The sequence below is a fragment of the Microbulbifer discodermiae genome (assembly GCF_040742695.1).
GTDB lineage: Bacteria > Pseudomonadota > Gammaproteobacteria > Pseudomonadales > Cellvibrionaceae > Microbulbifer.
This window is the reverse complement of the sequence record NZ_JBFLAB010000028.1, coordinates 1-57671: the sequence shown is the minus strand read 5'-3', so window position 1 is coordinate 57671 and position 57671 is coordinate 1. Positions and strand designations below refer to the sequence as shown.

Genomic DNA, 57671 nt, shown 5'->3' with positions numbered 1-57671 from the left:
GGTATATTTCAGCGTCATTTACCGCTGCTTTTTCACCTTTGGTACCGACATATGCCACCAGACTGCGGTCGTTCTCCTCACCAACCACAATGACTGCTGCGGCATCAACGACCTCGCAGGCCATTAGGTGCTGTTCGACATCCTCGAGTTCAACCCGAAAGCCACGCACTTTAACTTGGTGGTCCCGCCGCCCGACGAACAGCAAATGCCCATCATCGGAGTATTTCACCAAATCGCCGGTACGATAGAGTCGCTCCCCCTCCACTTCCTGTGTAAATGGATTGGGAACAAAACTCTGGGCCGTCATGGCGCCCTGTCGCCAATAGCCATGGGCGAGGCCTTCCCCGGCAATGCACAATTCCCCCACTGCACCTACCGGACACACCCGCAGATCGGCATCCAGCACATAACAGCGGGTATTGGCGATGGGTTTGCCAATGGGTATCTGTCCGAGATCCATTGACCACTGCTTGAGATCAAATGTGGTGGCGACGACTGTAGTCTCAGTGGGGCCATAAGTATTCAGCAAAATAGCTGGCAAACCGGACTGCAACCAGCGGCGCCAGACCGGTGCCGCCATCGCCTCGCCGCCAACAATGATTCGCGTCAGGGATTGCGGCAGTTGTATCCCGGCGGGCAGTGTTGCACACAGGTGGTGCCAGAAAGCCGTGGGCAGGGATGCGATATTGATTTTTTGCCGGTCGACGCCCCGCAGAAAATCCTCGCCTCCCAACAGGAGTTCCGCATCGCGCATCACCAGAGTTGCGCCGGAAAACAGCGACAGACAAATTTCTTCCGCAAAGATATCGAATGCGAAGGATGAAAACTGCAGGATGCGCCTGCCCTCGAGGGAGCCGTGCAGATTTTCGCAGGCGTGTTGATAGGCCACCAGGTTGTGATGGCTGACCAGCACGCCCTTTGGGCGGCCGGTGGAGCCGGACGTGTACAGCATATATGCGGGCAGCTGCGGCATCAGCCCGGGAAGATTGAGATTCCCTTCGCTGTGGCAACAGAGTCTGTCCTCATCCGCTGGGTTTAGCACACGAATATTGAAACCGATAGATTCCGTACTTCGCGGCGTGCCCATCAGCAGCCTGAGGTCGGCATCCCGGCAAATGGTCTCGATGCGTTGAAGTGGCGCATTGATATCCAGCGGTACATAGCAGGCACCGCACTTCAATACCGCCAGCACCGCCACCAGCAGCTGCTCTCCCGGTGACAGAAATATGCCCACCTGGGTACCGGGGCCCGCACCTTCTTCCAGTAGCGCGCGGGCCAGGCGATTGGCACGAGCATTGATGGCACTATAGGACCACTGGTCCGCATGGGTTACCAGGGCTATACAGTCGGGGCTTTGCGCCGCTCTGTTTTCAAACAGTTGATGTGCACATAACTTCTTTGCAAAATCACTTTGGGTTCGGTTCCAGATCTGCGTGCAGTGTTGATACTCGACCGGATGGAGCATGGATAGTTGGGACAGGGCCCTGGAGGGGGCTTTCACCACCGAATCCATCAACACGGCAAAATTATTGGCCATACGGGCAATGGTGGCCTGGTCGAACAAGTCCGTATTGTAGTTCCAGGCCATGAACAATTGACCGTCTTCCTGCATAGCATTCAGGGTCAGATCGAACTTGGCGTAACTGAATCCGGTGCCAACCGTTTCCATTTCAAGACCGGCCAGTTGCCCGTCGCCGTGATCGTTGTTTTGCAGGATCAACATCAGCTGGAATACGGGCGAATAGGCCAGAGACGGCGCCAGATCCAATTCAGCCACCAGATGCTCGAATGGTACCTGCTGGTGTGCGTAGGCATCCCAGGCCTTTTGCCGTGCCTGCAGCAGTAATTCTTTAAAAGATCCAGCTTTATCCAGATGGGTACGCAACACTATGGTGTTGAGGAAAAAGCCTATTAACCGCTCCACTCCGGACTGTTCACGATTGGCGATCGGAGTGCCTATGACTATGTCACTCTGACCACTGTAACGCCCCAACAAAAGCGCAAAGGCGGCGTTCAACCCCATAAACAGCGTGGCCCCCTGTGCGCGACAGAGTTCCTCAAACGCAGTTACGGTATCCCGGTCGATCAGGCTGGAGAGGCTCTTTCCACGATTGCTTTGCACTGCCGGCCTGGGCCTGTCCAGCGGCAGACTGTGGACTGCGGGAATCCCCGCCAGGGTCTCGGTCCAAAACTCCAACTGGCGACGCAATTCGTCTCCCGTTACATGCTTCCGCTGCCAGTGGGCATAATCCGCGAACTGAACCTCCAGCGGTGCCAATGGGTTGGCTTGACCCTGACTGAAGGCCCGGTACAGGTTCTGAAACTCATTGTTGAAGACCCCCATGGACCAGCCATCTGCGGCTATATGGTGCATGGTGCGCAACAGCACTATTTCGTCCTGTGCCAACAGGAGAATCTGCCAGCGCAACAGTGGCTCGCGGTCGAGCCTGAAAGGACGGTTGGATTCCTCGCGGCTGAGCTGCTTCAAACGCTGCTCACGCTGTTCCCGGGGCAGATCAGTAAGATCGACAGGGGAAACAGAGCGCGGGAGATACTCCCGTACAATCTGATAGGGAGAGTCACCCACTGCGACGAACACTGTGCGCAGGCTTTCGTGCCGCTCGACAATGGTATTCAGGGCCTGTTCGATGGCCTCCAGGTGGATGTCGCCGCGCAGACGCAATGCAGAGGGCATATTGTAATGCACACTGTTGCCGCCGAGCTGATCCAAAAACCAAAGTCGCTGCTGAGAAAATGCGGAGGGTGCGATCTGCTGATTTGAACTGATACCCAGCTGTTCGTAAATCCGTATAATTTGCGCTTTGCGTGCGGCGAGCGCCTGTTTCAGCGAAGGGGTTAGGGCCTCCCGATCCCCCTTCACTTTCAGTCTGCCATCTATCAACGAGATAAACACATGGACTTCTTTTGCTTGCAGCAGAAACTCCATGGGGTTATCCGGCCAACCTTGCGGCCGCTGCTGAGTATGTGTATTCATCGGTTAGCTTCCAGCTGACTTATCACAATTCAAACTCTTCCATTTCAAATTCGCCGTCAACGTGAAACGCTTCGACTTTTTGCGAGGATACCCTTCCTTCACAACACTCTTTTTCCACCTGCCGGGCAAAATCTGCCAGTCTGACTGCGTCAAATACCACAGCCAGCGGCAAAGCAATCGACCAGCGCTCATTCACCATGGTCAACATGCGGGTTGCCAGCAGCGAATGGCCACCCAGCTCAAAAAAATCATCAGCGGTGCTAACCGGATCATTGATTTTCAACAGCTCCTGCCAGATTTCGGCCACACCTTTTTCCACTTCCGTGGTGGGCGCTACAAATTCGCGTGCGGCGGACTTCGATGGCGGTGGCAGCGCCCGCACATCGAGTTTGCCGCTGGCGGTCAATGGCAGTGAAGGCAGCCACACAAACACCGATGGAACCATATAGCTGGGGAGTTGCGATTGGGCGTGACCCCGGCACTCTTCACTGCTCAGTGGCGGCTGGCCCGGCGCCGGTTCGTCACCAACCAAGTAACACACCAGTTGTGCCTGCTCTCCTGGCAACACATGTGAGGCCGCCTGCTTAATTTCATCGCACTGCGTCATAACGGCATTGATCTCACCCAGCTCAATGCGATAGCCCCGCAGCTTGACCTGTTGATCGCGGCGATACAGGAACTGCAGGCTGCCGTCATTTAATATCCGGCCGATATCTCCACTGCGGTAAAGTCGGCTCCCGGGTTGACCCCAGGGGTTGGGCACAAATTTTTCCGCGGTCATGGCGCCGCGCCCCAGATATCCTCGAGCCAAACCGCTACCCGCAATACAGATTTCACCCGGCATACCCTGAGGGCAGAGGTGTCCCTTCTCATCCACCAAATAACACTGACTGCCCTCCAGTGCCCGCCCCACACTTGGAACCGGACATGTTGTGTCAATAGCCCGCACACAGGCATCGACGGTGCACTCGGTGGGGCCGTAGAGATTGAAAAAGCGGCTGCGGTGGGGCCAGTTGGCCAGCCTGTCCCACAGCGACTGCTCTATGGCTTCGCCGCCCACTAATACGATATGGGGAAGTTCCTGAAGCCGGTGATCATCCTCTATCAGCAGGGTCAACAGTGAGGGTGTGCAATCGACCACATCCACGGCACTGGTGTGGAAAAAATCGTACATCTGGCGGCTGTCGGCGCGAATGGATTCCGGCACCATCACCAGGGTTGCACCTTCAAGTAAGGTCACCCACTGCTGTACCGAAGCGTCGAAACCCAGAGAGGCGTTTAGTGCGATGCGCATATCTGCCATTGGCAGTGGCTGATCCCCATAGACACGCTCTTTGAGCCCTTGCAGCAAATTCAAAATACTGCCGTGTTCAACGGCGACGCCTTTTGGCGTCCCGGTAGTGCCCGATGTAAACAGGGTGTAAGCCAGGGAGCCTGTGTGGACCTCAGGCCCCCGAGGAGGGTCTTGCGAATTTTTCCCGCACTGCTCCCGCCCTGCCCCACCAACCAATTGTCCATCGCATAGCGTCAGGCGGATAAGGCTTTGGCGGCGTATATTGTCAATGCGGGCAGCCGGGAATCTGTTATCAATGGGGACATAGGCGGCGCCGGCAAACAACACCGTCAGTAGATCGATAATGACGGAGCTGTGTCTCGACACAACCACGCCCACACGCTCCTCGCTTTTGACCCCCTGTTTGGCCAGCGCCCTGGCTCCCAGTCTCGCCCGCCGCACACATTCGCCGTAACTCACATGTTCGGGCAAGCCACAGGAGGACACTGCCGTCACTGCAATTTTTTCGGCCGTCTGGGCGGCCCGGTAGACAAAGGCAGAGGGGACCGGCAGTTGTTCAGTTGTGCAGACTTCCGGGGCCGGCGGTGGCGGTGGCAACAGCCATCGGCATTCAACTGGAACCAGATCCGGGTGGCAGACCAGCGATTGCAGCATTTGTCGGTACAACTGCTCCAAGCGCACTATGGTCGCCGCATCGAAGAGCTGTGTATTGTATTCAAAGGCGATATCCATCGACTGGTCGCCATCGGTGACAGCACAGGTCAAATCGAAGTGCGCGACTCCCTGTTCGAGTTCGTCGAGTTCCAGATAGTGAATCTGCGACTGGGTCTGCGCCTCTTGCCGCTGGAAACTGAATACCACTTGAAATAGCGGGGTGATATTGCGCACTCGGGAAGGATTGATCACTTCCACCAACTGTTCGAAAGGCAATTCCTTGTGGGCCAGCGCAGCCATGATCTGCCCATGCTGTGCCTGCACATAGTGACGCAGTGGTTTGTCTGCCGGCGTTTGAAAGCGGATTACCAATGTATTCACGAAAAACCCGATTTGGGATTGATCGCGCGGCTTATCCCTGAGACTCACCGGCATGCCGATGGCCAGGTCGGATTGACCGGACCAGCGGGACAACAGCAGGGCGAATACACTCATCATGAGACTGTTGACGCTAACGCCCCAGTCTCTCGCCTGCCTGCCGAGAGGCACTGCCAGGCTCTGCGGCAGCGACTGCCGGTGCAGGGCGCCCTCATGGCTTTGTTCGCCGGGGCGTGGCATGTCGGTAGGTAGATCCAGGTGGGGAGGCAGGCCCTGCAAATAGGTCTGCCAGAACTCCAGTTCGAGGTTGTGATCTTTCGGCAACAGGGCAGGGGACGGAAGCCGGCTTCCCGGTGGCGGCTCCGGGACAGAATTTCCACCCCCATCCAGCAAGGCCCCATAGTGGTGTTGCAGCTCCTGTAACAACAGGATCTTGGAGGCGCCGTCGAACACTGAGTGGTGCAGCAGCCAAAACAATACCACTGGACCATCGCCACCGGCCTGCAGCAGACGCACCTGGCAAAGTCGCTCGCCGTTGAGATCAAAGGTGTGCATACGGGCGCGACGGATTTCCGCCACCAGTTGTGCCATGGAATCCAACACTTCCAGGGATGGGGGCAGAGGCGGATCCCGCAATACCTGCTGAGGCCCTTCGGCGGAACTTTCGAAGCAACAGCGCAGAGAGGGCTGTGCACTAAACACCCGGGTCAGCGCCGCGGACAGGCACTGCCAGTCCACGGGTTCCTGCAGGCGCATCAACAGGGGAATATTATAGGTGGCGGTCGGCCCCTGGTACTGGTGCAAAAACCACAGCCGCCTTTGGCCGTAGGACAGAGGGGCGCGCGCGCGCGGTTGCGCTGTGCCCCCCTCCCCCGCTGCAGAGCTTGTATCGCACACTGCATCCGCCGCGCCAGCGATATAGGCGGCCTGGGATTTGAGATTCGAATGGCGATAGAGGCCGGCCATACCCACATCTTTGCCCAATGCGACCGGTATCTGCGCTGCCAGCTGCATCAGTAACAGCGAGTGGCCTCCGAGAGAAAAGAAGTCGTCCTCCCTGCCAACCCTGGGCAGATGCAACAGTTGCGACCAGAGTGCAGCCAGGCGTTGTTCACCGGCGGTGGCGGGCTCCTGATATTGGGTTTCGAGGCGGGTTTGCGGCGGCGGTAACCGCGTGGTATCCAGTTTGCCGCTGATATTCAGGGGGAGTTGCGCCAGTGGAATTAATGCCTGGGGCAGCATGTAGTCGGGCAATTGGGTACTGGCCTGTTGCCGGATATCCATCACCAGATTGTGCAAATGATCACTTTGGCTGACGCAGGCTTCAGGGGCCGCTCCCTCTTCCGGTGGTTCGCGCAAGTAGTCGCAAAGACCGGCGTCTTTGGGCACCAGATAAGCGCAAAGCACACCCTGGGGATGCGGCCACCAGTGCACCCGTACCTGCGCGATTGCGTCGTGACCGGCCAGGCAATGTTCAATTTCAGAAAGTTCTACCCGGAAGCCCCGAATTTGTACCTGCTGGTCCCGGCGTCCGATAAATTCCAGCCGCGACGGCAGGCCCTGATTATCCGGTCGCCAGCGCATCAGGTCACCGCTGCGATAGAGCCTTTCCCCGACCTGGCCTGATGCTGCAAACGGATCGGGCACGAACCTTTCCGCCGTGAGACCCGGCTGGCACCAGTATCCCAGCGACAGTGCCCGACCACCGATGTAAAGCTCCCCCGGTGTTCCAACCGGACAGGGCTGGCCACTATCATCCAGTACCAACAAACGGGTATTGGCCACCGCACGTCCGATACTGTTGACGCAGGTCTGCGTCCCATAGTGCAGATCCTGCGCGGCGGTCACAGTGGTTTCCGTGGGGCCGTACTTGTTGATTAATGTCCTGCCCCAAGCCGATTTGACCTGTGGAGTACAGGCCTCACCGGCACTGATCACCCGCAAATTCGGCAGAATTCCCGATCCTTCGCCAGCGCTACATAAACCCGTCTGCGCCAATACCGCTAACAGTCCCGGTGTCCCGTGCAAATGACTGATTTTCTGATCGACCAGTGTCCGCTGGAGGAACTTCACTTCCCGCATACACGGCTGGGCTGCCAGGCAAAGTGTGGCGCCCGTGAGCAAACATAAAAATAACTGTTCCACCGAAGCGTCGAATACGTAATCCGCCGTCCACAGGGCCCGCTCAGCGGAATTAAAATTCAAACTCTGCTGCTGGTGTGCAATAAGATTGACGACGGAGCGGTGTTGCACCATCACCGCCTTGGGCGTGCCCGTACTGCCGGAGGTAAACAGCAGATAAGCCAGAGCACTGCCCGACCACTGGGGTTGGGTATCGGCGGTGGCCGTTAAGGGGCCCGCTCTGTCCAGTTCCCCAGTGTCCAGTACCCTTGGCGTTGCGTCCACAAGCTCATCGGGCAACTGGTCGCGCCGACAGATAACGGCAACTGCGCCACTGCGACGCATTAGTGTGGATACGCGGCCGGCCGGTTGCCGGGGGGACAAAGGCACATAGGCCGCGCCCGCCTGGAGCACCGCCAATATGGCGGTCACCGCATCGATACTCTTTTCCAGGTATACCGCCACGAACGGCGGCTGACCTGTTCCGGCACGGGCATTGACCAATGGGAAAATAGGTTGTGCCCATCGGTCCACTCTGGCAGCCAGGCAGCGGTAACTTATATGCCGCTGCTCATCCAGAGCCACCAGGGCCACTGCATCCGCCCGGGTAGCGGCGCGTGCGTGAAAAGCCGCAGCGATATTTTCCACCGCGGGCAGAGGCAGGCTTGGGCCCTGCCCCGCCTGACAGAGTGCTGCCAAATCATCCGGAGGCAACAAACTGATCTGAGAAATCGGCGCCCCGCCCCGCTCCAGCAAGGCCGCCAGCGCGCGCTGATAGGTTGCGGCCACGGCTTGCATAGAAGCGGTATTGAACTGTGCGCTGGGGTAAATCAACTCGCCCTGGATGGAGTGGGCGGAATCGCGCAGTGAAAACTGCCAGTCGAATTTGGCGGGCAAATACAGTTGACGCTTTTCAATCCAGGGCAGGCGGGTGACCGACGCCTCCTCTCCATCATCGCTGGTGTTCCAGTCAAAAAACACCTGGACCAGCGGGGCCTGGGGTGATTTTTGCCAGGCCTGCACCACCTTGTCGAAAGGCAGTTCCTGATAGCGTTTCGCGTCCGCGATGCGCTCGAACAAAGTAGAAATAAGTTGTGTCACCGGCATAGACGGGGACAGACGCATCCGCAGCGCCAGGGTATTGGCAAAGAAGCCCACCAACCCATGGGTTTCCGGGTGAGGCCGGTTGTCGGAAACAGTGCCGACAACCAGGTCAAGGCGGTTGCAATGATGTGCCAGGGTCAGATAAACAGCACCCAACAGCACAGCATAGCGGCTGACCCCCTGCTGTCTGGCGAGTGCATCCAGGCGGCGACTGATTTCCGGGTCAAGCGGCAGGGGAACGCAGGCACCCTGAGAGTCAGATACAGCCGCCGATGCGCTGACCGGCAGTGTCAGAGGGGCGTAATCCTGCAATTGCGCCTGCCAATATTCTCTGGCTTCATCCAGAGCCGGGCTCGATACACTTTGTGTTTGCCAGTGGGCGTAATCCCAGTAGTCGATCGGGAGTTCCGGCAGGGCCACCGTTTCACCCCGCTGCAGACCGCTAAACACCTGGTGCAACTCTTGGAAAAAAACCTGCTGGGACCAGCCGTCGAAGGCGATATGGTGCAACACCAGCAGCACAAAATGGTTGGCTTCCCCTGTCACCCGATAGTGGACCAGACGCAGACCCGGATTCCTGGATAAATCGAAAACCTCCGCCACCTGCCGGCGAATGGATTTCTCCAGTTCCGCCTGTGAGGCCAGCCGTTTTTCCCTCACCTCCACGGGGCCGGACACAGATACGGGCACCGGGTCTCCCCCGCGCATGGGATACGCTGTGCGCAGCACCGGGTGGCGCTGGCAAAGCCGTTGTAAAGCCTGCAACAGGAGCACCGAGTGCAGCTCCGACACCCGAAACAGAAACGGAATGTGGTAGTCGCTGCGCCCCGGATCCAGCTGGTGCAAATAAAGCAGTCCTTTTTGCCCGTGGGACAGCGCCGGCGCCGATCCGTCGGGTCGCCGGTCGATTGTCGGAACCTGGTCGGTTACCAGATGGTCCTGGAGCCGCGCGATGGTGGGATAGCGGTAAATGAGGGACAGGGGAATTTCAACACCCAGTCGCTGGCGGCTCAGTGCGCTCAAACGCACCGCCAGAAGGGAATGCCCCCCCAGTTGGAAAAAGTGGTCGTCAATGCCCAGTTCCGGCCGGCACAGGACTTCCCGCCAGATTTCGCACAGGGCCGCTTCCCGCTGGGTCCGCGGCGCCCTGGATGTGGAACGCGACTCCGCCTTTGGCAGCGGCAGCGCGGACACGTCGAGCTTTGCATTGGCGTTTAACGGCAATGCCCGCAGCGGGATAAGATCATCCGGCAACATATAGGTGGGCAGACTTGTGGCCAGCTGCGCGAAAACAGACTGGCCATCCCACTCTGCATCAGGATCCCGGGGAACCACATAGGCCAGCAATTGGCCATCGCCACCCCGATGCCCGGCATCGCGCCACAACACCCGGGCCTGGGCCACCGGGGGCAACTGCTGTAGCTGGTATTCGATTTCCCCCGGCTCTATCCGGAAGCCCCGCCGTTTGATTTGTTGGTCCGAGCGGCCTTCGAAAATGAGTCGACCGCGGTGGTCGCTGCGCACCAGGTCACCGGTGCGGTATAGCCTGGCTCCCGACCTGCCGCTGAAGGCGTCGGGCACAAAGCGCTCGGCAGTTGTGCCGGGCTGTCGCACATAGCCCGCCGCCAGTCCTTCGCCCCCCACCCATAGTTCCCCCCGCGCACCACTGGGTTGAACCCGGCCGTCACGCGACACCACATAGGCATAGGACTGGTCAATCGCGTAGCCAATAGGCAATTCCCCACCTGGGGCAGGGAGGGAATCCCCCGCACCAATAGAAAAACAGGTGGAAAAAGTGGTGTTTTCCGTCGGTCCATAGCCGTTGACCAGGGTGAGTCTGCAATCGGCGGCCCGCAGGCGGTGAATATCGTCCGCCGACATGGCCTCACCCCCAACGATCAACTGCCGGAGTGGGCGAAACAAACTGGCATCAGTGGCCAGATGCTGGCGAAACAATTGAGTGGTCATCAACATGGCACTAATGGACAGGCCTTTGATGGCCTCACCCAATGTCCAGCTCTGCAGTAAATGGTCGTCGGGCACCAGGTGCAGGTTGGCCCCGTTGAGAAGAGTTCCCCAAAACTCGTAGGTGGTAGCGTCGAAGGCCATGGCGCAGGTCCACAGCAGGCGATCGCTCTCATGGATCGGGACCGCCGACCGGTCATTGGCAAGCCGCAATACCCCCCGCTGGGGCACTGCCACGCCCTTGGGAAATCCGGTGGAACCGGAGGTAAACATGACGTACGCCAGGCTGTCACCGGTAATATCCGACAGCCGGGGCAATGACTGTATGCAGTCGCGGGGTAAGTTCGCTATGTTCAACACAGTCACTGCAGACGAATCCTGCTCGATCTGTGCGGCCTCCGCTGTCTGCAACAGGCAGCGGCAGCCGGCCTGCTCCAGCATACGGCTCCACTGCGCGGCTGGACGCTTTTCGTCGATGGCCACATAGGCGACTCCCAGCCGCGCACAAGCCAGCATGGCAAGTGCCCACCGGTAGTTGCGTGGCCCGGCAATCGCGACTGTCGGTGCGCCGTTAGCCGCCGCACCCGCGGCCAGTAGCTGCGCGGCTAGCACTTCGGCACCCAGGTGCAGCGCGCCATAGCTGAGGTGGATGGGGGCAACTTGTTCCAGAGGGTGTTGGCTGATGGCCACCTTGTCCGGCTGCGCCTCCACCCTCTGTAAAAATTGCTGGTACAGGGTGGTGCGGCCTTGCTCTGTTTCGCCGGGCCGGGAAATCGAATCCCGGCCCGGCGGCAGAGCTGAAGGCGCTGTGCGGACCAGGCTCCACAAGGGCGAATGATCGCCGTCGACCATCCCCTCCAATAGCTGCAGGATAAGGACCCCCAGGCCGGCTATGGTTTCAGAGGCGAATAAGGTGCGCGCATAATTGGCCCTGAGCCGCAGGCCCTGTCGGGTTTTGCTCGCGGTGACAGTCACATCGAACATGGCCGGGGCGGTCGGCAGCCATGAATACTGGTCGAAAGACGGCGCAGCCCAGTCCGGGACTGGCTGGATGCTTTCGTCCTCGAAATTGAATACACATTGAAACAGCGGATGCCGACTGTCATCCCGGGGGGGCGCTATGGCGGCAACCAACTGGTCGAAGGGCAGTCCCTGATGCGCTTTTGCCTCCCCCAGCAGCCGGTGAAGTTTTGCCAGATAGTCGCGTACCGATAAGGAAAAGTTGAGGTCGATACGCAGCGGCAGCATATTGACAAAACAGCCGATCAGGGGAAGCAGGTCGGGGTGCTGCCGCGTGCTGAAAGGAGCCCCGATCACCAGCTGCCTGCGGTTTCCCAGTATGGCCAGGGCGAGGGCGTAAGCACCCAATAGCAGCGCATACAGACTGGTGCGGCGGCGCCTGGCGAAGGACTCGCAGCGCTGCAACCAGGATGCGTCCAGTTGCCAATCCATTTCGGCGCCGGAACTGTCGAAAATCGCGGGGCGGGGAAAATCGGCAGGCAATTCTGCAGCTTCCGCGCCCGCCAGAGCCGCGCGCCAGTAGTCCATAGGGACCTGCATCTGCTCCGGCGTTAACACCCGCCTTTGCCAGGCCGCATAATCGCGGTACTGCACCGGCAATTGTGGAAGCAGCTCGGCCGGTGCTCCCGGCGCCTCTTCTCCCGCGGCTGCCCCAATCTCCGGCCCCGGCTTTTGCCTCCATCCTGCCGCGCGCAAAACGGTATTGAGCTCGTCTATAAATATGTCCAGCGACAGGCCGTCAAATGCGATGTGGTGCCACACCAGCAAAACATAATAATGGTCCGCACAGTGAAAGCAGTGAGCCCGCAAGCTCGCATCCCGCTGCAAGTCAAAAGGGTTCTGAACCCGGTCGCCGATCGCCTTGCGCAGATCGGATTCCCCGGCCAGGTGCAACACCTCCAGCTCCATGGGTTCACAGCCACCATCCCGCTGCTGCTCCTGATCGTCGTAGAGGCTGAACAGAACCCGGTGCCGTTGGCACACCCTGTGGATGGCATCACCCAGCGACTGGATCTCCGACATCTCAATCCCGGCCGGTAGTCTCCACAATTTGGGCACATGGTAGAGGCTGGGTTCGCTGCTTATCAGCGCGGACACCTGCAGGCGCCGCTGCTCGAACGACAGGGGCGCAGAATCGGATTGTGCGGAGGGAATTTGCGTTAGTGCGCCGCCAGTCAGCGCCGCCAGTGCGGCGGCTGTGCCATGCTGGTGAATGGCGGAAGCGGACACGGGAAAACCCAGCCGCCGGTGAATTTCCGCCGAGGCGCGCATCGCCAGAATCGAATTGCCCCCCAGGGCAAAAAAGTGGTCTCCCCGCCCGACCCGCTGCACATGGAGCAGGGTTGCAAAAATTTCGCACAGTGTCCGCTCTGTATCGTTGCGCGGAGTGCCCCCCGCCACGGGGTCATCGGGTGCCGGCAGTGCAGCGCGGTCGAGTTTGCCGTTGGGGGTCAACGGCAGGGCAGGCATCAACACTATGCCCGCGGGCAACATATATTCGGGCAGCACCTTTGCCAGTCCGGCTTTGATACTGTCAATGCCCGGCCTCTGCCCTTCCCGGGGCACCCCATAGGCCAGCAGCGCCTTGACGCCTCCCCGGTCCGCCACTATCACCCGCGCCTGAGCGATTTCCTCCGTGCGCAACAGCGCCGCTTCCACTTCGGCGACTTCCACCCGGTGGCCGCGAATTTTTACCTGCTGATCCGCGCGACCGCAGTATTCCAGAGCGCCCTGCTGATTTCTGCGCGCCAGGTCGCCGGTGCGGTAGAGTCTCGTCCCGTCCCCGTATGGGTTGGGGAGAAACCGTTCGGCGGTCTGGCCCGGTGCGCGGCAATAACCCCGCGCCAGGCCCGCGCCGGCCAGAAAGAGTTCTCCCACCACACCATCGGCTAGTGGCTGCAGTCCTTCATCCAATACCAGCGCCGAGGTATTTTCCAGCGGGCAACCGATACTGGTTGTCTGCTGGGCGCTCACGCGCGTGCCCGTGGCATAGATGGCGGCCTCGGTGGGTCCGTAGTAATTGTGGAGTGGCAGTGATTGCGACCAGTGAACAGCGGTAGCTTTATCACAGGGTTCACCGGCGATGACCAAAGCGCGTAGATGCGGTAGTGCCTGCTTGGGCAACAGGGCTAAAACCGCTGGCGGCAGATACAGGTAATTAAGCTGGTGCTGGACAAGGTAGCAAAAGAGCAGATTGCAATCCTTGCGCACCGAATTGTCCAGCAAATGCAATTGACCACCGAAACACAGACAGCCGAATATTTCCGCCACCGACACATCAAAGGTGACATTGGCAAATGCACCCACCCGCTCAGTGCCCGCACCGATTGCATACACGCCCGCCATCGCCGACAGGGTATTGCTCACCTGACGGTGTTCGACCATCACCCCCTTGGGCTTGCCGGTGGAGCCGGAGGTAAACATCACATAGGCCAATTGCGCATCACTCAGGCGGGGCCAGCGCTTCGGGGTAGTCGACGGAGCCAGCCGGTCGGACCAAATAACCGGCCTGGCCGCGTCCAGATGTCCCAGTGCCAGATGGATCAGAGCCTGGTGACGGGACTGGCTGATCAGCCAGCGACAGTCGCCGGCTGCGACTATGGTAGCGAAACGCTCAGGGGGGCCTCCGGGATCGATAGGGACATAGGCGGCACCGGCTTTCATCACCGCCAGCATGGCAATAACCATATCGGGGCTGCGATCGAGACAAAGGGCTACCCTGGTCTCCGCTGCAAAGCTAGTCTGTGCCAATAAAACTGCGGCCAGCGCGTCGACCTTTTGCCCCAGTTGCCGATAACTCAGTGCCTGACCCTGAGCCACAAGTGCAACGGCGTCCGGGCGCAACGCAACCTGTTGGTCGAACAGCGTGAAAATATTCATAGGAGATCAACCACTGCCTGCGCGGCATAGAGGGCCGGGCAACGTCGGAACAGTGCGCTGGGTCGCGCTATCAGAGAATTGCGACTGAGGGCCGCTTACAAATCAAATTCGTCCAAATCCCAATCGACGGCTTCCGACAGACGACGGATTTCCTCTTGGGTTTCACCCTGTTCGGCCTTGTCGTCGATAAACGCGGCCATTTCACCCACAGTGGGTAGGCGGAACACATCGGGAAGTGCGATCGTCACATCGAGACGCTGCTTGATCTGCGTCACCACTTTCATTGCCAGCAGAGAGTGCCCGCCCAGTTGAAAAAAGGAATCCGCGGTGCCAATTTCGTCTTCGGGCAAACCCAGCAGCTCCGACCAGATTTCGACCAACGCCACTTCACTGTCCGTGTCGGGCGCCACATATTCATTGGTGCGCATGGCGCTCATATCCGGCGCTGGCAATGCACTGCGATCCACTTTGCCATTGGCGTTGAGAGGCAGGGCGTCCAGAATGACGTAGGCCGACGGCCGCATGTAATCGGGCAATACGCCCTGCAGATGCTCCATGAGCTGTCGGCGAAGCTCGGCATCGGTATACTCCGACACCTCCTCCGAATCCGCCGGTTCGCGCACAATATAGGCCACCAACCGCTGTTCCACCGCATCGTCCTGACGCACAACGGCCAGGGACTGGGCCACCAGTTGGTGCCGATTGATGTGTTGCTCGATTTCGCCGGGTTCGATACGGAAACCACGGATTTTTGCCTGAAAATCACTGCGCCCCACATAGCGCAACTGACCCTTATCGCACCCTTGCACAAGCTCCAGCTTCACCCGGTCACCGGTGCGGTAGAGTCGCTCTCCAGGGGTGTTGGCAAATGGATTGGGAACGAAGCACCGGGCGGTTTCGCCGGCGCGGTGGAAATACCCCTGCGCCAGTCCCACACCCGCCACGCACAGTTCGCCCGCAACACCGGGCGCAACCAGTTTTCCCTCTTGATCCAATACCAACAGCTGATGGTTATCCACCGGTGTGCCCAGGTCCGCGTAATCTTCTCCCGATACCTGGTGCAAAGCGACAGCACCGGCGCTGACATCAGCAGCCATTTCCGTAGACCCGTAAACATTCCAAAGGTCTGCATTGGGGAAGCACTGCGCGAACGCTTCCCGGGCAGGTGGCTGCAGAGCCTCGCCACTGCAATAAACTGCACGCATGGCCCCAGCCCGCAATCCCCCCGTGTGCATTATGCTGTTGAGCAGAGAGGGGACCAGCGTGATACGACTGACGGGCCAGCGGTTCAGGGCGCGATGAAGACCCGGAACATTCTTGACATCGATATCGGACAGCATCACCAGGGGCAGGCCCAAGCTCAACGGCTGAAAGAATTCCGCCACATGGTCCACAAAGCCAATGCGGGTCTTTTGGCAGAAGACATCGTCGCTACTGATATCCTGGGTTTGCGACCACCAATCGAGGCGATTGCGCAGGCTTGCGTGGGAGAGCAGCACACCCTTGGGCCTACCCGTGGAGCCCGAGGTGTACAGCACGCAGGCCGGCTGCGACGGCGCAACCTCCACACTTAGGCGGCCACAGCCAGTGGCCGACAAGCTGTCCTCCCAGGATTCATCCATGTTGACAACCGGGGCATCGCCCAGAGACAACTGGGGAAGAGTCTGGGTTTCCAGCAAAATCAGTTCGACGCGGGCATCGCGGAGAATATGCTGATTTCTCGCCTCCGGATGATCCGGATCGATGGGAACATAAGCCGCCCCGCTTTTTAGTACCGCCAACATGGCAATCAGCAATTTGGGCGAGCGGGTAAGGCAGAGTCCGACTCTGCTCTGACTCCCTACACCCTGGGCCTGCAGGCGCTGTGCCCATTCATTGGCGATCTGATCGAGGACACCGTAACTCAAGTGGTAGGGATTCCACACCAGTGCAGTGGCGTCGGGACGCCGTTGCGCATGCTCTTCCACCAAAGTGTGAATGCCGGTCGGAAGTGAAGAAGAAGGGCGCATCGCCGCCTTGGGCAACAGAGAAAGTACCGATTCCGGGGTCACCGGACTGATGTCCTGCACACGGCGCTGGTTATCGGTCTCCATCTGTTGTAGCAGTGCGTCCAGCGCCTCTAACACATAACTGCACAGGCGTTCCGGCGCAACCGCTGCAACACTGATTGCGTCCAGGCTGAAATCCTCGCCCCAGTCACTGACGGACAGCGATATGGGGTAATTGTTTTTTTCATCCCCACCGAGTCCGCGCACCGCCGACGTCTCCGTTGCCTCGCTATCGGGTTCGGCCACCCGGCGCGAATGGCGATAATTCAGCAGTGCACTGAACAGCGGCACATTGTCGCGCACGCCGGCGCTGCGCTGCGCCAGGGAGAGGGATGTCAGTTCATATTCCAGCAGGGATCTGAGAGACACATCGATTTGCGCGATAAACTCCTCGACGGAACCGTAGATCCTGACGCGCAGAGGCAGGGTGTTGATAAACAGTCCCAGCATGCGATCCGCACCGGGGATATTCTGCAGGCGCCCGGATAACACAGTGCCAAAGACCACATCATCTCGCCCACAGGTGGCGCCGACCACCAGGGCCCAGGCCGCATGGAAAAGCGTCGCCGGGCTGACCTGATAGCTGCGAGCCACTGCGCGGATACGCAGAGCGTCGGAAGTCTCCAGCTCCCGGTGATATCGCTTCAGTCCGAGACCATCGCCATGTACATTGTGCTGGTCGAAGGGATAGCAGGGCTCAGTCACATCACCGAGCTGCTGGCGGAAATAGGCCGCGGCATCCTGGGTTCTACCCCGCATCTGTGTATAGGCAACGAATTCCCGATAGGGTACCGGCTCCGGCAGGTCACTGCCTTTGCCGGCTACAAAAGCCGACATCTCCGCGCGCAGCATCGCATCGCCCACATGGTCCGAAATAATATGGTGAAACTGCAAAAGAATATAATGCTGATGGCGGCGTTCATCACTGACAATCAGCACGCGCAGTAGGGGGGCATCCCGCAACACCATGGGCGGCAATTGTGCGCGCAGATAGGCGGGCGTAATCGCGGCGCCGTCTCCGGTATAGGTATGCCGGTGCACCGGCAGGGGGCATTGACGCAGGACCACTTGCAGGGCTTCGGGCAACTCCTCATGGACAATCGCAGTGCGGAGAATATCGTGCCGGTCCACCACCTGCTGCAGAGCCCACAGCATACGGTCGAGCATCTCCTCCTCTTCCACGACAAATGTCTTGTCGATCAGGAAGGGATCGGCTTGGGGATTCATCAAATGGTGAAAGAGGATGCCCTCCTGTAAGGGCGCCAGGGGGTAGATGTCCTGTATATTCTCTGCGCCACCGGGTATCCGTTCACATATCCCGGCTATATCGGCTTCCCCCAGGGTTACCAGCGGCAGCATGTCGGGGGTAATGTGCTGGCAGCGATCGGGAATGCCATTGGCCGGCGCACTGAATTGTTCAGTCGGTTCAAGCTGCTCCAGTGCCGCAGCGAGGTCCTTCAGCCGCGGATTGTCCATAATCAGGCGCACGGATGTGTCGACACCCTGTTGCTGCAATTGGGCATGCAGGGACATCACCAGCAGCGAATGCCCCCCGAGCGCAAAGAAATTGTCGTCTATGCCGATTGCCGCCGGGTCCCGCCCCAGGAGCTCCGCCCACAGCGCCGCCAGTTGCCGTTCCATGGCCGTCTCCGGAGCCCTGTAGGCTTCCGCGTTTTGCAGGTCCGCGGCCTGGGCCTGCAAGGCCTTGCGGTCCACCTTATCATTGGCGGTCAGTGGCAGTTGGGCGACAAGCTCGATATGGTTTGGCAGCGCGTGATCCGGCAGGCGCCGGCGCAGCTGCTGCGCCAGCGATGCAGCGCTGCTGTCGGTGTCCGTCACCACCGCAAAAGCCACTAGCTGCACGCTGCCACGGCTATCCGCGACAGCGACCGCGGCGGCCGCGGCAACGCAATCGCATTGCTGTAATTGCTGCTCCACTTCGCCCAGTTCGATACGAAATCCCCGGACTTTAATTTGCTGATCGGAGCGCCCCACAAAACTCAGGGTAGCCCCCCTTTTCGCCGTCGCCATTTTGACCAGGTCACCGGTCCGGTAGAGGCGCTCCCCCGCCGTTTGTGCAAATGGGTTGGGCAGGAAATGCTCCGCGGTCAGAGCGGCGCGCCCCCAGTAACCCCGGGCCAGTCCCCCACCGGCGAGATAGAGTTCCCCTTCGGCACCTATGGGCACCTGCTGCAGATCCGCGTCCAGCACATAGGCGCTGACATTTTCGATCGGTGTCCCTATGTGCAACTGCTCCTGCCGGGTCGATACTTCCGCACAGGTCGCCACCACCGTATTCTCAGTGGGCCCGTAGGCATTAAATACCCGGCACCTATGTGCCCAACGCTTCAGGCGCGACAAGGCGGGACTCTCGCCACCGACGGTGAGGGTTTCCAGGGCCACTGCATCCCGTGGGTCCAGGAGCGCCAACAGTGCCGGCGGGAAAAATGCATAGGTGATGGATTGCCGCCTCAGCAAATCACCCAGAGCCGGAAGCGAGCGGGACTGCTCCAGGTCCGGCAACACCAGGATACCGCCGGACAACAGAGTCATGCCCCAGTCCCAGGTGGCCGCATCGAAACTGAAGGAGGCAAACTGAAGGCTGCGGCTGCGCTCGTTCAGCTGATAATGAGCGCGTTGAAAGTGGCACAGGTTGTACAGACTTCGGTGGCTGACCACGACGCCTTTTGGCTGCCCGGTGCTGCCCGAGGTGTAAATCATATAGGCGGCGTTGTCGGGGTGCGAACTGGGCCGATGCCGGGCCTGCCCGGGTTCACAGGGAAGCTCCAGGTCGAGGTTCAGTTTCGGCACCTCCACCGTCGCCAGAGTTTTGGCACTCTGCCCATCGACCACACACAGAGCCGCCTGGCTGTCCCCGATCATATAGGCCAGACGGGAGCTGGGATATTGCGGATCCATGGGCACATACGCAGCGCCACAGCGCAAAGTGGCCAAAATCGCCACCAGCATCGAAGGAGTTCGAGGGAGGCACAGGGCCACGCGGGATTCCGGTGCAATACCACATAGGGCCATGGCTTTGGCCAGCGCTTCAACCCGATCATCGAGTTCGGCGTAAGTCAGGTGCTGGCCACCCGCCACCAGTGCCACAGCGTCGGCCCTGCACTCCCTGTGGACGGCGACACCCAGGTGTACAAACGGCGCAGTGGTATTAGGCAGACGCGCCGCCGTGTCGTTGAACAGGGCCAGCTGCCGACGCTCCCCCTCCGGCAGGCTCAACAGTTGCGAAACCGATGCCTCACCCTGTGCCGTCACCAGGTTATCGACAATCTGTGTCAGGGTGCCCAGCAGCAGGCCCACCACCCGTTCAGCGCCGATGCTTTGCGGCAGCTGGGCGTGCACGCTGAAATCATCCGACCAGTCACTGACCGACAACTCGAATGGGTAGTTGGTTTTGCCATCGGCGCCCAGATTGCGAACTGTGGCTTTCTCCCCTTCCCCCCCAGGGAGCGCCTGCCCGCACCGGGAGTGGCGGTAATTGAGCAGGGCACTGAACAGCGGCACATCGTTGCTGACACTGGAGTGGCTCAGAGCTTCCGTCAGCGGGGTCAGTTCGTAGTCCAGCAGTGCCTTGAGTTTGAGATCGGTGTCCCGCAGGGCGTCGCGGACGCTGAGGCCGCGCAGGTCAATCCTGACCGGCAATGTGTTCATCACCAGACCCACCAGCCGCTCAATACCGGGAGCCCCCTGGAGACGCCCGGACAGGACTGTGCCGAAAACCACATCCTGGCGGCCGCTGCAGGCCCCCACTACCCTGGCCCAGGCCAGGTGAAAAATACTCGCTGGGCTCATATTCATGGACCGGCACAGGGCCCGAATTTGTCTGGCCACCGAGTCGGGAAGCTGCACCTGAGCGCGCTCCAAAGTCTCGTCGACGGTGTGCACGTCACCCAGCCCGAAAGGCAGCGTCGGCCCGTCGACATCACCCAGTTGGGTGCGAAAGTAGTCTGCCGCCGCAGATTTATCCACCATTGCCAAAGTGTGGGCTATGTAGGGGCGATAGCGGGGCGGCGACTCCAGGGATGTGCCGTGACCCGCGGCGATCATATCGATCTCACGGCGGATGATGGCACTGCCCACATGGTCGCAAATCAGATGGTGGGTCTGCTGATAGACATAGCAGGGGCCCCTGTCGGCCACAGTAACGAGGAATACCCGCATAAGTGGCGCCCGCGTGACATCCAGCGGCGCTAAACCCCGCTTCCAGGCCTCCAGCTGCTGATCCGGGTCCTCCGCCTCCGGCAGGCGGACTCTGGTCACTTGCAGGCTGGCCCGGCGCAGCAGCACCTGTACCGGCTGTGCCAGTCCTTCGCTCAGCACGGCAGTGCGCAAACTGTCGTGACGGTCGATCACCATCTGCATCGCGGCCAGCCGCGCTTCAATCTGCCGCTGGTCCTCCATCAGCAGTATTGTGCCTATGACATAGGGGTCCCTGGACGGGTCCAGCAAGTGGTGAAACAACACCCCCTGCTGCAGTGGCGCCAGGGGATAGATATCCTCTATATTGCCGGCCCCACCTTCGACGCTCTGGCAGATGCGGTCGATTTTCGCCTGCGACAGTAAAACCAGATTCAGCATTCCGGGTGTGATTTGCTCACTGCCCGGAGGAATGGCATTTACCGGTGTGTCGCTCTCCCCCCGGATCTCCAGCGGATCGATCAGCGCCGCCATTTCGCGCAGCGAATGCGCCGCGACCAGGGCACCGACCGAAGCGGAATAGCCTTGCTGCTGCAGGCGCCCAAGCAGGCCCACAATCAACAGTGAGTGGCCTCCCAAGGCAAAAAAGTTGGCCTCTACGCTGATCGACTCTGGTGTCAGCTCCAAGAGGTCAGACCAGATTGCTACCAGCCTGTGTTCGTCCTCACTTTCCGGGGCCACATATTCCGTGGCTGCAAAGGCGTCGATGTCGGGAGCCGGCAGCGATGCCCGGTCAATTTTGCCGCTGGGTGTGCGCGGCAGTTCGGCCAGGGTGACATAGGCCGCAGGAACCATATAGCCTGGCAGTTGTGCACTCAGGTGGGCCACCATGGCGGCCTGTGTGGGCAGCGTCGTGCCACACACATAAGCCACCAGGCGCGTGTCCCCGAGGCGGTCGCAGCGGGCGTCCACCACCGCCCCGCTCACCCCATCCAGCAACAGCAATTGATGTTCGATTTCACCCAGCTCAATACGGAGTCCCCGTACCTTGACCTGCTGATCAACCCGACCCACAAACAGCAGCAAACCGTCATCGAGGCGCCTGACCAGATCGCCGGTGCGGTAGAGCCGCTCCCCTGCCCCGGTGGCCAGAGGATGGGGAACAAATTTCTCCGCTGTCGCGCGGCCACTGGCGTGATAAGCACGCGCCAGTGCTCTGCCGCCGATATAGAGTTCACCGATTGTCCCCTGGGGCAACAACTGGCCACTGCGGCCCAGTACATAACACTCCAGGTTCGGTAACGGCCGCCCGATGGGCACACCGGTACTTTGTTGCCGCCATGGTGCCGGATCGACCGCCTCCTCCCGAATAGGGAAGACGCTAGTGCCCACCGTCGCCTCGGTGGGGCCGTATTCGTTGATAAACAGTACATCGGGCAGGCGGCGACGCCAGTGGTCGAGGGTTTGCTGCGACAACGGCTCTCCCGCTACCACCACCACATGCCGCACCCCCTCATTGCGGGTGACCGGATCCAGGGCCGCAACGCCCTGCAGGTGGGTGGGTGTCACTTTGAACAGCAAGGCTTCCCGGGCGTAGAGCAGATCCTCCGCCAGATGACGAAACAGCGATTCATCCTCCGGCCAGAGTTTCACGAAACGACCCGCACACAGGGGAACATACAGCGACTGTACGGTGGCATCGAAAGCCAGCGGTGAACTGACGACGCCCCCCGCTATACCCTCGTGAAGAAATGTCGCAGCTGCGCCCTGAAGAAAGTTGGACACACTCCTGTGGCTCACCACAACACCCTTGGGCAGGCCGGTGGAACCGGAGGTATAAATAATATAGGCCGGGTGCTCTGGGGATAATCCCAGGGTTTCGGCCACCGGATTGGCGGCATCACAGGCGGCCAGTCGCGCCGTCGCGGCGGGCTCATCGAGACATAACAACGCCTCTCCACCCAGCGGCAGGCGGTCTTTAAACGTCGATTCGGTGATTATCCAGTGCGCACCACTGTGCCCGAGCATATGGGCCAGTCTCGCCCGGGGATATTCCGGATCCAACGGCACATAGGCGGCACCGGACTTGAGGACCGCCAGGAGCGCCACCATGGCATTGACCGAGCGACCGAGGCAAAGGCCAACCCTTGCTTCCGGAACCACGCCCTGGTCTATCAGAAAATGGGCAAGCCGGTTTGCGCGGGCATTGAGTTCCGCGTAACTCAACCGCTGCCAGTGTCCCTCGCCACCGGGCGCCAGGGCGGCGATCTTGTCGGGGGTCCTCTGTACCTGTTGCTCAAACAACTGGTGGATTAGCTTGTCGCAGACACTGTCCAGGGGGTTGCGCCCCCACTGGCACTGGTCGTGGACCTCCGGCTCCGCCACTACACTTATCTGGCCAACCGGCATCGGGGATTTTGTCTCGATGCCAGTGAGCAGTGCATCCAGCGCCTGTACCGTATAATCAATCAATCGCCCGGCATCCACTCCCAGGGCATTGGCTTTCAAATAAAAACCGTCGCCCCGGTCACTGACCGCGAGACTGAATGGGTAATTGGTGCGCCCGGCATCGCTGTCGATACCCTGAATCGCATGGGACTCCTTCCCTGTATCCGCTGTATCCCCCGCGCTGTGGCGATAGTTGAGCAAGGCGCTGAAAAGCGGTACATCTCCGGCCACACCACTGGATGCCTGAGCCAGTGTCAACGCTGTCTGCTCGTATTCCAACAGACACCTCACCTCGCGATTTACCTGCTCCACGAACGCCAGTGCCGTGCCGGTGATATCCAACCGCAACGGCAGGGTGTTCATAAACAGCCCCAGTGTCCGCTGTTGCTCACTCCCGACGTGCATACGCCCGGACAAAACAGTCCCGAACACCACCGAGTGGCGATCGCAACAGGCGCCGACCACCAGCGCCCAGGCGGCGTGAAATAAAGTTGCCGGGCTACAGGACAGTTCGCTGGCCAGCTGCCGGGTGCGCCTGGCCAGCACCCCGTCCAGTTCTTGCTGGGCGCGTCTGAGCGCATCCGACTGATGGTGGATATCGGTCAGGCCAAAGGGCAAGCAGGGTTCATCTATGTCCCCCAAACGCTGCCGAAAATACACCCGGGCATCCTGGCTGTTGGCCCGTGCCAGAGCAGTTGCCACATAATCGGCAAAGCGGCCCGCCGGAGGCATTTGTGCCTCCAGTCCCGCCAGCACCGCCTCCACTTCCTGCCACAAGACCTCATTGCCCACATGATCGGCGACGATATGGTGGGAACGAAAATGGCATAAATAGGCACCATCAGTGATTTCCGCCACCACTATCTGGGGAATCGGCGCCCGCGATAGCGCAATGGGCGGCAGCTGGGATTTCATCAGCTGACGCGCATCATCCAGAGCCATATCCCGTGTCTCACTGATCTTTATCACTGTGAGCCGGGCACGGCGCAAGACCACCTGCAATGGGCGCTCAAGCCCCCGGTGAACAATCGCCGTGCGGAGAATATCGTGGCGCTCGACCACCCTGGACAGGGCCTCCAGCATAGCTTCCAGCAGACCTTGACTGGCAACCCGGAAGGTCTTGTCCAACACATAGGGGTCGCGTTCGGGATTCACCAGGTGATGAAAAAATATCCCCTCCTGCAATGGCAGCAACGGATAAATATTTTGAATATTTTGACTGCCCCCCTCTATCTGATCGACCACAGTGTCGATTTCCGCCTGCGTAAGCTCAATGAGCGGCAGCAGCCCGGGGTGTATCCGCTCACAGCCATCCGGTAAATCCGCGCTGCCTTCGACAGTCTCGTCCGCGCTGCCGGAGGAGGTTTCCAGATGTGTGGCCAACTCGGCGAGCTTGCCGCTGTCGAACACAGCGCGGATCCCCACCTGCCAGCCGTGATCCTGCAAACCGGCAACAAGCTTCATTACCAGCAGGGAATGGCCACCCAGAGCGAAAAAATTTGCCTCGCGGCTGATCTCCTGCGGGGGTAAATCCAGCAATTCCGCCCATAGCTGCACCAGTATCCTTTCCCTTTCACCCTCCGGCGCTTCGTATTCCACTTCGCCAAAAGCGGCTACATCCGGGTCCGGGAGCCTCTGCCGGTCCACCTTGCCACTCGGTGTCAGCGGCAGAGCCCGCAGCGACACAAATGCCGAGGGCAGCATGTAACCCGGCAGTTGTGTTTTTAGTATCGCCTTGAGCACATCGATATCGATCCCGGCACCCTCAGTGGGCACCAGGTAGGCCAGCAAGCGGGCATCCTCCCCCGACCTGCGGCATATCACAACTGCATCGTGTATACCCTCCTGCTCGCGGAGGATCGCCTCGATCTCACCCAGTTCGATCCGGTATCCACGGATTTTTATCTGGTTGTCGGTGCGGCCGGCAAAGGCCAGTACGGGCAGGCTTTCCGAAGTGGTGTACACATAGCGCACCAGGTCACCGGTCTTATACAGGCGCGCGTCTGGCTCATCGACAAACGGGTTCGCTATAAAACGTTCGCGGGTCAAGTCGGGGCGATTGAGATACTCCCGCGCCAGTCCCGCCCCGCCGATATACAATTCACCGACAGCACCCAGAGGTACTGGCTCTAACCAGGGGTCCAGCACATAAAAAGTCACATTGCCCAGAGGGCGGCCAATGGGAACGAAACCACCGCAATTTGGCCAGGGCGCCTGGGTTTGATTCAGATCGGTCCGCACCGGGTAGATGCAACTACCGACAGTCGCCTCCGTGGGCCCGTATTCGTTAATAAATGTGGCGGAGGGCAACAGCGACTGCCATCGCCGCAGTGTGGATTCGGGAAAAGGCTCTCCGGCCACCACCACTACATGCCTGGCCGCCGGGCTCTGTTCCACAAAAGGTTGTGCCAGAGCACCCTGCAAGTGACTCGGCGTCAGTTTGAAAAGTAGCGCATGCTCGTCGTCCAGCAGATAATCCGTCAGGGCGGGCAATAACTCATCGCCCTCGGGCAGTAATTCGACAAAACGGCCGGCACACAGTGGCAGGTACAGAGATTGTACAGTCGCATCAAAGGCCAAAGGAGAGCTGACAACAGCGCCTTTGATGTCATCCTTAATGAAGGCCTCCATCGCCGTGGCTACGAAATTGCACAGGCTGTGATGTTCAACCACCACGCCTTTGGGGCGACCGGTGGAACCGGAAGTGTAGATTATGTAAGCCGCACGGTGAGGGTTCAGCCCCAGCGCCTGCGGGTCGGGATTTGTCTCCGGTGCAGCACTCAGGGCCTCCCGGGTCGGACTGTCATCCAGGCAGAGTAGCCGAGCACCCATTTCCGGCACCGATTCAGCCACCGCTCGAGTACTGATAATGACTTCTACACCGGCATCCTCCACCATGTAGCTCAAACGCTCCGCGGGATACTCCGGATCCAGGGGTATATAGGCCGCACCCGCTTTCATAATACCCAGCAAACTCACCATAGTTTCCAGAGAGCGCCGGATACTAAGCCCTATAAAATCCCCCCGTGTGATTCCCTCGGCGATCAAATGGTGCGCCAATTGGTTGGCCCGACTATTCAACTGGGCAAAACTTAGGGAGCGATCCTCATAGATTACAGCGGTCGCGTCGGGCGTAAGTGCCACTTGCTGCTCAATCCATTGATGCAGACAATCTCCCTGGGGATACTGTTGTTGAGTCTGATTGCACTTTACCAGCAATAACTCCCGCTCTTCCGCATTGAGCATATGAACCTGGTCTATTCCCCTGGCCGACGGCACCTCCAGTTCACCGCACAGACTCTCCAGTAAACAGCCATAGTTACGGGCCATACGGGCGATCGTATCGTCATTGAACAAGTCGTCCTGATAGCTCCAGTGAATAGCGAGCCGATCCCCAATCTCAATCAGGTGCAATGCCAGATCGAAACGAATATTGACGCCCTCGTGAACGCCTTGCGAACCCTCATCGACGCTTAGCCCATCCAGCCCGTCACTGTTCTGCACCACGAACAAAATTTGGAACAGCGGATTGTACTGGCGATTGCGCTCCGGCCGCAGGGCCTCCACCAGCATTTCGAAGGGAGTGTGCTGATAGGCAAATGCGTCGAGAATAACCCGCTTGTTGCGCGTCAATAACTGCTCAAAACTCGGGTTGCCACTGAGATCGGTCCGCAGTACGAGCGTATTGATAAAAAAACCGATCAGGCCCTCCAGGTCACGGTGAGTACGCCCCGCTGTGGGGGTCCCGATAACCACATCCTGTGCGCCGCTGAAGCGCCCGACAAACAGTGCAAACGCTGTCTCGAGAAACATAAACAACGTCAGCCCCTGCAGCTCGCACTGACGCTTGATATTTGCAGTCAGCTCCGGTTCGAGCAGGTGGGAAAATATTCTGCCGCTATAGCGCTGTTGCTCCGGCCGTGGATTGTCCAGCGGTAGATTGTGGACTTCGGGCAGATTCTGGAGCTGCCCAGTCCAGTAGGCCATCTGTTTATCGAGAGTTTCTCCCTCCAACCAACTGCGCTGCCACGCCGCATAATCGGCATACTGATAGGTAGGGGCAGGCAGTGGATTTTCCTGCTGTGTGGAAAATGCCTGATATAAGGCTGTTAATTCCCGGGCGAAAATTGAAGAAGACCATCCATCGCTGGCAATGTGGTGAGTCGTGTATAAGATTAATTGACGTTGCTGGGACAAATGCAATAGTTGCACCCGCAGCATTAGATCCTCCGCCAGGTCAAACGGAGTTTGCGCGTCTTTGAGCTTTAACTGACGGATTAAATTGGCAGCCGTGGCCTCGTTAAGTGTTGCCAGATCGTGCTGCTGCACCGGCATCTCGAATTCCTCAGCCATCACCTGGTAGGGCACACCGCGGTCTGTCTTGATGCGCGTGCGGAGGATTTCGTGGCGCTGCATCAGGCATTCCAATGCACGCCTGAAAGCGCCCTCGTCAAAGCATCCCTCCAGCATCAGCTGGCCTTGAATAATATATTGCAGACTTCCCTCCAGCTGATCGATAAACCAGAGGCGCTGTTGTGCAAATGACAAGGGCAGAGGTTGACTTCGTGATACAGGACGCAATGGGGGAAGTACAAAGCGGTCCTGAGCCTTGTCCAGAGACTGGATATAGTGTTTTATTTCATTTTTGTGTTGAACAATGGTTTTCTTCAGCTCATCGCTGATAGAGCCTTTTTTAACCCGATAGGCTAGCTTCTCGTTTTTGAAATAAAAATGTACACCTTGCTCGCTCGCTGCAAGCAAAATTTCTTCAACACTCATGCAAGTGTCCCCAACACTTTATTGTATGCCCTGGCTGGCTGATTACGATAGAGGCTTAAGGAACCTCTGATTAAGTCAGTACTGTCTCAGCGGAGCCTGTGGCACCGCTTGGCAAGGCGCTGCGCGAAGGTCAAGGCTGGTTGTCCTTGATGAGCGCAGCAACACAGTCCAAGTGGCGCCACAGGCCCGCCCTACGGGGCTTTGCGTCGCGTCCGCCCGCTGCGTTGCAGCCGCTTGAAAGGCAGCCAGCATTCCTGCGCGACTGCGCCTAACTGGCGAACGCGACGCAAAGCCTGAGATTGCACTGACTTAATCAGAGGTTCCTTAATCTGGAAGGGCGCTTATTATCTGTTCTGAGTCAGCCATTAACGCAGCCATTAACAAAGGATATTGTTGTATCAAATCCGCAAATTGACTGGCTTCAAATAGTTCTTTGAGATACTCACATTCGACAGATAATCCATTTTTATATTCCACCAGGCGCATATGAATACCACGATCTGCGATACCACCTAGACCCATTTCCGGCGAATAGTTGTGGCCTTCCTGGGAGGACAAATTGATGTAATTAACCTGGATAGTCCGCAGGCATGAATAATCGATATCGAGATCTGCAAGCAACAACGTCATTGGGTAAAGTCGATATTGATAAGACTCGGACAGCTGTTCCTGTAAACGCCCGCAGAGATCAGCAAATTTTTCCCGGTCGCGCAGCTGGCATAAAACAGGCACCTCCATAGCAAAGCAACCCACAACGTCAAAGAACTTTTCACTAAGGCGCGTATCCGACAGCATGGTCACAATAAAATTATGTAGGCCGCTCATTTTATGCACCCAAAGCGCCAGACCACTCATTACAACATTGCTAAATAGAAAGCCATTCTGTTTCGACCACTTCTTCAGATGCTCGAACACCTGCCCATGAAAAAAGAAACTATATTTTTCCACCGCTCCGGATGAAGGAAATATTTCCCGCACATAACCAAACGCCAGATTCTGAAAACGGCGATCCAGCTGCGACTGCAAACGCCGGCAACCATCTGCAAATCGATCCGCGTAGGATATGGCGGGTCGCGGGTCGCGCCCTGTGAGCTGCCAAAGGGGGTCGAAAGCGAGCTCAGAAGTCGCCAAAAGTTGGCGCCAATACTTTCTTGGCGCTGAAATATTATTCGAACTTAATTCTTCGGCTTCCCAGACAGCGTAATCGGTGTAATCCACCGATGGCTTCAATGCATCGATGCGCTGGTTTTTCCCCTGCACCAATGCCTGGCAGATGGTCTGTAGCTGCTGTATCAACAAGTCCAGAGAGCGTGCATCGACACAAAGGTGGTCGATATGCAATAGCAGCCGATTGGCCTCAGCATCTCGAATCAATGCTATAAGAAAATGAGGGAGCTCCCCCAATGGAAGCCGCTGGCTGGCCTGAGCGTCGATCAGTGCATTTAGGATCAGGCTTTTATCCGAACTTTTTCTCAGGTCAATGGCATTGGACAACAAATCCACCTGGACTTGTGGATGCACGCGCTGAATTACACCATCGTCCCGTGCGTGAATTGTCGAGCGAAATACCGAGTGCAAATTAAATAATATCTGCAACGCCTCTGCGATCAGTTCATCATCCAGATTTCTGTACGGCACCACTCTTTTCAACAAAAAAGACGGCCAGCCATGCACAGCGGCAATTTGCTCTGTCGCCCAGGCCTGGTGCTGAAAAACCGTAGCGGGGTATTGTTTCACTGAGCCTGATAAAGTGCTAACGTCATTCTCCGTCATTCAAGAATGACCTCCTCGAGATCTTCTTCCTTCCCTTCTGCCGCTCCGCTTTCCAGGCTCCTGGTCTTGATAATATAGGCGGTAACCTCGGCAGCCAGAACCCGGATCGTTGCCTTTTCAAACAGGGTGGCCAGCGGAATCTCCACGGAAAATTGTTCACGGATCATATTCACCACCTGCGTAGCCAGCAAACTGTGACCCCCAAGGAGAAAGAAATCGTCGTCGATACCGATTTTTTGTAGCTTAAGGACATGTTGCCAGATACCACACAGCTGTTTCTCCACCTCGCTTTTCGGCGCTGCGTACCGGGACTTGATCAGATCGCCCTCTTCAGGCGACGGAAGCGCGGCCCGGTCCAGCTTGCCGTTGCTGGTGCGAGGCAGGCCGGGCATGAAAATATAAACATAGGGGACCATATAGTCGGGCAATTGCACTGACAGAGACTTGCGGAGATGCTGGATCACCCTCTGTTTACGCTGGATAATTTCACCTTCATCTTCCGCGTCGGCAGTGATATCCGTTTGCATGGCCAGGTACGCCACCAGGTGCAGCTCGCCCGACGGCGCCGCTCGTACATCTACGGCGCACTCACATACCCCTTCAAGCAGTAGCAACCGCCTTTCAATTTCTGCAAGCTCAATACGATGACCACGCACTTTTACCTGGCGGTCCATGCGACCGATAAATTCAAGCCAAAGCGGCCTTCCTCCTCCATCGCTACACCATCTCACGGCGTCACCCGTACGGTACAACCGCTCGCCCGGCCGGTCCGCGAAAGGGTGGCAGACAAACCGCTCGGCGGTAAGCCCTCCGCGGGCGCGATAACCCCTCGCCAGCCTCTCCCCACCAATATACAGTTCACCCGCAATGCCGGGGGCAACCGGCTGCAATTCCCCATCCAGCACATAGAGCTGTGTTGAGCCCATTGGCCCGCCAATTGGGCAGGTATCGCGATCGTCGCCCCACTCGTGCGCCAACGCCTGCATGCTGCAGCCGATAACGGTTTCCGTGGGGCCATAGTGATTGAATATCTCGGCCGCTGGAAATAAATGCTGCAACCGCTGGTACAGTGAAGGGCTGAAAGGCTCACCCCCGATCACGAACACATGGCGGTTCTGGCATCTGCCCTCGGTGAGAAAAGGCAGCACAGCCATGATATGGCTGGGGGTCAGACGCAAAAGAAAATGCTTGTCGGTCTCCGTCAAGGTCTTGGCCAGCAGCGCCATATCGGCGCCGGGCGGCAGAAAATTGACACAGTCACCCCGCATCAGCGGCAGAACCAGGCAGGGAATAGTGAGATCAAAATGCATTGCGCTGGCCACGAGCGCGCCTTCGAGATGATCGCGATAGTAGGTCGCAACAGCAAAATCGCAATACCTGGCCAGCGCATCCCTTGAGACCATAACGCCTTTGGCAGTGCCAGTGGATCCGGAGGTATAAATAGAATACGCCAGGTTATCCCCGCGGGCTGTGTTTGCCGGCGCTCTGTCCTCGTGGCCACCCATCAGGCGGCTGCCCATGGCACCATCCACAGGCAACAGTCTTGCGCCTTCAATATAAAGATCTTCTACCAGATGCGCCTGGGTGAGCACCAGAGTGATCCCGCTGTCATCCAGTATCTCCTGCATCCGGCTCTCGGGAGTAAGCGGGTCCAGCGGCAGGTAGGCCGCGCCGGCCTTCCACACTGCCAGAATCGCTATCAGTGAATCGGCACAGGGCTCAAAACACAACCCCAGAGTCGATTCAGTACCCACTCCGGAAGCCGCCAAAAACTGCGCCAGGCGATTGGATTTGCTATTCAATTCTGCAAAACTGAGTTGGCCATCCGCATCACAGGCCGCTGTTCTTTCACCCCATTCGGACAGTGGATGTAAAAGACTGCTTTCCAGTGAAGGGGTCGACTTTGACGGTCCCCTCGCCGCCTCCATCAGCCGGTCTTTTTGCCCGGGCTGAAGGATATTCAGCGCCTTTATCGACCTGGTGGGATCGGCGACTATGCTGGCGACCAGCGTGTGAAAATTCCTGGCGAAATCCACCATGGTGGCAGCGTTGAATATGTCGGAATTGAACAGCCAGTAGATGGAAAGCGCATCTTCCTCAACAGCGACACTGACATAGAGGTCGTGCTTTACATGGTGTTCAGCGCTAACTTCCGCTTCATTGGGGGAACTGGAGCTACCGAGATTGGTGATTGCCAGTCCACCGCTCTGGGCTTTGGCTTCCGCCGGGTTGCGCTCATCCAACTTGATTTGAAACAGCGGGCTGTGGCTGAGGCTGCGCTCTGGATTCAACGTCTCTACCAGCATCTCGAACGGAATCCACTGATGTTGGTAGGCCGCCAGTATGGTCTCCCGCTCAGTGCGCAGGAAACTTTCAAAACCCTGTTCAGGGTCCACGGTTGCCCGCAGTACCAAATCATTGACGAAAAAACCGATGAGATTTTCCAGGTATTGATGGTTGCGCCCGGTAATGGCACTTCCCACTACTATGTCACGCTCACCGCTATAGCGGCTGATCAGAACTTTCAAGGCCGCATGCATAAACATGAATACGGAGCACTGATGTCGCTGACACAGTTGTTTTACTTTTGCACTCAACTCTCCTTCCACTCGCGTGGAAAAGGATTGACCCTTATGCCGCTGTCGCGAGGGTCGCTGACGGTCCAGCGGTAGTTGGTGGAGCAGGGGTAATTCCTGCAGCTGTTCCACCCAGTAATCCAGTGACGCCTCCAGGCGATCGCCCTGCAAACACTGTCGTTGCCACAGCGCGTAATCCGCATATTGAACCCTGAGATCTGGAAGGATTGCGGGCAGGCCCTTGCGGTGTGCATCGTAAAGGGTGACGAAATCTCTTTGCAATATCGCCTTGGAAATCCCGTCACCGGCAATATGGTGCAGCGTGTAGGCCATAATGTGCGCAGTGGCGGACATGCGTACAAGGAGCACCCTCAGTAGTATGTCGCTGGATAAATCGAAAGGGATTTGTCCCTCTTCGACAATTAGGTCACGGGCCTGCTGCCAACGGCGTTCTGTGTCCGCTTCAGCAGTTAAATCAATAAGGCGCAGCGGTAGCTTCGCACCGGCTACTATTGCCTGCACCGGTTCACCATTGTGCTCCCTGATAACACTGCGCAACACCTCGTGCCGCTCCAATACCCCGTTCAGAGCGCGCTCGAAAGCCGTCTGGTCGAAATCCCCCTCGATCAGATAGTAGCCGGGCATATTGTACTGAACACTACCTTCGCCGATACGGTCCACAAACCACAGCCGGCTTTGGGAAAATGACAGCTGAAGCGGCTTGCTGCGATCAGCCGGCAGCAGCTCCGGTAGTGCCTGCCGGCTATCGCCCAATTCGATATGACGGGCGAGACCCACAATAGTTGGGGATTCAAAAATACACCTAAGAGGAAGCTCTACAGCAAACTTTTGCCTAATGCGGCTAATGACCTGGGTAGCCAGCAGGCTGTGCCCTCCCAGGGCAAAGAAATTATCGTCTATCCCTATACGCTGCCGGTTGAGCAGTTCCTGCCAGAGCTGGCACAGAAACTCCTCGGTCGTCGTCTGCGGCGCACGGTAGACACACTGCTGAAAATCCGCGGCACTGAGTGCCGGCAGTGCCCGGCGATTGACTTTATCATTCGCGGTCAAAGGCATTGCATCCAGCACCACTATCGCCGCCGGTAACATAAACGGTGGCAGTTGCCGCTTTAGCTGTTCGAACCACTGGATTTTAAGATTGGACTCGGATTCCCGCTCCTCACCAGTCTGGCGGGCAACCACATACGCCACTATTTGTGGTACTTGCTGTCCATCCAGCCGAGTGGTTACGGCGGCCTCGGAAATACTATCCATGGATTTGAACGCGGCTTCAATTTCACCCAGCTCAATCCTAAAGCCGCGAATTTTGACCTGCAGATCGGCCCTTCCAATAAATTCCAAGCCACCACCTGCCAACCAGCGAACCAGGTCGCCGGTGCGGTAGAGTCTTTCCCCGCTTCCCTCTCCAAAGGGCGATGGAACAAATCGTTCCGCGGTGAGTGCCGGGCGGCGGTGGTAACCCCGTGCCAGGCCAGCGCCACCTATATATAGTTCTCCCACCGCACCCTGTGGTTGAAACTGCAACTGGGAATTTAAAACGTACAGTTGCGTATCTCCCAATGCAGACCCTATGGGCACACTCGCCCCAACGCCAAGCGTCGCAACAGGGGTACATGGATAGATGGTACTGCCTACGGTGGCCTCCGTGGGTCCATACTCGTTGATAAACCTGGCGCTGGGGTAGAGCTGCTGCCACTGGCACAACAGGCCACCGTATAGAGTTTCACCGGCGACCACCACCACATGAGCCACGCGGCTATTTCCAGTCAACTTACCGTGGGCATACAGTGCTTCCAGATGCGACGGCGTGATTTTAAATAGTCGTGCGCTGTCGCCATCAAAATGCGCGCTGAGATCATCCAGCGCTTCGACAGTTTCACTGATCAGATGTATGCCGCATCCAGCGGCCAATCCGACCCACAGGGACCCCACAGTAGCGTCGAACGCAAGGGGGGAGCTGACCACCGCCGAACCTATGTGTGCCGGCACAAACTCTTCAATCCCCTGATCCACAAACTCCGCCACGCTGGCGTAGCTCACCGTCGCACCTTTGGGCACCCCAGTGGAGCCGGAGGTGTAAATCAGGTACATAGCGCACGATGGCTGATACACGCAAGTCAGCGACTCCACTGGATAGCAACTGCTATCCACAATCTCGCTGGCGGTAGCCGAATCATCCACAACAACCCGGTCAAAATCCTGCGGCAGGGATTCCTGCCAGGCCTTAGTAGTGAGTATCAACAGGGGCCGACAGTCTTCCAGAATCTGTATCAAACGGTGCTCGGGGGCTTTGGCATCCAGCGGCACATAGGCGGCGCCACTTTTCATCACCGCCAACAGGGCTATCACCAACTGCGGCCCTCTTGGAAGCTGTATCGCAATCAGGGCTTCCGCGCCAACACCCCTGGCCGCCAAATAGTGCGCGAGCTGGTTGGACTGTGCTTCCAGATCCCCGTAGCTCAACTCGCTCTCCGGCGTCGTTACCGCCACCTTATCCGGCGTCTGCGCAGCAACTGTAGCGATCCGCTGGTGCACCGGCAGGTAGCGCCGCTCCGAAGCCGGATTTCCGCGCCCGAGATCTTTGAGCTCCTGGCAGGCCCCGGCCTGAAGCAGAGGCAGACTCCCCAGGGGGTAGCGTTCCCGCCGGCACAACTGATCGACCAGACTCATTAACAGATACTGGAAGCTCTCCCCCATATTGCGAATGGTGGCCTCGGAGAATAGGGAACTACGGTAAAACCAATCCAGGAGGATGCCGTCATCGCCACAACGAATATCCAGTTTCAATTCAAATGGCAAATTGAGTCGACTATCCGCAGGCATCGTTAGGGATTTCTCAACAATGTTTTCCCCCGCAAGATCCTGCACCCCAAAACTCAATTGAACCAGAGCGCTATAGCTTAAACTCCGCTCGGGATTGATTTCCTCCACGAGCTTTTCAAAGGGGAGATATTGGTGTTCGTAGGCAGTTAGTATCGTCTGTCGATTGCGCTCAAGCAGGCTGGCAAAATCCTCACAATCGTCAATGGAACTGCGCAAGACCAAAGTATTGACAAAAAATCCGATTAGACCTTCCAGTTCTGCACTGGACCTTCCGGCAATTGGGGTCCCAATCACCACATCATCCTGTTGGCTCCAACGGGCAACAAAAACTGAAAAAACACTGTAGAGCAGGATAAACGGCGTAACCCGGTATTCCCGACAAACGGCTCTCAACGGTGCAACTATGCCGACATCCATGCTTAACGACAATACAGCGCCATTGAAATCCTGCTGCGCTGGGCGCTGAAAGTCCAAGGGCAACTGATGTACTGAAGGCATACCATTAAGCTGCTCGCGCCAATAGCCGCAAAGGTGCTGCAGAACGGACCCTTTGAGCCATCCACGCTGCCATTCGGCGTAGTCCGCGTACTGTAGCGGTAATGTGGCGAGACTCGCCCTGGACTCAGTATGAAATGCATTGTATAGCTGTATCAGTTCCCGCTCAAAAATTCCCAATGACCAACCATCACAGGCTATATGGTGCAATGTGTAGAGCACACAGGTTTTTTGCATGGGAAGTTGCAACAGACGCACTCGAATTGGTGGCCTTTGAGCCAGATCAAAGTTCTTCTGCCGCTCCTGCTCACCGATCTGAAAAATGAACTCTGAAGCCCTTTCGATGCCCTGCTCCCTTAAATCCTCTACACTGAGAGGCACCTCCGGATCGGTAAGAATATGTTGATAGACACCGGTATTGTCCTCACAATAACAGGTGCGCAAAATAGCCTGCCGCTCCATTAAAGCTGCTATTGCCTCTTGCATCGCTTCTGGATCTGCTTCGCCCGACAGCATAAAACGGCTATGCATATTGAATTGCGTGCTGTTTGGCTCCAATTTGTGGATAAACCAGAGACGCTGCTGTGAAAAGGAAAGGGGCAATCGATCCGGAGGAGAGTCGCCAGCTTTCAAGGGAGGGGGCGTAAGGGATGGCGAGGAATCCGATTCGAGGCTGGACAAATAGCAAATGATGGCCTGTTTATGTTGGCGCACCGCTAGCTTGTCCTCCTCGTTCAAGGCGCCCTTTTTTGCCCGAAACTTTAACTCGTCATTCTCAACGTATAAATAAACACCTTTACTGATCAGGGATTGGACCAGTGAAATTTCAGGAGAGACAGCCACAAACAGGGCTCCTATAGCGTAATCGATAGGAAGTGTGAATTTGGGATCTTATTTTTCGACAGCAAGGCTTCGCTGCGAGAAGTACTTACACAGTACCCACTAAACCGGTAACGTATTTTTGTGGATTTTTAGCCACCTTGCCAAATAGTTACTACCACTAATTCGGTATTTATGTCAGATTTTATCCATACGGCGATAAATGAAAAAAACTCCGGACATAAAACCAAGACACCCATATAGGCAAAACGTAGAAAAACCGTGTCATAAACAGTATTTCCGGATCGATGGGAAGGGCAGATAGAAAGTGATTCCCCTTGCATCAAGTAATGATACGCAAAACGGCGAAAAAACATCACGACGAGAGAGTTCAAACAACATAGCGCGGTGAAAATATGTCAAAAAGCAGACTAAAGGGCGCACAGGCCAACAACGGCAGCTCTTCAGCTAATACGGGAGATAAATGAACTTAACGTCCCTCAAGCACGGAAAGCAACTCACACAGCTCACGATCTTTGCTAAGCGCATCCAGTGTACCGCCATCTTCCAACTGCTATCACATCAAATTCTGTAGCCTAAAGCCAAAATTGCGACTGATACCGGTCAACCAGCAGGAAGAATCTTGCTTCGTCGGTGGCTTATCTTTATTCTAAATTGCCAAGCAACACGCTAGGCGGGGATGGGCCGAACAGGGAAAAGCTTCCGCACGGATGGCCACTAATTGACCGCCCGACAGTTTTGTGATTATCCTCTCCAGCGATTTTTGCTGTCGCTACATGCTAGATTGCCAATACTGTCACTGATGGTGATGTCACCGTGATCAATAATGACGATGTAGCTGCAAATCCTTTCTACCAGACGCGGTAGATGAGATGAGTAAACTATAGCCATTGCCGGCCGCAATCAGTGCGACAACGACCTCTTTCACCACAATAACCGAATTGGCATCCATTCCTGTCTTAGAATCATTGAGGAATAATACCTTTGGATCGTGAATAACACCAGCGCTGATCAGGACTTTTTGTATCCTGACCCGGGAAAGACCCGTATAGGCAGCTTCTTTACGTCCACGAAGCCCAGGATGTTCAGGAAGTCATGACATCACTGACTGACTTTTGCTTCGAACAAGTCGTGTGCCCGCGCGATAAGCCAGGGGAGGGCGGGCTGTCCTAGATATTCGCAGTTTCCGGCCCATAACCGATGCTCCACTTGACTTCAAGTGGTAACTCACAAATATCAAGGCCGTACATGAAGGTCTCACCATAAGTAGTTGGCGGCATGCCTACATAACCAAGGTTACGTTGGCTCCCCATTCTATCGGGCCAGGACAGGATATTGATAACCAACAAAGCGCCGGGCCCTAGCCGCAGAGTGAGCTTACTGTGGAAGAGTATAGTTTACGCTTGGCTGTATTTGCTTGAGATACGAGTCCCAGACTGTAGCGGACTGATGTTCCTAATGACCACTTTTCACACAATTTTCCACCTGCCAGCAAATAACGCATAAACGGCGGGCGTCCCGCGGTCTGTAGAACAGATGGAATCACAGAATAGGTTCGCTATTGCTTTTGCTTTAGAATTTTCTGAATGGCAGTGCAGAGCCACCGATTTAGGCAATGTCAGCGTAAAGTTGGCCTTGGTTTGTGACAACTCATACTCACCAGCATCCGGCATAACTTAAAGAAAATTCAAGCTGGAACTTTCGCCTGTATTAACCGTCTAAACTGTGCCCGGAATACTGACATAATGGGACTTGATGCAATAACTGGTATGGCTGTCAAGCTAACCAACAATCAATACTGTTGGAAAAGAATAGGCCTTACGTGCTTTCCTATTTAGCACGTCATTCCCACATTTCATCCAGTCATCTTCATATATTAAATTCCAATTTGAATATATATAAGGGATACAATATGTGTTATTTTTCCTGCCCAGAGGGCCCCAATAATTTCCTTCGCAACAATCACTGATTTGATATCGAATGCAATCAAAATCTCATTTTGAAGCGCTGCTTGCGAATCATTCTGCGTAGCAGTTTTACTAATAAATTCAGATTTATGGGAGGAGGGATTCAGGGCTCCACCTAATAATTTATGCCATGCCCACTAATACCGAGCGCTTACCGGAAAACGGCTGTCGGCCGTGAGCGTAACGCATATTATCAAGCAGCATCAAATCGTGCTCTTGCCAGTTAAAAACAATCGTATTTTCGTCATAAGCTCTGCGGATTTCATTTAAGTACTGTGTTGGAATTTTTTCACCATCCCCGAAATATACATTTCTCGGCAATACATCTTCATCATAAATACTCAATAGCGACTTGCGCACATCCTCACTTAAATTTGAAATATGAAATAAGTGGGCTTGATTGAACCAGATTTTCTCATCCGTCCCTCGATGTTCAATGACTGCCTGGCACACTTGTTTGGTGCGCAGGCTCTCATTCTCCAACCACTCCCAGTCGATACTGTGGTTCTGGCAATAGTCTTCCACCTCTTTTCTATCCCGGGTTTGAAAAACCTCCTGCCAGGGCAAGTCCGCCCCACTGTAGTTTCTCACATAGAGCAGCTTTCTCTGCTCAAACTCGCGACGGGTACTCTCTGAAATGGCTGAATACACCTTACCGCTGTCGGCGATAGGCGTCGCACCACCTGCCTCGGCAGCCTGGGCACAATAAAAGCCTATATACTCAGGCCACGAGGTGGCGTAAGAATTTTCGTTGTGAAGAGGAATAGTCTCGCCGGGGTGGTACTCAGACGATGTATAGACCTGTCCGCGCATTTTTGTACGTGGCGTGGATCGGTATTCGTAGTCCGCCAGAGATTTTTGGAAAATTTGACTTAACACTCTGCCAAGCTTTTTACTGCCTGGAATTGGCAATCCGCGGATCAGTAGCGCCCCCTCTTCCTGCAAGGTGGCAAACACCCTTGAATAATTTTCATTGAGCCAGTCATTGGCTTTCTCCCCGGTCAGGTTGACCTTTATACATGGAATTTGACCGCACTGGTTTCCTATTTTACCCAGGCTTCCAGCGTAATTTTCCATCATTGCGTTTTCTCTTTTGAGTGCAAGGTTGAAGCTGAGAAGACACATTGCTACAAGCAGGTGACAATGCCGTAGTACACACTTATCAAAAGCATTATTGGACAATGCCGCTCCAGCTCAGGTGCCTGTCTCCCGAAGTAGGATCGTCCATTTTGCTTTTCAGCAGGCGCTTCCAAGTGAAGATCGCAAGAGCTGCGACGATAACCGAATAGACCACCAGCCCCAAGTTGCCCAAATAGAAGGCCATCAGGTAGTGTCCAACAGCAAAAAAACCAATGGGTATGACGACTAAGTAATAATCCAAAACCAAAGGTAAAGGGCGTGTCACTGCATTCATATCCTGTGAAAACGGCATTTTCCTGAACCTTAAGCCCTGCAGCGAACAACCGAGAAAGGCGACCAGGGTGGCACAAAGGACATCAAGTAGGAATGCACTTCCCCAACCAAGAGCACAAATGAAAACAAGTAAGATACAGGTCGGAACCACAATATGAAAAACAAACGCCAACAAGCTCGCTTTTACAATTTCATCCCATTTGTCGCCCAGTGGTAAGCTCTGGTAGATCCAGGCGGCTTGGTGCCGGTCACCATACTGAATATTGGCAATGGTAGTTACCATAAAACAGCTGAGTGCATAGATAAAAAGAAATAATGCGAAGCTGCCAGACAGAGCCTGCACACTAAAATGAAATTTGTCGTATAAAAATAGCAGGGCAAAAGCCAATACGATTCCGAGTTGAGGGTAGACGCGAAGTTTAAATCCAAAGTCGGTGGACATTAGCTTTGTCACCAGCATAAATATACCCTTGCCCACCGGCTGCCGCTTAAAAAATCGTCTGGCGAGGTAGGCATATAATCGCTGGTTTACCCAGGGCTTTTGCTCGGCTTCCTGGGCGAGTGCAAGCTTTTCAAGCATAATTTCATAGCGCCTACTGAACAAGCAATAGGACAGTCCAACTATGATAGGCGGAACAACGACAGCAAGAGTTGCCAGGGCCCCAGTGAGAGCAGTGGCGCCCTCGCTTAGCCACGCGATCAGGCCGGCCAACCAGGCCGGGGGATAGAACAAAAGCCAGTTCCCATTTATTTGGGCGCTCATCAATTCAGCAGCATCGAAATTTTCGCTAAAGAAACCATCCACATAGAGATTTAGCGCAACAAGGCAAAACGCTGAGGCCAGAATCAGGGTATAAAACAGAAGAGTACGAATTCTTTCCGGGCTGATCAAGTGGCTCGCCAAAGCCAGCAGGCAGAATACTGGTGTCAGCAAGAGCGCAATGATTAGTACTTGGGAAATCATGAAGCCCAGGAGGGCAAGTGCACCATAAGAATATGCCACAAACACAGCACTGAAGAGATTTAATGAACATGTCATAGCCAAGCTGTACTGCAGTGCATGTATCAGCTTTGCCAGTGACAGAGTGGGGGAATTTACCGGCATCGCTGCAAGAATATGGCGGTCGGACACATCGCTAAATACACTGGTAAAATGGGAGAAAAGCACAAAGCCCAACACCGACAAAACCATGGTGTAGTTCAACACCATGGCCGTAAGTGGTTTCTCAAATAAAAATGCGAGACAGGGCAATATTCCAAGGCACAAAAACAAGAGCATTTGCAAATGGAAAACCCCAATTCGGGCAAGCACAGTATTATGCCCCAGCGCTGTGTCCCAGGACCGGTCTTTCGCCTTGCGCTTGATCGACAGCAGCTGATTTACCTGATTGACATCCACTGACCTCCCGGAGACCAGTTTTTGAAGAAGTTTCCACAACATAAAACGGTCCCCCTGCACTTGCATATCACAGAGTCACTAATTCCATTCACAGAGCCAAGGCACCCATGTAGTCATCGGCAAGGCCCTGAATGGATTGATGACTTGTCAATTCGCCAAAAATTGTTTCCAGACTTTTCTCTTTTTTTAATGACTTCAAGTGTTCGAAGCTACCATCGGCCACAATTTCCCCGCGATCAAGAATGATAATTCTGTCACACAGGCGCTCAACTACATCCAGCATATGCGAACTGTAGAAAATCGTTTTGCCACGCTTGGCCAGCCGGAGAATGATCTCCTTTAACAACAACACCGCATTGGCATCTAGCCCGGACATAGGCTCATCGAGAAATAACACATCGGGATCGTGAAGTGTGCCTGCTGCCAGTAGAACCTTTTGTTTCATGCCCTTGGAAAAGGATTGCATGGGTTGGTTTTCCCGGGAACTGAGTCCAAATACCGACAACAAAGCACGGGCGCGCTGTGTTATTTTTTGATCTGCCATGGAGTGCATGCGGCCGTGAAATAGCAGATATTCCATTGGACTCAAGGCATCATAGAGCAGGGCAACTTCCGGAACATAACCAATACGCCGCTTTACAGCAACCGAGTCTTTACGGAGATCGAGGCCACACACCTGGGCTTCGCCATGGAAGTCGCCGATGCTCCCAATCAATATTTTTATTGTGGTGCTTTTCCCTGCACCATTTACACCCAGATAACCCACGACTTGCCCAGCGGCAACGGAAAAATTTAAGGATTTCAAAACCGTCACATCACCATAGTGTTTCGATAGGTTTTCTACCCTCATCACTGACCTTGGTTCGGACATGCATCACCTTATTTATATTGTCATTCTGCAAATTCCCGACTGCCCTACGACCATCAGGCAAAGGCCGCCGCCACCGTCCGAATTCCGGAGCCGGGCGTCCAATTGTTTACCGAGTGTACCCAATTGAAATTATTCGCCAGTATAAAGTCTCCTGGTGTTAATTTCAGAGTGATTTTGCGCAAAAAAAGCTTATCAAAATCGATATCCGAATGCACGCTACGTCTTGCCGGCCCCCAATCTATCTCTCTGATATCGCTATAGTCTGGCGGCTCTTTAAACAGCTGCTCACGCCTGAGAAAAATTTCCATAAATTTCAGCACATCAAAGTCCGTTGTGCAAATAGAGTCCCAGTAAACATAACGCATATCTTCGGTAATCAGAGAATGGGATTTTACCGGCCTTCCCAAGACTTCATACAGCTTGAGCTTAGAACTCACCGAAATTTCATTCAACACGATATCGTCGTCTTTTAACGCACCGTTTCGCAAATCCACGCGGAACATAGATCGGGCCTGGGCTATGTCTGCTGCCGTCGGCGTGCCGTCAAATTTGGCTCTGACGCCCAGCTCCCGAAGATCAGCAAATAGTGGACTTAAACCATCCACATTCATTAAAACAGTTTCACCACCGTCAGTTGTATTCTCATAGCAAAAGAAAGACGCCAGTTGTAAGGTTGCGAAGCTGGAGCCCTCTGAATGCGGCGGCACCACATTGTAATCCTTCCGTTCGTTCACACTCATGTAATACTGTCCGATATTTTTACGCGTCCCCAGAGAAGAAGCAAAGGTTGCCTGCAGTTTCAATGAGTCCAGCAACCCCAGACGCTTGGCGACCTGGTGTATCAGCGCATCGGCGTCGCTGCTTGAACAAGACCGGATAAGAACGACTTTGTCTTCACGCAGGCACTGCAGAAGATAGTCGGAATCATTTTTTCTCCGTACATCTTCGACGATGAACAACGATGAAGAATCTTCTTTAATTATTGGCATAATTGATATTTCCGTCTATATCCCACAAACATGCTGAACATGGATTGTTAGAGCAATGCCATGTGTCGCCTCAATTGTGTCACAACCTTATGGGAAGCATTTGTCAAACTGGACCTAAAATGATCCCTCTTCAACCTCTTCATCATTTTGCACGTTATCAAGAATTTTCTGTGTATGTCTAAGTTGGGCTTTATCCAGTTCTAACTCGACAAGATTCGCAAACTCTTGCAGCGTCTGATATTCAAACATTTTGGCGACGGGAAGATCAATGCCGAACTCACCACGCAAATAGTTGTTGAAACGCATCATCAGCAGGGAGTGTCCACCAAGATTCCAGAAATTATCTCCCACGCCTACTCTGTCGCAGTTAAACATCTGTTGCCAGTACTCGCTCAATTGCCGTTCTACCGCTGAGTTCGGCGCAATGTAAGCAGTCTCGGGTTGCTCCAGACGCATAGCGCTGAGGGCGCGAACATCAATTTTACCACCGACCGTCAGGGGAAAAGCCCCAAGGGTGACGATTCCTGTCGGCACCATGTAGGCGGGAACTCGGGACTGTAAAAATTCACGCGCGGCATTCCCCAAATTCTGTTGATCGCTAACAATGTAGGCCATCAAATATTTATTGTCGGGCTCATCTTGCCGGGCGAGAACCACAGCACTTTTGACACCATCCATTTGCAGCAACAGGGATTCAATTTCACCCAGCTCAATGCGGAAGCCGCGGATTTTAACCTGGTGGTCAATACGCCCTAGATATTCAAGATCGCCGTTTTCGAGAAAACGTCCGAGATCGCCGGTTTTATATAGGCGATCCCCCTCGCAGTGGGGGTTGCTCAAAAACTTTTGCTGTGTCAATTCGTCACGACGCAAATATCCCTGGGTTACGCCGCTGCCGCCAACGTATATTTCCCCGGGAACGCCAGTGGGAACCGGTGCAAGATGCTGATCGAGCAAATACAGTCCTAAATCATCAATTTTCCGACCTATGTTAACGACAGAAGATAACTCAAGATCCTGGCGACCGAGACGTTTAAACGTCACATGGACCGTGGTTTCGGTGATGCCATACATATTAATTAACTGTACAGTGTTTTCATCGTGGCGATCAAACCAGGGCAACAGTCGTTCCGGCTCCAACGCTTCACCACCGAGAATTACAGCGCGCAACGCGAGGGCAAGCTCCGCCTCTCTATCGATGTCCACCAGCTGGTTAAACAGCGTCGGTGTTTGGTTGAGTATCGTGACTCTCTGCTTAGATAACAGGTGATAAAAGTCGCGAGGGGATTGAGCAACAGAAGACGGAACCACAACCAGTGACCCTCCATGGCACAAAGCACCAAACATCTCCCATACTGAAAAGTCAAAGGCGTAAGAGTGAAACAGAGTCCATACATCCTCGCGGGAAAATTGAAAATGTCTATCTGTGGCGAGAAACAAACGAACGACATTGCGGTGGCTAACCAATGCCCCTTTGGGATTTCCCGTGGAACCCGAAGTGTAAATAATATACGCCAAATCCTCTGCAGCGCTTTTAATCAGCGCCGTTGACTGGATTTCGAGGTGGGAGGGGCTCGATGCAGAAGCCTTTCTGGGAGTGTCCAGAGTTATGCACTCAAACAGTCTTTCGGCGCTCAACTTACCGATTAAATTCTGTGTAGTTACCACGAGATCGAGTTCGGCATCGTCAATTATGTAAGCAATGCGGTGCTCCGGCTGTGTGGGGTCCAGCGGAACATATGCCGCCCCAGCCTTGAGGATGGCGAGGATAGCGATTACGACATCAGGCGAGCGTTCCAGGCAAAGTCCTACTCGCGCGCCGCTGCTGGCACTCGCCGCACACAAATGATGGGCAAGCCAATCCGCCCGGTGATTAAGCTCCGAGTAGGTTAAATGGGCGGCGCATCCACCTGTATTGGTAACCACTAGTGCCGTGGCCTCCGGCTGCCATTCAGCCTGGCGCTCAAATAACGCTTCGATGCGGTCACAACAGGGATGGTCGACCACAGTATTCCACTGATGTAAAAGCCTTGTGGTTTCGGCTTCACCCAGCAGACGTCCTTTGTGGATGGGATCTTCGTTCTCTCCCAGCGCTTGCTCGAGAATATTGCGCATGTAGTGCTCAATACGCGCGCGAAACGCCTCGTGGAATACGCCGCCATCCAAACTCAAACTCAGTTCAAAACGTTGCTGCGATTCATTTTTGTGCACATCCATCAACAGGAAATAATTGGTGTCACTAAAGCCCCCCACTTTAACCGGACCACCTGCAGAGGGTTCGCTTTCCGAAGTGGAAGACGCTACAGACTCATTTCCTGTTTGTTGCCCTGCTCGTTGCCAGTTGGTGAAATTAAACAGAGACCCGGAAAATTCGTAACCTGTCAAGCGCTGTATTTCAGCCAGGGGATAGTGTCGGTGGGCATGCTGCTCGCGCAACTCCCGGTCCACAGCCGCGATGAATTCTCGCCAGCTTTTTTCACGCAAACTGACACTCACGGGCAACACATTGAGAAATACGCCGACCATGCTCTCGCCGCCGGCGATTTCAGGCCTCCCCTGGGTCGCCACGGGGCCGGCCACCTCATCGCTGCCGTCAAGTAGTGCTAGCAACACCAGGTAACAGGCACACCACAGGCTTTTCTCTTGCACGCCGAGCTGCTTACTCAACTCAACCACACGGTCGTGATCGTCTTTTGTCACATCCCAGGCAATCACGCCACTAGCGGACTTCTTGGCTGTCACCCACCAGGGCAAACGCATTCCTTCTACTTTCTCGAGCCAGTAATCACGCTGTTCCTGTGATTCAATGGCTTCGAGTTCACGCACAATAAATTCATTGTAAGAGGAAAGTGCTCTTTTTTCAGGCAGCTGGTGGTGATCTATGAGTTGGCGATAGACCTGATAAAGCTCGTAGGTACAACTTTCCAAACTCCAGCCATCCCAAAGGGCATGATGTACATACATACCCAGCAAAAATGTCTGATCCGGTAGCAAATGCGCTGTCGCACTCCATAGCCCGACAGTCGTGTCAATACCTTCGCGCTTTTGTTCCTGCATCCATACTTCAAGCGCAGGGCCGACCTCATCAGGGTCTGCATCACGCATATTGTTAACACATACTTGGGGACGCTGGTGAGTCGGGATTATCTGTAAAGGACGCTCTGCGTGCACAAAATACACACTTTTCAGTATCGGGTGGACCGACATCAGATGCTCAAGTGCTCGCTCAAATACTGCTTGATCCCAGCGGATATCAAACTGATAAATTTGCAGATTTTCGTAAAGATTCAGACCGGGCTGTTTAAGGGCCAGCAATACCATGCCTTCCTGCATCATGGAAAGAGGAAAAGCGTCTTCGACACAGCCCTTACCATAATGTTCGTCAATCGCGTGCTTTTCTTCTTTAGTAATCAAGGTAAATGGCTCGAGCTTACGCGCTGTTTCCCGCATGAAGGCCCCTCTGTCCACCCCTTCGGCCAAAGTGGCAATCGTCGGGTAGACAAATAAGTCTTTTACAGAAAAATGAAGCCCTCTTTTATTGGCCTCGGCAACCAGAGCAATAGAACGAATGGAATCGCCACCTAAGGAAAAATAATTATCCTGCACGCCAACTCTATCGAGATCAAGATGTTTCTGCCACACCTCACATAGGGTTTTTTCCGTCGGTGTACTCGGCGCAACAAAATGCCTATTGCGCCCTTGATCAGGTTCAGGTAGTGCGGCCCTGTCCACCAAGCCATTGGTTTTGCGCGGTAAATTGTCCATGCAGACCACGGTATTTGGCAGAGGCAGCAATGCCTTTTGATAGCGCAAATAACTCAGTACTTTACCAGCCGAACTACCTCTGTCGATCTTCTCCTGCGGCACCATATACAGGTGCCAGCTCCTTCGGTTCTGCTCATGTCTGGATGTCAAAGCAAATTCACGATTTAGGGACCAAGCTTCCAGATGTGGCCTCAGTACGGAATAGGAAAGATAGTTTGACTGTTGAGCAACAGCTGGAAAATCCACTTCATATGAATCCTGGTCGACATAGATTTCTCTTTCCCCGCGAGCCAGTTGGCGAAGAGTTTGCAGACATACCGCCAGTTGTCGGTTTAATGGTGCAAATATCCATTGCTCAAGGACTTGCGTGGCCAAAGACTCTTGCCTTTGTTCATGAATCAGTAAAGACAGCGACTCCCCGGAAATCAACTGGGTCTCAATTTCACCCATGTCATTCTGAAGAAACAGACAAACAGACGTGCGCTTTGGCTCCTCGAGAACCCTCGGTATGTGAGCGCCCTTAAGGCACTCATCAGCGCTAAGCCAGTTAAGCTCTTTGTATTCACCACTTCGCTTCAGATTCTCCAGTCCCGGCGAATCCACCACCACACCATCGAGTTCAACGATATCCAGTAATGCCTCAACGTGCAATTCAGGCAATCGTGTGTCGAGCGGTACAACACACCCGCCCAAGTATTGTGAAGCCAACAAGGCGGGTAGCAGCGTTTCCACTGTATCCAGATGCAAGCCGATTCTACTTCCTTCACCCAAACCATTATCCAGAAGGTAAGAGGCGAACAGTTGGGTACGTCGATTAATTTCGCAGAAGTCCCAGGCGGTGCCCGAGGAAATAAAGGCCGTACCACTTTCACTCATATCGCGTAGGGACGCAAACCAGGGAGCGATAGAGGATGTATTTGACTCTAGAGGCTTTAGATTAGTGGCGACAAGCCCATCGGTGTTTTCCTTTTTACTCGGACGCCGATAATCCTGTACTCGCATCTTCGGCGCAGTAATAATTTTTTGCAATAATTCCTCATACTCACGCAATATTTTAATCACGCTCGCTTCATCAAATAGATCGGTGTTGTACTCCATGCCGCCCTGAAGCCCTTCAGGTCCGTCATGAAGAGTAAAAGTAATATCGAAGCGAGAGACGCCCTCATTAGCAGAACCTGTGTTATCACCATCAAATGCCAGGGGCTCGATGGAAAAGTCCGGCAACGCGACGCGCTCAGTGGGCGTGTTTTGTAGTGCAAACATCACTTGGAATAGCGGTGAGTGAGAGGGGTCACGATTGGGGTTTAACTCTTCCACTAAATGTTCGAAAGGCACATCCTGATATGCGTAACTCTCCAGGGCCGTTTCACGTACTTGTTTTAGCACATCCACAAAGCGCGGGTTGTGATAGAGGTTGACACGCATAACAAGGGTGTTGACAAAAAAGCCTATCAGGCTTTCTTGGGCTTTGTGCGTGCGGTTGGCAATGGGCGAGCCCACCGCCAGATCTTTTTGTCCGCTATAGCGGCTGAGTAATACGCTAAAAGCTGACAATAAGGTCATATACAGGGTAACCCCCTGCTCCTGACTAAAGGCTTTGAGCTCATTGCTCAATGATGTGGACATCCTGATCGGAGTAAAACTGCCCCTGAAGGTCTGCTCTGCTGGACGTGGCCGATCCGTGGGAAAACTACACAGCGGCGGCAGATCTTCTAATTTTTTCTGCCAGTAGCCAAGCTGTGATTGGAGCTGTCCATCATCAAAACTTTTTCGTTGCCATACGGCGAAGTCCGCGTATTGGATGGGCAGGGGTGCAAGAGGGTTATCACCGTCTTGTTTAAACGCCTGATACAGGGTCACCAGTTCTTCAAAAAACACACCTAGGGACCAACCGTCAGAAATACTGTGGTGCATGGTCACCAACAACGCATGGGACTGGCTCTCTCGGCAAAAAACTAGACGTATTCTGCATAAACTGTCACGCTGCAAGTCAAAGGGATACACCCGCTCCCGATACGCCAGCTCACGGACAGCTGCTTCACTCTCAATAATCTCAAGATCAATGGTTTGCCCTTTATCCGCCTCAATACGCTGCGTGACGACATCGCCCTCCTGCACAAAACGCGTACGCAATACTTCGTGGCGACGAATAATTTCCGTCAGGGCTAGGGTCAGCGCTGCAACCTTCACATCACCGCTCAAGCGCAGGGCCAGAGGCATGTTGTAAACGGCATTGGGGCCCATGTAACTACTCAAAAACCACAGCCGCTGTTGAGCGTATGAAAGAGGCAGGGGTTGACTTCGGTCCACAGGAGCGAGGGGCTGAGTACGGCCTTGTGCGTTCAAAATAACAGCGTCAATGGCGGCCGCCTGATCGCGCAATATTGAGGTTTCAAACAGCGCTCGCACTGGAAACTCGATGGCGAAGAGCTCGCGAATTCTCGCCCCCAATTGCATGACTAACAGGGAGTGCCCCCCGCGTTGAAAGAAATGTTCGTCGCGCCCAATACTTTTTCTTTGTAGTAACCCGCACCAGATATTTGCCAGCAGTTCTTCCGTTGCGTTTTGGTGACGCACATGCGTGGACGGCGCGCTGCTCAATTCGGGGGCAGGTAAGGAGGAGCGGTCAACTTTGCCGTTCTCTGTCAGCTCAAAACGCTCAACGACCACCAGCGCAGCCGGCAACATATGGCTTGGTAGTTGCGCTGTGGCAAGCGCAAGCAGGGCTTCGGTCAAGGCTTCTCGTGCCTCTTTGTCACAAGGTGCATTGACAAAACAGTTACCGACAGCGACATAGGCTATCAATTCGACACCGTCTGTCCCATGCCTGACAGTTACCACGGCATCCTCAACTTGAGCGTGGCTTACAAGTAGGGCCTGAAGTTCTCCGGGCTCAACACGAAAGCCGCGAATTTTAACTTGCTCATCAACACGTCCGGCAAATTCCAGCTTGTTCTCGCTTGCCTCGCCTTGTGGAATTCGCCTGACAAGGTCACCGGTGCGATAAAGGCGTGCGCCGCCTTCGCTGACAAAGGGATTTGGTATGAATTTTTCCGCTGTCAGCCTTGGATTGTTCAAATATCCATGGGCAAGCCCTTCTCCACCTATGCACAGTTCACCGAATACGCCGGTCGGCAGTAGATTTTGGCCGCTCATCACATAAGTTGTTTTACCACTCAGTGCGGTGCCAATAGGAGCAATTCCCGCTTTCACCGCGTGGTGGTCCAACTCGCAACACACGGCAAAGGTGGTGGTTTCCGTTGGGCCGTAACCGTTTAAAACCTTCGCGGGCTTGTGGTCAATAATGTCTTTTAAGGTATCTAATGGAAAGGCTTCTCCACCAACTATGAGAGCCCTGAGGCTTGCAAACGCATCTTTTTTCTCAAGCGATACGCGTTTAAACAAAGCCGCTGTCATAAATCCTGCAGATATTTTGTATTGTAATAACAATTGCGCAAGGGTTTCACTGTCCAATATCTGGTGTTTATCCAGCACAACCAAGCGGCCACCGGCCATTAGGATGGGCCAGACTTCAAAGGTGAGCGCATCGAAGGCATAATTTGCGATTTGCGCGACGACATCATTGCGACTTACGGCTATCGCGTTGTCATTCCTGGCCAAGTGTAAAATATTGTCGTGGTCGATCAATACGCCCTTGGGCCTACCACTGCTGCCGGAGGTGTAATTGATATAGGCGAGTTGTCGACCATTGAACAGCCTCGCCAAGGCTATTTTATGCGCCTCGTACGCCACACGACACGCCCGGGCGATATCTAAACGGGGAACATCGGCAAAGGCATCGACCTCCGTGGTAAACGGGTGTACCAGAACCAAGTCCAGTTCGCTGTCCCGCACCATAAATTCCAGGCGTTGAGGTGGATATTCCGGGTCCAAAGGCACATAACAGGCACCTGCTTTTAAAGTCGCCAGCAGCCCGATAATTAAATCTGCTGAACGTTCGACACAGATACCGACCTTCGACCCGACCCTTATGCCTTGGTCCGCAAGGGCACAGGCGAGGTTATCAGATCGACGATCTAGCTCCCGATAGCTAAGACTCGTGTTTCCATGCACCAGGGCAATGGTATCCCCCTGGTGTTTCGCTTTATGCTGAAAGTGCTGATGCACACCCAGAGCGCCCGTGTCCTGGACATTGCATTGAGCCGGCGCCCCAAGCTCTGGGTGTTCTCTTTTTAGCAAGGCCGACAGATCGATCTTACTTCCAGTTTGCGAGAGAAGGACACGGGTAATGTCCAATACATAGTTTTGCAGTCGCTGGCGAAAGCGGCCGTTAAAAATTTTCGTGTCTAGGCTAAGGTCAAAACCAAACTGTTGCCGTTGTTCATCTTTGTAGACGTCCATTAGTAACAGATAATCGGTCTCCGCCCAACCGCCAAGTTTGGTAGGCGCGACGGTATTATATTCGGGATTAGCTTGCCCTACGGCAGGCGTATCTTCAAAGGCGGCACTGTCCCCCCCGTAATATACGTGCCAGTTGGTGTAATTAAACAAGGTTGCGGAAAAATCTAGGCCGCTATCTTTTTGCATTTGCGCCACCGGGTAGTTCCGATGGCGGTGTTGTTCACGCAGGACTTGGTCTACGCTAAGGATAAACTCTGACCAGGATAGCCCACAATGAGAAACCTTAAGAGGCAGGGCGTTGACAAAAACCCCCACCATTTTATCCCCATCAGGTATTTCCGGGCGTCCCTGACTGGCCACCAGTCCGAGTATTTTATCCGAGCCGTTTAACAGGTGAAGTAAAATCAGGTAGACGGAACACCAGAGGCTCTTTTCCTGCACACCGAGCCGTGCTGCGCATTGCATTACCTGAGCACTTGTCTCGTCGCTTATTGCACTGGACATACGCAAACTTGGAGCTTTTTCGCGCCCGCTCCACCAGGGCAGGTGCGCGCCTTGCAAGGTGGACTGCCAGTACTGCTGCTGCTCCTTCGAGGCCAGGGCCTGCTGCTCAAGGGCGATAAAGCGATTGTACGAAGGCAAAGGCGTATAGACGGGCAATGTCTCACCCCGGCGCAGGCGGGCGTAGGTGCCATAGAGTTCGGTGGTAAAACTCTCCAGGCTCCAGCCGTCCCACAGGGCGTGGTGAATAAACATACCGTAGATAAAACGCGTATCTGACAGCACCTGTACTGTTCCCCGCCAGACTTCCACCGTGGTGTCGATGCCCGCGGCTTTTTCCGCGTCCATCCACTGGTCCACGCGCGCTTTGATTTCCTCTTCGCTGCGTTCACCGCCATGCTCATCGCGCAGATCAATCACCCGCAGGTTCGGCTTTTTGTTTTTTAACACTAACTGCAGAGGGCGCTCACCTGCGAGGTGGTAGACGCTTTTCAACATCGGGTGCTTGTCCATCAGGTAGGCCAGCGCACGTTCGAACAGGGGCCCATCCCAGGCATCGGATACGTGGTAAATCTGCAGGTTTTCGTACACGTTGAGGTGGCGCTGTTTGAGAGCCAGCAGCACCATACCCTGCTGCATCATCGACAGCGGAAAGGCGTCCTCCAGAGTGGATAAGGCCGTGTGCTCTTCAAGGGCACTGCGCTCACTCTCGCTGAGCAGAGAGAAGGGGGCGATGGCTTCCCCCTCGTCTACACCAGTGGCACCGCCGGCATCAATAGCGGCTGCCAGGCTTCTAACCGTGGGGTGTTCGAACAGGTCGGTGATGGCAAAGGTCAGCCCGGCCGCATTGGCCTCTGCCACCAGGGCGATGGAGCGGATGGAATCTCCACCCAATACAAAGTAGTTGTCTTCCACACCGATATTGTCGCGCTCCAGCTTCTCTTGCCAGAGGGCGAGCAGCCGGGCTTCGGTATCAGTGGCCGGAGGAACTGGCAGGGAGTCACTGCCCCCACGTTCGGGTTCCGGCAGGGCCCGGCGATCCAGGCGCCCGCTGGCCTCGCGCGGCAGGCCCTCAAGAGCGACAAAGGCCTCCGGCAGAGCCTGGCCTGTCAGGCGCAAATGCCGGCGCAGACGCGACCACAGGAGTCCCTTGTCCTCGCTCTCGGCCCACTCACCACAGGGCACCACATAGGCCACCCGACAGGGCGGCTGATCACGCCACAGTACCGCGGCCTCGCTGATCTCTTCGTGGCGGTTCAAAGCCTCAGTGGCCGCCGCCGTAGCGGAATTGGCCGGAAGTTGTGAAGAGCCCTGCGGCGACTCGACGGCAACAATCTCCACAACATCGTCGCGACAGTGGGGAATGGCTGGCAGACCGCTGGAATGACAATCGCGCTTTAAAGAGGCCGCGCCCAAAAACTCAGAACACTTATCGCCCTCGCCAAGATCCACATTTAACCAGTGCAGTTCTCCCACAACACCGGGCGCCGCCAACTGGCCGTGCCGGTCGAGCACACAGGCGCCCATGGCCGGGCTTAGGGTCTCGGCGGGCTCACCGCCCACCCACTGCTGCGCCAGCCGCAAGCAGGCCAGGCTGAGAGCATCCAGCCCCTCACCCCACCAGCGGCGCTCGTAGCGGGCCAGGCACGCCAGGGTGCCATGGCTCAGCGTCTCGCCACTGGCCACACCATTAACACGGTAATAGCGCAGGGCCTTCTGGGTGGGATTGAGTTCGGTCGTGGCCGCCCCGACACTCTGCTCGGCATCGGATGTGGTTGAGAGCAAAGACTCGAGAGCCAGGACGGGAACACCCCTCAAGGCGGCCAGATGCTCTGAGCCCGAAGCGTCACCGAGGATAGCCGCCAGGCCGCTGTCCTCAACACGATATTGCAGGGCCAGGGTTGGCAGATTCGCGTCCAGGGGGACCACTGTCGCCCCGGCCCGCCACAGCCCCAGCAAGGCCGCAGCCAGGTGCTCCCCATCACTGCCCAGACACAGGCCGATGGGTCGGCCCAGGTCGAGCTGAGTCTCATTCCCAACCGCCCGGGCCAGGGTCTGCGCTTTCCGCTCAAGCTCCTGGTCCGCTATTGGCCCGGTGATAGAAGCCAGCAAAGCGCCGGGTTCCTGTGGGGGAAGGGGCATCAGCGCCCCTTGCTCGGCCTCGCTCAAAAACACTAACTGCGAGAGACGCTGTTCCGGCGACGCCACCATGGCCGCCAGCAGTCGCTGGTAGTGATCCAGCCAGCGCGCGATGGTGGCGGCCTCGAACAGGTCGCTGTTGTACTCCATGCCACCTTCAATACCTGCGGCACCCTCGTGCAGGGTCAGGGTCAGATCAAAGCGTGAGATACCCTCCCGCTGACCATCGAAAGTCAGCAGTTCAAGCTCAAGGCCCGGCAGAGAAACGCTGTCACTGTGAGATTTTTGCAGCGCAAACATCACCTGAAACAAAGGAGAGTGCTGGATATCTCGCTCGGGACTGAGTTCATCTACGAGCATTTCGAAAGGGATGTCCTGATGGGCATAAGCCTGCAAGGACAGCTCTTTCGTCCGCGCCAAAAACTCGGTAAAGGGTAAATCCTCACGCAAGTCAATGCGCAAGACCAGACTGTTGACAAAAAAGCCGATCAGTCCTTCGGTCTCCTTGCGCGTGCGGTTGGCGATGGGTGTACCAATAGCAAATTCTTGTTGCCCGCTGTAGCGGCCCAGGAGAACAGCGAAGGCCGCCAGCGTGGTCATATACAGCGTGGCACTTTGCTCGCGGCTGAAATTCTCCAACTTTTCGAGTAACTGCCGAGGCAGTTGAAGGTTTTTAAAATGACCGCGAAAACTCTGTTGCTGGGGGCGCGCCCGGTCCAGAGGCAAGTGCAGCACCGGTGGCAAGTCGTCGAGCTGATGGCGCCAATAGTGCAACTGTTTTTCCAGTATTTCGCCCTTTAACCATTGACGCTGCCAGTGGGCATAGTCTGCGTATTGAATGGGTAACGGTGGCAGCGGCGAGGCCCGCCCAAGGTCAAATGCCTGATAAAGCGTCACCAGCTCCTGAAGCAACACGCCCTGGGACCAGCCGTCGGAAACACTGTGATGCATAACAACCAGCAGTATATAGCTGTTATCTTCGACACAATGAAGCAGCCGTGAGCGACATAGCAGATCTTTTGTCACATCAAATGGAAAAGACATCTCCCCTTCAGAAATCTCTTTTACTTCATTTACCGTTGATATTTTTTCCAGAGCGATATCAGGTACATCCGCCTCAATCATTTGCACAGCATCGCCATCGATGGTCTGAAAACGCGTGCGCAAACTCTCGTGCCGCTGAACAATACTCTCGATTGCTTTGATTAAAGCATTCTCATTGACCTGCCCACGCACCCGTAGTGCCAGTGGCAGATTATAGACGGCACTGGCACCGGTGTACTGCCCCAGGAACCACAGGCGCTGCTGCGCGTAAGAGAGCACTTTCGCTTTAGAAGGATTGAGCTTTTCAATTTCAAGTTCGTATTTTTTATACGAAAAATTCGAGAGAAAAATAATAACTTCTTCTCGATTTTCTTTTAGCAACTGTACAATTTCTGCAGGAATTTTTTTCTTCTGCGAGATAACTTTAAGGCGGCCTTCATTGAGCGTGACTTTCACGCCGTGATCTTTACAAGTATTTAAAACATCTACTGGATTCATTGTCATCTTTATTTTTTGGACTTTAAATTTCGATTTCGTCAAACGCGACACTGCCTTCGGAGTCGTCGTCGTTTGCATCTCCGATCATATAGCCGATCACTTTGCCAAGTTCGCAAATAGAGGGGTTTTCAAAAAACACGCGGATAGGGATTTCAAGGTGAAATTCATCGTGAATATCACTGAGCAGCTGAACCGCCAAAAGTGAGTGGCCGCCGATAACAAAAAAATTGTCATGGCGTCCAATGGAAGGGCATTTCAACAAGTTTTGCCAAAGTTTCTCCAAACGCTCCTCGCATTCCCCTTCCGGAGGGAGCTGAGCCATCTGGGGGAGGATCTCTGCCGGCAGCGGCAGTTTTCGCCGATCCACTTTGCCGTTGTCCGTTAAAGGCAACTGTTCGAGAGGCACGATAAAGGAGGGCAACATATACGACGGCAGGCGCTCGGCCAGGTATTCGCGCAGGGCACTGACCTCTTCAGCGCTCTTTTCAGCACTCGCCGCTTCCGTATCGCCCCCACGCATCACAACATAGGCCACCAGGCGGGCGTCTCCAGGCTCGTCCCCTGAATCCGCGCTGTTTTGCACCACGGCCACCGCATCTTGCACCTGGACGTGCTGCTGCAGCGCAGTCTCCACCTCTCCAAGCTCAATCCGAAAACCGCGCACCTTAACCTGCTGGTCTATACGCCCCAGGCACTCCAAGGCCCCACCACTACCAGGCAGCAGTCGACCCAAGTCGCCAGTGCAGTAGAGGCGCTCGCCGGGAGTCTGTGCATAGGGGTTGGGCACGAAGCGCAGAGCGCTAAGATCCGGCTGTTTGAAATAGCCCGGTGACAGGCCCGCACCGCCGATGTGGACTTCCCCCACCACCCCTTCGGGGCAGAGCTGACCCTCGCGGTCGAGAATATAGAGCTGGGTGTTGTGGATGGGGCGGCCGATGGGCACTGAGCCCCCCGAGGTCAAACCCGCATCCAGCGCCTGCACCGCCGACCACACGCAGGTTTCCGTGGGACCATACATGTTCCACAGGCTACCGACTTTATCTACCAGGGTCGCGGCCAGCGCCGGGGGGACGGCCTCCCCGCCCACCAGTGCCGCAAGTTGGGAACGCCCGGGCCAACCGCTTTGCAACAACAATTTCCAGGTCACCGGCGTGGCCTGCATCAGGCTGATGTGCTGGTCCGCAAGTGCCGCAGCCAACCAGTCGCCCTGCATCACACGCTCCTCGGGCACAATGCTCACGCAGGCGCCGACGCTCAGGGGCAACAACAGTTCCAGCAGGGCGATATCAAAAGACAAGGTGGTGACCGCGAGCAAACGGTCGCGGGCTTTGATGCCGGGCGCAGCCTGCATACTCGAGAGAAAATTCACCGCGTTGGCGTGGGTGAGACGCACGCCCTTGGGCTGGCCGGTGCTGCCTGAAGTATAAATAACATAGGCCAGCTGATCGGGGTGCACGGGAAGCTCAGGCGCAGACTCTACACCCGTCGCTGGCAGGCGATCCAGGTCGATGCGGTGCGACACCTGGGCCACACCAACGGCACCCGAGGCGCTCAAGGCCTGTTGGGTCACCAGGGTACGAATACCGCTGTGGCTCAACACATGGGCCAGTCGCTTGGGCGGGTAGGCGGGATCCAGGGGCACGTAACAGGCGCCGGCCTTGAGGATGCCGAGCATGCCCACCACCATCAACGGTGAGCGGTGGACGCAGAGGCCCACGGGCGTTTCCGGCTCCACACCGGCCGCGATCAAATGCTGGGCCAAACCATTGGCGCGGCGGTCCAGTTCGCCGTAGGTCAGCTGCTGATCCTGACAAACCAGGGCCACTGCATCGGGTCGCGCCTGCGCCCGGACCTCCAGCAGACCGTGCAGCGTCTGCGCGGGAAAGGCTGCCCCATTGTCATTCCACAGCTCAAGCTGCTGCCGGCGCTCCTCGCCACTCAGCAATTCCAGATGCGACACCGGCAGCGCCGGCGAAGCCACTGCGGCACTCAGCAGGCGCTGGTAGTGGTCCAGCATGCGCTCAATCGTGACGCGGTCAAACAAGTCGGTGTTGTACTCCATCCCCCCGCGCAAGCCCGTTTCTGTCTCCGACAGATTGAACGTGATGTCATAGCGCGAGATCCCCTCCTGATCATCGGCCATGGACTCGCAACTCAGTGCCAGCTCGTCCAACGCCACGTCGTCCACCGGGGTGTTCACCAGGGAGAAAGACACCTGAAACAGGGGCGAGTAGCTCACGCTGCGCTCCGGGTTCAACTCGTCCACCAGCCGTTCAAAAGGAATGTCCTGGTGGGCGTGGGCATCCAGGGTTGTCTCCCGGGTGGCGCGCAATAGTTCGATAAACGAGGGGTCC

The 57671-nt window shown here is 55.7% G+C and carries 10 protein-coding genes and 3 pseudogenes (1 of these 13 running past the window's edge); all 13 read right to left on the bottom strand.

The annotated features are described in order from the left end of the window. Nucleotides 1–2995, bottom strand: part of the annotated coding region (locus tag AB1S50_RS11490) for an amino acid adenylation domain-containing protein (protein WP_367150853.1) (this coding region is incomplete at its 3' end). 1937 nt of the annotated region lie to the left of the window's left edge; 2995 of its 4932 annotated nt are in view. 22 nt (nucleotides 2996–3017) lie between these two features. After that, the gene (locus tag AB1S50_RS11485) at nucleotides 3018–14411 is read right to left on the bottom strand and encodes an amino acid adenylation domain-containing protein (RefSeq protein ID WP_367150851.1); all 11394 of its coding nucleotides are present in this window, start codon (nucleotides 14409–14411) and stop codon (nucleotides 3018–3020) included. Nucleotides 14412–14506: 95 nt separating this feature from the next. After that, nucleotides 14507–14782, bottom strand: a pseudogene (locus AB1S50_RS19515) (acyl carrier protein); the annotation flags it as partial. A gap of 62 nt (nucleotides 14783–14844) precedes the next feature. Next, nucleotides 14845–16420, bottom strand: a pseudogene (locus AB1S50_RS19510) (amino acid adenylation domain-containing protein); the annotation flags it as partial. 102 nt (nucleotides 16421–16522) lie between these two features. Beyond that, nucleotides 16523–27841, bottom strand: a pseudogene (locus AB1S50_RS11480) (amino acid adenylation domain-containing protein); the annotation flags it as partial. Nucleotides 27842–28165: 324 nt separating this feature from the next. Continuing rightward, nucleotides 28166–29614, bottom strand: coding sequence for a condensation domain-containing protein (locus AB1S50_RS11475; RefSeq protein WP_367150848.1), 1449 nt, complete (start codon nucleotides 29612–29614; stop codon nucleotides 28166–28168). After that, a complete protein-coding gene (locus AB1S50_RS11470) occupies nucleotides 29611–36372 on the bottom strand; it encodes an amino acid adenylation domain-containing protein (RefSeq protein ID WP_367150846.1) in 6762 nt (2253 codons plus the stop codon). The genes AB1S50_RS11475 and AB1S50_RS11470 overlap by 4 nt, the downstream gene beginning before the upstream one ends. 2087 nt (nucleotides 36373–38459) lie before the next feature. After that, the gene (locus AB1S50_RS11465) at nucleotides 38460–39416 is read right to left on the bottom strand and encodes a TauD/TfdA family dioxygenase (RefSeq protein WP_367150844.1); all 957 of its coding nucleotides are present in this window, start codon (nucleotides 39414–39416) and stop codon (nucleotides 38460–38462) included. A 91-nt stretch (nucleotides 39417–39507) separates the two neighbouring features. Then, the gene (locus tag AB1S50_RS11460; RefSeq protein WP_367150843.1) at nucleotides 39508–41190 is read right to left on the bottom strand and encodes a hypothetical protein; all 1683 of its coding nucleotides are present in this window, start codon (nucleotides 41188–41190) and stop codon (nucleotides 39508–39510) included. A gap of 46 nt (nucleotides 41191–41236) precedes the next feature. After that, a complete protein-coding gene (locus AB1S50_RS11455; protein ID WP_367150841.1) occupies nucleotides 41237–42019 on the bottom strand; it encodes an ABC transporter ATP-binding protein in 783 nt (260 codons plus the stop codon). A 53-nt stretch (nucleotides 42020–42072) separates the two neighbouring features. Further along, entirely contained in the window at nucleotides 42073–43008 is a 936-nt protein-coding gene (locus AB1S50_RS11450; RefSeq protein ID WP_367150839.1) for a Fe(II)-2OG oxygenase family protein, read from the bottom strand. Nucleotides 43009–43122: 114 nt separating this feature from the next. Next, nucleotides 43123–55359, bottom strand: a complete 12237-nt coding sequence (locus AB1S50_RS11445; RefSeq protein WP_367150837.1) for an amino acid adenylation domain-containing protein — start codon at nucleotides 55357–55359, stop codon at nucleotides 43123–43125. Next, the coding region (locus AB1S50_RS11440) for a non-ribosomal peptide synthetase (protein WP_367150835.1) at nucleotides 55340–57671 on the bottom strand (2332 nt) is incomplete at its 5' end. The genes AB1S50_RS11445 and AB1S50_RS11440, both read right to left, overlap by 20 nt.

Coding starts and splice junctions, on each gene's coding strand:
- AB1S50_RS11485 (WP_367150851.1), bottom strand. CDS start 14,411: ATGAATATTTTCACGCTGTTCGACCAACAGGTTGCGTTGCGCCCGGAC.
- AB1S50_RS11450 (WP_367150839.1), bottom strand. CDS start 43,008: ATGCCAATAATTAAAGAAGATTCTTCATCGTTGTTCATCGTCGAAGAT.
- AB1S50_RS11475 (WP_367150848.1), bottom strand. CDS start 29,614: ATGACGGAGAATGACGTTAGCACTTTATCAGGCTCAGTGAAACAATAC.
- AB1S50_RS11460 (WP_367150843.1), bottom strand. CDS start 41,190: ATGTTGTGGAAACTTCTTCAAAAACTGGTCTCCGGGAGGTCAGTGGAT.
- AB1S50_RS11465 (WP_367150844.1), bottom strand. CDS start 39,416: ATGATGGAAAATTACGCTGGAAGCCTGGGTAAAATAGGAAACCAGTGC.
- AB1S50_RS11455 (WP_367150841.1), bottom strand. CDS start 42,019: ATGTCCGAACCAAGGTCAGTGATGAGGGTAGAAAACCTATCGAAACAC.